The 57,671-nt window shown below is 42.5% G+C and carries 67 protein-coding genes and 1 pseudogene (2 of these 68 only partly in view); 8 read left to right on the plus strand and 60 right to left on the minus strand.

Going from position 1 to position 57,671, the window contains the following annotated elements:
- From KB559_RS05125 to KB559_RS05210, 18 genes are all read right to left on the minus strand, one after another.
- A protein-coding gene (locus KB559_RS05125; protein WP_211020637.1) for a hypothetical protein crosses the window boundary here: on the minus strand, window positions 1–1,365 show its 5' portion. The gene continues 714 nt to the left of window position 1, outside the view; 1,365 of the gene's 2,079 nt are visible here — the first part of the coding sequence; it begins with the start codon at window positions 1,363–1,365; the stop codon falls past the left edge of the window.
- Window positions 1,355–3,166: an ATPase, T2SS/T4P/T4SS family gene (locus tag KB559_RS05130; protein WP_211020638.1), complete on the minus strand. Its 1,812-nt coding sequence runs from the start codon at window positions 3,164–3,166 to the stop codon at window positions 1,355–1,357. The genes KB559_RS05125 and KB559_RS05130 overlap by 11 nt, the downstream gene beginning before the upstream one ends.
- A complete protein-coding gene (locus tag KB559_RS05135) occupies window positions 3,163–4,011 on the minus strand; it encodes a hypothetical protein (protein WP_211020639.1) in 849 nt (282 codons plus the stop codon). The genes KB559_RS05130 and KB559_RS05135 overlap by 4 nt, the downstream gene beginning before the upstream one ends.
- Entirely contained in the window at window positions 4,008–4,685 is a 678-nt protein-coding gene (locus tag KB559_RS05140; RefSeq protein ID WP_211020640.1) for a hypothetical protein, read from the minus strand. The genes KB559_RS05135 and KB559_RS05140 overlap by 4 nt, the downstream gene beginning before the upstream one ends.
- A 15-nt stretch (window positions 4,686–4,700) precedes the next feature.
- Window positions 4,701–5,621: an SAF domain-containing protein gene (locus KB559_RS05145; protein WP_211020641.1), complete on the minus strand. Its 921-nt coding sequence runs from the start codon at window positions 5,619–5,621 to the stop codon at window positions 4,701–4,703.
- Window positions 5,622–7,148, minus strand: a complete 1,527-nt coding sequence (locus KB559_RS05150; RefSeq protein ID WP_211020642.1) for a protein kinase domain-containing protein — start codon at window positions 7,146–7,148, stop codon at window positions 5,622–5,624.
- Window positions 7,149–7,327: 179 nt separating this feature from the next.
- On the minus strand, window positions 7,328–8,413 hold the full coding sequence (locus KB559_RS05155) for an SAM-dependent methyltransferase (protein ID WP_247681583.1): 1,086 nt from the start codon (window positions 8,411–8,413) through the stop codon (window positions 7,328–7,330).
- A 1-nt stretch (window position 8,414) separates the two neighbouring features.
- On the minus strand, window positions 8,415–8,756 hold the full coding sequence (locus KB559_RS05160; RefSeq protein ID WP_211020961.1) for a cyclic-phosphate processing receiver domain-containing protein: 342 nt from the start codon (window positions 8,754–8,756) through the stop codon (window positions 8,415–8,417).
- 35 nt (window positions 8,757–8,791) lie between these two features.
- The gene (locus KB559_RS05165) at window positions 8,792–9,646 is read right to left on the minus strand and encodes a deoxyribonuclease IV (RefSeq protein ID WP_211020644.1); all 855 of its coding nucleotides are present in this window, start codon (window positions 9,644–9,646) and stop codon (window positions 8,792–8,794) included.
- Entirely contained in the window at window positions 9,636–10,454 is an 819-nt protein-coding gene (locus KB559_RS05170; protein WP_211020645.1) for an Fpg/Nei family DNA glycosylase, read from the minus strand. Before KB559_RS05170 ends, KB559_RS05165 begins: the two co-directional genes overlap by 11 nt.
- A gap of 42 nt (window positions 10,455–10,496) precedes the next feature.
- Entirely contained in the window at window positions 10,497–11,306 is an 810-nt protein-coding gene (locus KB559_RS05175; protein WP_211020646.1) for a TIGR01457 family HAD-type hydrolase, read from the minus strand.
- Between the two features lie 230 nt (window positions 11,307–11,536).
- Complete coding sequence (rnz, locus tag KB559_RS05180; RefSeq protein ID WP_211020962.1) at window positions 11,537–12,469, minus strand: ribonuclease Z; 933 nt, start codon at window positions 12,467–12,469, stop codon at window positions 11,537–11,539.
- Window positions 12,470–12,576: 107 nt separating this feature from the next.
- Window positions 12,577–16,014 (minus strand): methionine synthase, encoded by a 3,438-nt coding sequence (gene metH / locus KB559_RS05185; RefSeq protein WP_211020647.1) that lies wholly within the window; start codon window positions 16,012–16,014, stop codon window positions 12,577–12,579.
- 360 nt (window positions 16,015–16,374) lie between these two features.
- Entirely contained in the window at window positions 16,375–16,779 is a 405-nt protein-coding gene (locus tag KB559_RS05190) for a FixH family protein (RefSeq protein ID WP_211020963.1), read from the minus strand.
- 70 nt (window positions 16,780–16,849) lie between these two features.
- Window positions 16,850–17,644 carry an HAD family hydrolase gene (locus KB559_RS05195; protein ID WP_211020648.1) on the minus strand — a complete coding sequence of 265 codons (795 nt, stop codon included), beginning with the start codon at window positions 17,642–17,644 and terminating at the stop codon, window positions 16,850–16,852.
- A 57-nt stretch (window positions 17,645–17,701) separates the two neighbouring features.
- The gene (locus tag KB559_RS05200) at window positions 17,702–18,238 is read right to left on the minus strand and encodes a hypothetical protein (protein ID WP_211020649.1); all 537 of its coding nucleotides are present in this window, start codon (window positions 18,236–18,238) and stop codon (window positions 17,702–17,704) included.
- Between the two features lie 53 nt (window positions 18,239–18,291).
- On the minus strand, window positions 18,292–18,465 hold the full coding sequence (locus tag KB559_RS05205; RefSeq protein WP_211020650.1) for a DUF896 domain-containing protein: 174 nt from the start codon (window positions 18,463–18,465) through the stop codon (window positions 18,292–18,294).
- Between the two features lie 148 nt (window positions 18,466–18,613).
- Entirely contained in the window at window positions 18,614–18,976 is a 363-nt protein-coding gene (locus tag KB559_RS05210) for a LysM peptidoglycan-binding domain-containing protein (protein WP_211020651.1), read from the minus strand.
- 174 nt (window positions 18,977–19,150) lie between these two features.
- On the opposite strand from KB559_RS05210, the gene lexA reads away from it, so the two are divergent.
- Entirely contained in the window at window positions 19,151–19,777 is a 627-nt protein-coding gene (lexA, locus tag KB559_RS05215) for a transcriptional repressor LexA (protein ID WP_211020964.1), read from the plus strand.
- Between the two features lie 80 nt (window positions 19,778–19,857).
- Here the strand turns inward: lexA and KB559_RS05220 are convergent, their stop codons facing one another.
- The 9 genes from KB559_RS05220 to KB559_RS05260 form a co-directional block, all read right to left on the minus strand.
- Window positions 19,858–20,097, minus strand: coding sequence for a hypothetical protein (locus tag KB559_RS05220; protein WP_211020652.1), 240 nt, complete (start codon window positions 20,095–20,097; stop codon window positions 19,858–19,860).
- Between the two features lie 81 nt (window positions 20,098–20,178).
- The gene (locus tag KB559_RS05225; RefSeq protein WP_211020653.1) at window positions 20,179–20,535 is read right to left on the minus strand and encodes a VOC family protein; all 357 of its coding nucleotides are present in this window, start codon (window positions 20,533–20,535) and stop codon (window positions 20,179–20,181) included.
- Entirely contained in the window at window positions 20,510–21,172 is a 663-nt protein-coding gene (locus tag KB559_RS05230; RefSeq protein ID WP_211020654.1) for an NUDIX hydrolase, read from the minus strand. The genes KB559_RS05225 and KB559_RS05230 overlap by 26 nt, the downstream gene beginning before the upstream one ends.
- A gap of 118 nt (window positions 21,173–21,290) precedes the next feature.
- Entirely contained in the window at window positions 21,291–22,133 is an 843-nt protein-coding gene (mle, locus tag KB559_RS05235) for an alpha/beta fold macrolide esterase (protein ID WP_211020655.1), read from the minus strand.
- Window positions 22,134–22,617: 484 nt separating this feature from the next.
- Window positions 22,618–23,010 carry a DUF6508 domain-containing protein gene (locus tag KB559_RS05240; protein ID WP_211020656.1) on the minus strand — a complete coding sequence of 131 codons (393 nt, stop codon included), beginning with the start codon at window positions 23,008–23,010 and terminating at the stop codon, window positions 22,618–22,620.
- A gap of 20 nt (window positions 23,011–23,030) precedes the next feature.
- Window positions 23,031–23,546 (minus strand): GrpB family protein, encoded by a 516-nt coding sequence (locus KB559_RS05245; protein WP_211020657.1) that lies wholly within the window; start codon window positions 23,544–23,546, stop codon window positions 23,031–23,033.
- Window positions 23,527–24,078 carry a hypothetical protein gene (locus tag KB559_RS05250; protein ID WP_211020658.1) on the minus strand — a complete coding sequence of 184 codons (552 nt, stop codon included), beginning with the start codon at window positions 24,076–24,078 and terminating at the stop codon, window positions 23,527–23,529. The genes KB559_RS05245 and KB559_RS05250 overlap by 20 nt, the downstream gene beginning before the upstream one ends.
- Before the next feature lie 53 nt (window positions 24,079–24,131).
- Complete coding sequence (locus KB559_RS05255) at window positions 24,132–24,809, minus strand: HD domain-containing protein (RefSeq protein WP_373316822.1); 678 nt, start codon at window positions 24,807–24,809, stop codon at window positions 24,132–24,134.
- A gap of 26 nt (window positions 24,810–24,835) precedes the next feature.
- On the minus strand, window positions 24,836–25,300 hold the full coding sequence (locus KB559_RS05260; protein ID WP_211020660.1) for a DinB family protein: 465 nt from the start codon (window positions 25,298–25,300) through the stop codon (window positions 24,836–24,838).
- 252 nt (window positions 25,301–25,552) lie between these two features.
- Between KB559_RS05260 and KB559_RS05265 the strand changes: the two genes are divergently transcribed.
- The 3 genes from KB559_RS05265 (at window position 25,553) to KB559_RS25060 (ending at window position 29,184) form a co-directional block, all read left to right on the plus strand.
- Complete coding sequence (locus KB559_RS05265; RefSeq protein WP_211020661.1) at window positions 25,553–27,028, plus strand: hypothetical protein; 1,476 nt, start codon at window positions 25,553–25,555, stop codon at window positions 27,026–27,028.
- Entirely contained in the window at window positions 27,025–28,959 is a 1,935-nt protein-coding gene (locus KB559_RS05270; protein WP_211020662.1) for a TOMM precursor leader peptide-binding protein, read from the plus strand. The genes KB559_RS05265 and KB559_RS05270 overlap by 4 nt, the downstream gene beginning before the upstream one ends.
- Before the next feature lie 111 nt (window positions 28,960–29,070).
- Complete coding sequence (locus tag KB559_RS25060) at window positions 29,071–29,184, plus strand: YjcZ family sporulation protein (protein WP_244861524.1); 114 nt, start codon at window positions 29,071–29,073, stop codon at window positions 29,182–29,184.
- Between the two features lie 169 nt (window positions 29,185–29,353).
- On the opposite strand, the gene KB559_RS05275 is transcribed toward KB559_RS25060, so the two are convergent.
- The 12 genes from KB559_RS05275 to KB559_RS05330 form a co-directional block, all read right to left on the minus strand.
- Window positions 29,354–29,818 carry a DUF4871 domain-containing protein gene (locus KB559_RS05275; RefSeq protein ID WP_211020663.1) on the minus strand — a complete coding sequence of 155 codons (465 nt, stop codon included), beginning with the start codon at window positions 29,816–29,818 and terminating at the stop codon, window positions 29,354–29,356.
- A 15-nt stretch (window positions 29,819–29,833) separates the two neighbouring features.
- Window positions 29,834–30,301 (minus strand): VOC family protein, encoded by a 468-nt coding sequence (locus tag KB559_RS05280; RefSeq protein WP_211020664.1) that lies wholly within the window; start codon window positions 30,299–30,301, stop codon window positions 29,834–29,836.
- 33 nt (window positions 30,302–30,334) lie between these two features.
- A complete protein-coding gene (locus KB559_RS05285) occupies window positions 30,335–31,135 on the minus strand; it encodes a GNAT family N-acetyltransferase (RefSeq protein WP_211020665.1) in 801 nt (266 codons plus the stop codon).
- Between the two features lie 17 nt (window positions 31,136–31,152).
- Window positions 31,153–31,392, minus strand: a complete 240-nt coding sequence (locus tag KB559_RS05290; RefSeq protein WP_247681585.1) for a DUF3977 family protein — start codon at window positions 31,390–31,392, stop codon at window positions 31,153–31,155.
- A gap of 16 nt (window positions 31,393–31,408) precedes the next feature.
- Window positions 31,409–31,954, minus strand: coding sequence for a GNAT family N-acetyltransferase (locus KB559_RS05295; RefSeq protein WP_211020666.1), 546 nt, complete (start codon window positions 31,952–31,954; stop codon window positions 31,409–31,411).
- Between the two features lie 18 nt (window positions 31,955–31,972).
- On the minus strand, window positions 31,973–32,731 hold the full coding sequence (locus KB559_RS05300) for a gluzincin family metallopeptidase (protein WP_211020667.1): 759 nt from the start codon (window positions 32,729–32,731) through the stop codon (window positions 31,973–31,975).
- Between the two features lie 39 nt (window positions 32,732–32,770).
- Window positions 32,771–33,568, minus strand: a complete 798-nt coding sequence (locus KB559_RS05305; protein ID WP_211020668.1) for a phosphotransferase — start codon at window positions 33,566–33,568, stop codon at window positions 32,771–32,773.
- Window positions 33,569–33,648: 80 nt separating this feature from the next.
- Window positions 33,649–34,164, minus strand: coding sequence for a P-loop NTPase family protein (locus tag KB559_RS05310; protein ID WP_211020669.1), 516 nt, complete (start codon window positions 34,162–34,164; stop codon window positions 33,649–33,651).
- 36 nt (window positions 34,165–34,200) lie between these two features.
- Window positions 34,201–34,494, minus strand: coding sequence for an RNA polymerase alpha subunit C-terminal domain-containing protein (locus KB559_RS05315; protein ID WP_211020670.1), 294 nt, complete (start codon window positions 34,492–34,494; stop codon window positions 34,201–34,203).
- A gap of 26 nt (window positions 34,495–34,520) precedes the next feature.
- On the minus strand, window positions 34,521–35,144 hold the full coding sequence (locus KB559_RS05320) for a chloramphenicol phosphotransferase CPT family protein (RefSeq protein WP_211020671.1): 624 nt from the start codon (window positions 35,142–35,144) through the stop codon (window positions 34,521–34,523).
- Complete coding sequence (locus KB559_RS05325; RefSeq protein WP_211020672.1) at window positions 35,137–35,616, minus strand: NUDIX hydrolase; 480 nt, start codon at window positions 35,614–35,616, stop codon at window positions 35,137–35,139. Before KB559_RS05325 ends, KB559_RS05320 begins: the two co-directional genes overlap by 8 nt.
- Before the next feature lie 163 nt (window positions 35,617–35,779).
- Window positions 35,780–36,553: a class I SAM-dependent methyltransferase gene (locus tag KB559_RS05330; RefSeq protein WP_211020673.1), complete on the minus strand. Its 774-nt coding sequence runs from the start codon at window positions 36,551–36,553 to the stop codon at window positions 35,780–35,782.
- Between the two features lie 455 nt (window positions 36,554–37,008).
- On the opposite strand from KB559_RS05330, the gene KB559_RS25450 reads away from it, so the two are divergent.
- Window positions 37,009–37,383 carry a hypothetical protein gene (locus KB559_RS25450; protein WP_306434221.1) on the plus strand — a complete coding sequence of 125 codons (375 nt, stop codon included), beginning with the start codon at window positions 37,009–37,011 and terminating at the stop codon, window positions 37,381–37,383.
- Between the two features lie 57 nt (window positions 37,384–37,440).
- Here the strand turns inward: KB559_RS25450 and KB559_RS05335 are convergent, their stop codons facing one another.
- The 6 genes from KB559_RS05335 to KB559_RS05360 all read right to left on the minus strand — a co-directional run bounded on the left by KB559_RS05335 (window position 37,441) and on the right by KB559_RS05360 (window position 41,710).
- The gene (locus KB559_RS05335) at window positions 37,441–38,496 is read right to left on the minus strand and encodes an ankyrin repeat domain-containing protein (protein WP_211020674.1); all 1,056 of its coding nucleotides are present in this window, start codon (window positions 38,494–38,496) and stop codon (window positions 37,441–37,443) included.
- 63 nt (window positions 38,497–38,559) lie between these two features.
- Entirely contained in the window at window positions 38,560–39,360 is an 801-nt protein-coding gene (locus KB559_RS05340) for an aminoglycoside phosphotransferase family protein (RefSeq protein ID WP_211020675.1), read from the minus strand.
- Between the two features lie 36 nt (window positions 39,361–39,396).
- Window positions 39,397–39,906 (minus strand): GNAT family N-acetyltransferase, encoded by a 510-nt coding sequence (locus tag KB559_RS05345; RefSeq protein WP_211020676.1) that lies wholly within the window; start codon window positions 39,904–39,906, stop codon window positions 39,397–39,399.
- Between the two features lie 139 nt (window positions 39,907–40,045).
- The gene (locus tag KB559_RS05350; protein WP_211020677.1) at window positions 40,046–40,471 is read right to left on the minus strand and encodes an NUDIX hydrolase; all 426 of its coding nucleotides are present in this window, start codon (window positions 40,469–40,471) and stop codon (window positions 40,046–40,048) included.
- Between the two features lie 171 nt (window positions 40,472–40,642).
- Entirely contained in the window at window positions 40,643–40,990 is a 348-nt protein-coding gene (locus KB559_RS05355) for a hypothetical protein (protein WP_211020678.1), read from the minus strand.
- A 3-nt stretch (window positions 40,991–40,993) separates the two neighbouring features.
- Window positions 40,994–41,710, minus strand: a complete 717-nt coding sequence (locus tag KB559_RS05360) for a HEAT repeat domain-containing protein (protein ID WP_211020679.1) — start codon at window positions 41,708–41,710, stop codon at window positions 40,994–40,996.
- A gap of 157 nt (window positions 41,711–41,867) precedes the next feature.
- Between KB559_RS05360 and KB559_RS05365 the strand changes: the two genes are divergently transcribed.
- Window positions 41,868–42,554 carry a class I SAM-dependent methyltransferase gene (locus KB559_RS05365; RefSeq protein WP_211020680.1) on the plus strand — a complete coding sequence of 229 codons (687 nt, stop codon included), beginning with the start codon at window positions 41,868–41,870 and terminating at the stop codon, window positions 42,552–42,554.
- 229 nt (window positions 42,555–42,783) lie between these two features.
- On the opposite strand, the gene KB559_RS05370 is transcribed toward KB559_RS05365, so the two are convergent.
- The 11 genes from KB559_RS05370 to KB559_RS05415 form a co-directional block, all read right to left on the minus strand.
- Window positions 42,784–43,806 (minus strand): phosphotransferase, encoded by a 1,023-nt coding sequence (locus tag KB559_RS05370; RefSeq protein ID WP_348772890.1) that lies wholly within the window; start codon window positions 43,804–43,806, stop codon window positions 42,784–42,786.
- Window positions 43,807–44,682: 876 nt separating this feature from the next.
- Window positions 44,683–45,105 carry a GNAT family N-acetyltransferase gene (locus tag KB559_RS05375; protein WP_211020682.1) on the minus strand — a complete coding sequence of 141 codons (423 nt, stop codon included), beginning with the start codon at window positions 45,103–45,105 and terminating at the stop codon, window positions 44,683–44,685.
- Between the two features lie 56 nt (window positions 45,106–45,161).
- Window positions 45,162–45,689: a GNAT family N-acetyltransferase gene (locus KB559_RS05380; protein WP_247681586.1), complete on the minus strand. Its 528-nt coding sequence runs from the start codon at window positions 45,687–45,689 to the stop codon at window positions 45,162–45,164.
- Between the two features lie 72 nt (window positions 45,690–45,761).
- Window positions 45,762–46,232, minus strand: a complete 471-nt coding sequence (locus KB559_RS05385; RefSeq protein ID WP_211020683.1) for an SRPBCC family protein — start codon at window positions 46,230–46,232, stop codon at window positions 45,762–45,764.
- Window positions 46,233–46,296: 64 nt separating this feature from the next.
- Window positions 46,297–46,680, minus strand: a complete 384-nt coding sequence (locus KB559_RS05390; RefSeq protein ID WP_211020684.1) for a VOC family protein — start codon at window positions 46,678–46,680, stop codon at window positions 46,297–46,299.
- Between the two features lie 215 nt (window positions 46,681–46,895).
- Window positions 46,896–47,486, minus strand: a complete 591-nt coding sequence (locus tag KB559_RS05395) for an AAA family ATPase (protein WP_211020685.1) — start codon at window positions 47,484–47,486, stop codon at window positions 46,896–46,898.
- Between the two features lie 324 nt (window positions 47,487–47,810).
- Complete coding sequence (locus KB559_RS25065; RefSeq protein ID WP_247681587.1) at window positions 47,811–48,050, minus strand: DinB family protein; 240 nt, start codon at window positions 48,048–48,050, stop codon at window positions 47,811–47,813.
- Window positions 48,047–48,325, minus strand: coding sequence for a DinB family protein (locus KB559_RS25070; RefSeq protein WP_247681588.1), 279 nt, complete (start codon window positions 48,323–48,325; stop codon window positions 48,047–48,049). The genes KB559_RS25065 and KB559_RS25070 overlap by 4 nt, the downstream gene beginning before the upstream one ends.
- 196 nt (window positions 48,326–48,521) lie before the next feature.
- Window positions 48,522–48,995: a GNAT family N-acetyltransferase gene (locus KB559_RS05405; protein WP_211020686.1), complete on the minus strand. Its 474-nt coding sequence runs from the start codon at window positions 48,993–48,995 to the stop codon at window positions 48,522–48,524.
- Window positions 48,996–49,260: 265 nt separating this feature from the next.
- Complete coding sequence (locus KB559_RS05410; RefSeq protein ID WP_211020687.1) at window positions 49,261–49,566, minus strand: hypothetical protein; 306 nt, start codon at window positions 49,564–49,566, stop codon at window positions 49,261–49,263.
- Between the two features lie 505 nt (window positions 49,567–50,071).
- Window positions 50,072–50,839, minus strand: a complete 768-nt coding sequence (locus KB559_RS05415; RefSeq protein WP_211020688.1) for a nucleotidyltransferase domain-containing protein — start codon at window positions 50,837–50,839, stop codon at window positions 50,072–50,074.
- A 566-nt stretch (window positions 50,840–51,405) separates the two neighbouring features.
- Between KB559_RS05415 and KB559_RS05420 the strand changes: the two genes are divergently transcribed.
- Window positions 51,406–52,284 carry a hypothetical protein gene (locus tag KB559_RS05420; protein ID WP_211020689.1) on the plus strand — a complete coding sequence of 293 codons (879 nt, stop codon included), beginning with the start codon at window positions 51,406–51,408 and terminating at the stop codon, window positions 52,282–52,284.
- A 103-nt stretch (window positions 52,285–52,387) separates the two neighbouring features.
- Here KB559_RS05420 and KB559_RS05425 read toward each other — a convergent pair whose 3' ends face one another.
- Both KB559_RS05425 and KB559_RS05430 read right to left on the minus strand, forming a co-directional pair.
- Window positions 52,388–52,591 carry a hypothetical protein gene (locus tag KB559_RS05425; RefSeq protein WP_211020690.1) on the minus strand — a complete coding sequence of 68 codons (204 nt, stop codon included), beginning with the start codon at window positions 52,589–52,591 and terminating at the stop codon, window positions 52,388–52,390.
- Window positions 52,592–53,716: 1,125 nt separating this feature from the next.
- Window positions 53,717–54,406: a hypothetical protein gene (locus KB559_RS05430; protein WP_211020691.1), complete on the minus strand. Its 690-nt coding sequence runs from the start codon at window positions 54,404–54,406 to the stop codon at window positions 53,717–53,719.
- 325 nt (window positions 54,407–54,731) lie between these two features.
- Between KB559_RS05430 and KB559_RS05435 the strand changes: the two are divergent.
- Window positions 54,732–55,901 (plus strand): annotated as a pseudogene (locus tag KB559_RS05435) (tyrosine-type recombinase/integrase).
- Between the two features lie 74 nt (window positions 55,902–55,975).
- Here the strand turns inward: KB559_RS05435 and glnA are convergent.
- Window positions 55,976–57,304, minus strand: coding sequence for a type I glutamate--ammonia ligase (gene glnA / locus KB559_RS05440; RefSeq protein WP_211020692.1), 1,329 nt, complete (start codon window positions 57,302–57,304; stop codon window positions 55,976–55,978).
- 18 nt (window positions 57,305–57,322) lie between these two features.
- On the minus strand, window positions 57,323–57,671 hold the 3' portion of the coding sequence (locus KB559_RS05445) for a MerR family transcriptional regulator (RefSeq protein WP_211020693.1). It continues 62 nt past the right edge of the window; the window shows 349 of its 411 coding nt (coding positions 63–411); its start codon lies beyond the right edge, outside the window; it ends in the stop codon at window positions 57,323–57,325.

The raw sequence follows: 57,671 nt of genomic DNA on the forward strand, positions 1-57,671 counted from the left end.
CCCTGTCTCCACCATAACCTGCTTGTCCATGTCGACGATTTCCGCCGCAGCCTCAGCATCGTCCTGTGACATAGTTCCAAAAAACACATAGCTTGCCGGAGGCTCATTCAAAATCCACGACCGGCTCTTCAAATGTAAATAAGAAAAAGTACCCGTCGTAATAACCACACATAACAGAAATATGACTAGCCGTCTGATTTGCAACGTTTCTACTCTTAAGTGATGATTACTGTCTTTCAGCAGTTTATGAATTCGCTCATAGGCTGCAGATTTGAACCTTGGGGTGAACCATGCCGAGCATTTCCGGACAAGGCTCCATTTTCTCAAGGCTGATTCCCATGGATTCCGGTTTCTACCTGCCTTATAATCCGTCTCCTCTTCACTCTTCAGCTTCTGAAGCAGCAAATAGCAAATAAGAATGATCAGAAAAATCCCGAGCTTGGCCAGAATCCCTGCCTTACTCAAATAAAACTGATCCATGAGCGGAAAATTTCTCCTTGCCCAAATCTCAATCGGCTTGGTAAAAAAAATCGGCACTAAAGCAATTAAATTTAGCCCCTTCAGCAAATAATCGAGCTTACTTCGACGAATCAAGTCAAGCTGAATTTCCCCTGTAAGGCTGGCCAGACCTCTTAAATACAACGAACCCTTATCCTTTTTGCGGTCCCCGAATTCCATAATCATCCTTGATATCCCCGCAAACGCTCGAAGAAAACGGTTTGGCGCGACTTCATAATATTTCTCCAGCGCCTCATCCGGTTTAACATCACTTAAAGCGTCATAAATCCTATGAGCATGCAGAGCGATTTCCTCTCCAACCGATTCGATGGATTCATCTATAGCGTCTTCAACCATACCGTGCCTGTGATAGGCCAGCCTGACGGCGCCGAACAAATCTAGCATTTGTTCCAGCAGCTTCTTTTCCAACCGATTGATATACCCGTCCAGGATCAGACCTTGAATGACAACGGCGGCTATCAACAAGGAAAGAAAGAAGATCAAGTTAGGATTCATTGCCGTCAGTACGCCGATCACGAATGTGAGGGTACCCAGGATCAGATAAACAATCTTGATCGTTTGCCTTCGTAAACTAAACTCGTCATAAACTTGGAGAACGGACAAGCGGAATCGAACCTTCAACACATAAAATCTAAGCGGCGGCAGCTTCATGAATAACGCATAGGACCTCAGAAAAAGAACATTCAATCCGCCGCGGATCAAGCGGGACGATGGGTGTCCGCGATCAGCTAACGATAACCCCTGCTCCTCTTCTCGTTTGGCAATTAATTTTCCCAAACCGAGCAGCAGCAAAAAACAGCATAATGACATTCCGACAAGAATCATGAGAAATGACTTAAGCTCCAATGGCCTCCCTCCAATACATACCCGCAAACCTTTCAAAGGCCGCTGCATCTTCCGGTGTCATCTCTTTGGACATTTCCTTAAGGCTATGCGCAGAGATCGGCTTTACAGGTACATATGCTCCGTTACGATACTCGACAATTACCCTTTCCTGGTAACTCTCGTTCAGACGGCAGCACTCCGTAATTCGTTCTATGTATCTGTTCCCCTGATAGTCTTTGCAGAGATGAATATCAAAATCCAGCACACCCGCTACCTGATATTCGGCAATCTTTTCATCCCTAAACATGCCGGTCTTTAATAAGGAATTTCGCAGGGATTCAATCAGGTCGCGGAAGGTTTTGGCGTGATGGGTAAACAGGGTAAATAAACTTGCCACTTGCGCCATCTGTATCATCCAAGCCGCAACCTCGTCCGTCGCTACCTCCCCGAGGATATTGACCGTGCCATCCGTTTTTTTCTGCAAATCCAATCCCGCTTGCCCGGATATGTATTCCGTTTCACGAAAGGTTAAAATGTTTCTCGTACTATAAATCCTCCGGAGATGAAGCTCGAATGACATCTCCTGAACGCGTAAAGTGTAAGAAGGATAAATATGCTTGATCATGGCCATTAACAGCGTTGTTTTGCCTGAACCCTGGGAACCGGTGATCGAGGTAATCCGGCTTCCTTTCATCAGATATTTCAACAGTTCGATCGGCAGGTTGGAGTTATTCCCTTGAATAAGCCCTTCAAGGACTGCGTTCTTCACGTCGAACTTACGTACAAAAAATGCCCATGATTCCGCAAAAGGCGGTCTCACCACAACGACCCGGGAGCCGTCCTTCAACTCGTTTACTTTAAATCCGTTAGCCTCGGATAACTGACCCGGCAAATTGAATTTGTAAATGTTCTGACACACCCGTTTCAATTCGGCTTCACTTCCGAAAGATAAGAAGGATAAACGTATGCTTTTACCTTTATAAAAAATCCAAACACTGTCCCAGGAGCGAGTTATTTGCCTTCCGTCCTGATCTAGCGGAATTTCCGGCCCTCCCGGTTCGATTTCATCCTCTATCCGTTGCCAAAGGGAATGATTCCCGGGAATCCCGCTGACTCCTCCGCTCACCCCGTCAATGTTCTGTTCCCGAATCGCGTCGATCACGGAAAATCCTTTGTACATTTGATAGACCCGCTGAACGACCAGGTCCAGCTTCTCGGGAAATGAAAGTAGGCGATACTCCCTGTAAAAAACCGAGTCCACATCCTCAGCATTAATTTCAAATATCCCTGTACCATCTTCGTCGGACCGGCACTTCGGCTGGTCCAAGTCATAGTCTTCGATCAGCGTGGATAAGGCCATTTCCCCATGCCGTCTTCTGTATAAGTACAGCACAATTTCAAATCTGTCTTGCGCATTTAATCGTTCCCGGTCGCGGAATGGAATAATAAGGTCTATATTTTCTTCCGAGATACCGTACCCTCTTACTAGCAAATCGCGAATAAAGGATTTAACGTAACGTTTATCCTGCTGGTCGCCATACGTACAGCCGCGTAATGCTTGCCGAAGCTCGGCCCGAACCTTTACTTTTCGGTTCCAGGCTTCCTCGTTCATCCCCCATTCGTTAGAGGGATTGCGGCTAAGCTCATGGATCTGATGCTTGACGTAAGCGATGAGTTCCGTAAAAGAATATCGATCCCTTCCAGGCGCACGATGTAAGAAAGATTCTCCTGAAGACTTGGCCTTCAGCCAGAGACAAGCCAAACAGACGGCAACTAAAATGATGATTCCTATCAAATTTAATCCGGTTGCATTCAAGGTCATGCCCCCTTTTCTCCGCCCCGAGAATATACGTCTCGTCCAGCAGCGAGCCGATATAGGCCGTCACAAAGGTTGGCAAGCCCCGACATAAATCCTTCTTTCGCGGGTCTCCTGCGCGGTAACAGCCGGTGCAATCGGATAAATCGGAGGATATTCATGTTATTCCAAGCATCCATAAACTCCGTGCTATGCGGAATGACGTACAGCGGCAGCTTGCAGCCAAACCGCCTTCGAATGTTGCCAGCCGACCATTGCGAACGGTGATCATAATGCTGAATCACGATAGCATCCGTGACATTTGCTCCGTTAGTCTCACTGACCATATCACCAAAAAACCGTTCCAGTTCCAAACGATTTTGCCGAAGTACAGCGACACTAAGCAGCCGTCCTTTCGGCAAATTATGCGGGCCTGCTACAGCAACAGCTCCGGAGGAAAATCGACTTCCAGTAAAAATAAAATCATAAGCCTGCTCCGCAGCGGCATAAACACGGCCCAGCTTCTCACCTGACTCAAGTGAAATTTCAAGACATTCTTCTCTGCTTCCTGAAACAAGATCCAGTTTCCCCTTGATGACCGGTTGAGTATAATCCGAGAAGTTCGCTGCACTTAAACGTTGATTGGCGGCTAAACGCAGCAAGGCGTCAATCCCGTATTCTGTAAGCGGAAGAGCGCTCCTGTCCTGATATTGGTCAGACAGAGAGAAGCCAGCTTCGACACTAGTCCCGGCTTTAACCTCATTCAGCAGCAGAATCCTTCCCGGATATGTCAAAGACATCCTTACCGCTGCCGCCGCGGCAACCTCGGCCGATCCTTCATGTCCGTAATCCCAAAAGATGATCCTGCTCATGCCCTCCTCCTGTCCGCTGACCGCAGCGCTTTTTTCGAACTCGGCATGGACAGACCGGCGAGATTCACGATCAAGGATAGAATCGCTTTCTTATATGCTCTGGAGATTCGCCCCATCCGCAAAGTTTGCGCATGTTCATTCTCCATCTGCACGATTTCATTAGTTTCGCACCAGGGAATGCACACCATCTCTTTACTCCATTCAATAGGCAAATGCTCCACATAGCCCATAATGTAATCGGGGGTCAAAAAGCTGTCGACCGTTCGTATAAAGACCGGCTGAATCCGCAGCGATTTAAGTTGAGGCCATCGGAGAAACAAATGACTGAACCACTCGGCGCTATTCTCCACCTCATAGCGGTCATATGAAGTGACCCACATAACGGCATCAACCCGCTTCCAAATCTCAATTGAACCAAAATGCATCGTCTCCAGATCATACAGACAGTAGTCGTAAAGTTCAGGTTCTGTGGCGGTGATTCCATCACAAATATCAAACCCGTTATACTCAGTAAGAGGTATACAATTTTTCACGCTACTGGCCAAATAACGGTACTTTCTGCCATCGGTCATGTCCACCAGTAACACCCTTTTGCCTGTTCCGGACAGCACCTTGCAAATGTACAGCAGTAGATCCCTTTTATCGCTCTTACCTGTAAAAATCCAGCTTTTCACCCTTGGTACCTCCTTTTATTCCGCCGGCCCCATGACAAACTGTTCTTGACCGCCTGTTGGCGAGTCGGCCCGGGAAGATGGTGGCGGTGACGCTTGAGTTGCTTGATATCCCGCATATTCTGCGGCCGATTGTGCCGATACCCCTCCAAGATCCGCTTCAAGACCAGTACGGGCGGAGTTGCTCAAGGCATGTTCGGCACGACCGACGATATTCGGGTCCTGCTTGATCAATTTCAGCACGGCCTCGTTGGCCGGGTACGTCGGAATAGCTTTTGCTTGAAGGCTTGGCTCCACATAGAGCAAGGCATAGATCGAGGCTTTATGCAAATAAGCGTCGACGATTGCGCTGGACAGCGACAGGATTTCCGATTCATTCAGGGTCATCGTAACCGTACCTGATGCTAACGAGTTCACCTTTTTTTTGGCCAACAATATGTAATCTTGTCCCGTCGGAAACTGGATACGCACATCAATGACGTCCTGCTCGCTAAGCGCTCCTGGAAGCTGGATAAAACCCATTTCACGGAAACGGAGATCGGAAGGCGTTGGCTCTTCCTCATATAAAAGCGTGCCTGTCAGCAGCGTATTCGGCTTAAGTGACAGCTTGACCGTTTTACCGGCGATTTGTTCTCTGGTCTTGAGCCAATCACTCGGTACGCTGCCTTCCGGCAATTCAACGGATACAAGGTCCTCCATAGAAATCACATGACCTGCCGGGAGTTCCCGGGCAGGCGCCCAGCCCTGAACCTTGGACCGGCCCGCCTCCTCCTGAAGAATGCGAATTTCAGCTTCCAATCTACCCTGCATTTCTATTCGGGCTTCTGTCATCTTCGAAGTTTTAACGAACATGAACCCGCCAAATATAAGTCCGGTTGCGATCACGCCAGCTAAGCCGGCATAAATTAGGTGCTTCGTTTTCCGTCTCATCCTGAACATTTATTCACTTCCTTTCCTGCGTCTTCGCCTCCAGCGTAGTCCGCTTCTCCCCTGTAGCACGCTTTGCGGAAACAATCCCCCGCATATTTCTGCCAGAGCAGATTCCATTTCCTTCCCCGGAGAAAAAGGATCATGCTCTGCTGGCAAGACGTATACTTTTCCCATACTAAAAGTTTTGCGGATACGCCGGACGGCATTCCTGGAACCAAACGGTATGCAGCATACCCAATTTTTTCTGACGGGACCCGAGCTCGCTTCGAAAGTCGCCAGATCCTCATGACGCCATTCCGCCGCCGGACAAACAAGAATGGACAGATCTGCACGGGCAAACTCCTCTAAATGTTCCTTGCGCCTGCCTGATCCGAGATCGCAGATCACATACTCGCCGCTTCCCGCAATCAAATCCAGCAATTCCTGTCGCGATGGAGCCCGGATGTAATCGACGCTCCGAAACCGGAAACGCTGCGGTCCCGCTTCGCGGGTAAATGCATCAGTCCCTTCCACAAGAACGGACATCGTCCGGAAAGCGTTGGATTTGACCTCCATCTCCACAACCGAGATCCTCTGCGTAAACTTGGATAACAGATGGGCCAATGCGATGCAGGTATGCGTTGTGCCGATACCGGGTGCCGCCCCCATTACGGCAATTACAATAGAGCGCGGCGTCCGACGGAAATCGCTCCGCCGTGCATCTTCCAGGTTTGCATTCTTTGCAGTTGCATTAGATAGCGTGCTTGCCACAGCTCTCAGTGCTTCCGCCGTCTCTTCCGCCGAAGAGTATCTGTTCTCCGGTTCATGTTGCAGAAGTCGCACAATAATCGGTTCCAGCAAAGCTAAACCTTTACGCCGGAGTATGGCCGCTGTCTCTTCCGACCAATAGGAATATTTGCACCCGGTTCCCAAATAGAGCAGCACGGCGCCAAGCGAATATAAATCCGTTCTGCCGTCCGTCTGTCGCCCTCCATACTGTTCCGGTGCCGCAAATCCGATCGTTCCGAGTTTAACCGTATCCTCAAGTGTTTCCTGTTTATATTTGCGGGCAATCCCGAAATCAACAAACATAATTTCTTCCTGCTCATCGATCAGCAGATTGGACGGCTTCAGATCCCGATGAATGATCGGCGGCTGAAGACTATGAAGATAATGTAGACCCTCACAAATCTGCAATCCGAGCCTGGCTATTTTGCCAGGGGTTAAAGCTTCTTTATTCCCCATTACATGCTTATCCAGATGAACACCCGCCACATAATCCATCACCAAGTATGAATATCCGCCCTCCATTTGAAAAAAATCTGAAATTCTCGGCAACCGATGATGATTTAACGAAATAAGCAGTTCAGCTTCATCCTCCAACCGGAGACCATGCTCCGGTGTAAACGGACTCTCCTTCACAGCCCAACGCTTCCCGGGCAGCTTCAAATCGGAGGCGAGATAAACCCGGCTCATGCCCCCTTCTCCAATAATTTTCTCCATCCTGTAGCGGCCTGCCAAAATCCCGCCGCGTTCATATTTCGGTATAAACGGCACCCGGCTCCCTCCTTTTTCGAAACGCAAAAAGGGAAAGTACCCATTGTCCTCCTCAGCTTAATAGAGCTGTAGACAGACAGGGATACTTTCCCTTAGTCGAATTGCATAATTTTGGAATCAGTATAGAACAAACTCACCGTGTTTGTAAAGCGATTTTCAAAAAAATATAATTCATGTGATTAATATTTAATCATGTATAATGTGATTTCGTCACGGTTGTGAAACAGTTGTTTAGCCCGTTGTACTTGAAGCTGAGCCTCTTGGAACGTTCCGATCACTTCATTGATAAGAGCCATCGGCTTTTTGCTGAGCAGCTTCACAGTAACGACTGCAGTTCCGCCCGGTACGAGTGCGTAGAGCAGCTCGGTCACCATTTTGGCCGTCAGCTTCGGGCTCCAGCTCATATCGCAGACGAGCAGATCGAATTGATGATCACGAAATTTCACGGCATTCGCATTTTTGCGAACATGGGTCAACCTTGGTGAAGCCATTACGTCAGGATGCAGTTTTGCAGGATCCACCGCAGTTACTTTGAGACCTCGTTCCAGCAAAAATGAGGTCCATCCGCCTGGCGCAGCTCCAATATCCAGCGCTTCACGGAACGCCGCGAAATCGATACCGAATACAGCCTCAGCTTCCAGAAGCTTAAATTTGGCACGGGAGATCTGACCTTCCTCGCGTTGAAAACGTACGGCTCCACCGTTCCAATCGGACAAATTATCTTCCGGCCGGGCAATTCCCGCGAAAATGCTGTCCTTAGCGGCGAATACGGAGACGATGTAATCGGCATCCTTAACCACATAATCCGCATCAAGCTCGCCGAGGCCGGCTTGCACTGCGTCCTTCAGTTCGGCGGCACTGCCTGCCCAAAGCGATTGAGGGGCTTTTCTGGTTTGGATAGCCACCTTGGCCCCCGACAGCCGGGATTCGCCCAACAAATAATGCTGTAGTTCACTCAACCAGCCATCGTTTTGTTGTTCTCCCAAATCAAGACGTCCTTCCGAGTTCCATTCCCATCCTACAAGAAATAAATGGCGGAGGAACATCGGCTCCGGATGACTTAACTGCGAAGTCACCTCTAAGGCTGTGGCTTTAAGCGTGGCGACGAATACTTCTCCAGGCACAAGCACCGTACTTTTAACGGCTCCGAACCTTCTTCTAAGTTCTTCCTGGGCGTAAGGAGCAAATCCGTGATTGGCCGTGCATAAGTATTTAGTAGTCGTCCCGTTTTGTTCCGGGACTTCCTGTTCGTACTCGTTGTTCAAACTAGCAACCTCCCGCTTTACGTTCAATCTCATCCAGCAAATCAAACGGAATGGGTCCGTTATGCAGGATGACATGTTCCGGCTTGTTCTGGTAAAGGATTTCGTACATGCTCTTTTTACCGTACATGCTAGAGGTATGCAGGTAAATCTCACGGGCATACAGTCCTTCCCGAGCCATGGCTGCCGCCACGTCGGAGCCGGTCTTCTCCCCTGGTCCCATATCGTAATCGAGCGACAGAATGTCGACTTCCATTAATCTCAGCAGTTCCAGACACTCATCCACGGACCTTGCCAATGTAAAGCCCTCCGGACATCGTCGAAAGTCGTCCATATATACATGAATCACAGTTGTTCTTCCTTTCCGCGGTATTTCCAGCACTAGGCTTCCACCCATCGCTTTACCCGTTCTATATCTTCTCTATAAGTTCCGTCTTCACCAGTTTCGCTCTCCAGAATCAGCGGTAGCCGCCGAATGGCCTTCATTTCAAACAATTTCAAAAAACCTTGTTCTCCGATGTAGCCTTGACCTACCCTGGCATGGCGATCTTTGCGGGAAAGGGCAGGATATTTCGAATCGTTTAGATGAACGGCAGCGAGGCCGTCCCAATATCCCAATTCTTCGGCCTTGGAAGCAAACTCCTTATCCCCTTCTCCCGTCCACATCCCGGCCGCAAAAGCATGGCACGTATCAAGGCAAAATCCGATCTGTTCAGGCGAAGTGCATAGCTTGCGGATTTGCACAAGCTCTTCCAAGGTCATGCCCATATCCCCGTGATCGCCGGCCTGGTTCTCAATCAGCAGCTTAGCATTGCCCTGCCAACCGTTTAGCACTTCATTTATACATTGTATAATATTTTGGTACCCTTGTAAGGGGTTTCTTTCCTTATATGTGCCAAAATGAACAACAATTCCCACCGAACCGCACGCCTCGGCAATCTCCAGATCATTGCGCAACGATGCTACCGTTCGTTCAAATTGTCCGCCCGCGTCCCCTGGAGTTGCCGCCAGATTGCTCGGATATGGAGTATGGGCCACGGATAGCAGGTCATACTTGCAGCTCAGTTCCCGGCAGCGCTCGGCATCCCTTTTATCGAAATTTTTTACCGTTAAACTGCGCGGGTTTTTGGGAAAATACTGAAAAGCTCCGGCACCGAGTCGATATGCGACCTCGGCGGCCTTGGCATATCCGCCTCTAATGCTAAGATGTCCTCCGACGCTTACTTTAACGGTCATACTGGCATCCCGGACTATAAAACACTTTACGTCCGTTCATTTCTGTCTTGACGATTTGATCGCCGCAGCGCGGACAAGCTTCTCCTTCCCGGTCATAAACGCGGCAAAGATCATTTGCTCCACCGGTCAGCGTATCTTCACTGGTCAACGGCATTTCCATATAGCCGCCGCCTTCGGTCATTTCTACGAGTACTTCTCTCATCGCCCGATATAGCCCCAAAAGATCTTCCTCGCTCATGTTTTGCAGCTTAGCAGTGGGTCTTAGCCCTGCGGCGAAAGCAATTTCGTCTGCATAGCAATTGCCGATTCCGGCAATAACGTCCTGATTCACCAGAACCGTCTTGATGCTCCCCCGACGCTTTCTCATTAGCTTCACGAAGATCTCTTCGTTCATCTTGCGGCCAAGCGGTTCAGGGCCCAAGTGCGCTAAAGAATCCTCCGCCTCTTTCGCACTAAGCAAATGCAAATATCCAAGTCTCAGGCCTATGAAATAAAGCACCAGATTGTCGCCGAAGACAATTTCAATTTGCGTACTTCTGGAGGGACGGTCTTCCTTTGATCCCAAATAAAGCAGCCCCCCCAGCATCAGGTGCAGAATCAGGCGCCGGCCATTGTCCAAATGGAACAGCAAATGCTTCGCACGCCGCTCGACAAAGATCACTTGTCTTCCGGTCAGTTCATTTACGAATACTTCCTGGTCCAAATTCAGCGACTTTTCCCGGTTTACGACCACCTCAGTAATAGGCAGATCCAAAATATGCTTTGAAAGCTGGATTCGATAGTTTTCCATTTCCGGCAATTCCGGCATGGTTCATCTTCCCTTTCGTTTTACAATGTAAATTAGCGTGTATTAGTGTGAGTTATTACAAATCAGCTTGCGGACTTCATCCAGGTTGCTGCAGATTAAATCCGGATTAACACCTGAGGAAGCTACAAAGCTAGGCAAGTTCTCTGCTGTTGTTACCCCGGTCAGTGTCAAGATCGTGCCGCAGCCGGCATTTACGCCCGCCGAGATATCGGTCAGCATATTGTCTCCGATAACGGCAACCTCTTCATTCCGAAGCCCCAAACGTGCGATAGCGTGCTTCATCAAAATATCCGACGGCTTGCCGATCACGATCGGCTCTACGCCGGACGCAGCCCGAATGGCCGCTGAAATCGTACCCGCACCCGGCATGAGACCGTCCTGGGACGGCAGCAGAAGATCCGGGTTAGTTAATACATAGCGGGCACCGCCCAGGATCCAGCGGGCAGCTTTCGTCAAGGTTTCATATGTAAAATTCCGGTCAATCCCCTGAACGACAAAATCGGGATGCTCCTTATCCAGTGTCAATCCAGCATTCTTTAACGTTGTAATCAACCCGGTTTCCCCGATCGGCGCCACCTTGCAGCCCGGCATTTGTCCGGCGATATATTCCGCTGCGGCGACGGCTGAGGTGCATACCTGCTCCTCTTTGGCCGGGATCCCCATCGCTTTAAGATGTTCAGCGACATCTTCCGGAGTTCGTGACGAGTTGTTCGTCACAAACAAAAAGGGAATGCCGTTATCCTGCAGTTCGGTGATTAAACGATCAGCCTCAGGTATCATACGGCTGCCGTGGTATAAAGTTCCATCCAGGTCGATTAAATATGCCTTCCAGGATAGGTTGGTTGTATTCATGTTTCCACCCTCTTGCTTCTCATTGTACATATATTAATAAAGGGCAAGCAAATTTCCCGCCCTTAATTCGCCATTCTTGTGTCAAAATATAGAAATCATGACTATCATTCGTCGAAAGAGATCGAAGCAGGCCAAATTTGGGACCGGCCCATATGGAAAAGATTGATACTGCCTGTCATTTCCTGCGCTTTCCCGGAAAATAATCATTCAGATTCTGCGGATCAGCCTCTTTATTCCCCGCTTCGCAGCACAGGATACACTACATGTTCCCGCGCTAGCTTCGTATTCGGAAATATCATCTCCGCTTCATGCAGCAGTCCTTGCAGCTGATCCTCATATTTATAACGAGAGCTGAAATGCGTAAGATAAAGATTTTTTGCACCAGCCTCTTTAGCAGCCTCCGCAGCCTGCCTTGCCGTACTATGATGATACGTGTGAGCGGTATCCGCCAGCTCATGCAAAAAAGTCGCCTCATGCACAAGAGCATCCGCATCCTTCGCCAATGGGATCACGGACGGGCAGGGCCGGGTATCCCCAAGGATTGTCACGACTCGCCCTTTCTTAGGACCGCCAAGCACTTCGGAAGGAGTTAGGGTCGTTCCATCGGGAGCAACAATACTCTCTCCTCTTTTCAACTTACCGTATAGGGGTCCCGGGGTAATGCCATGGCTTTTAAGCAATTCAATATCCAGCTTGCCCGGAAGATCCTTCTCGATAACCCGGTACCCGTAACTCGAGATCCGATGATCCAGCTTCGCCGATTCCACCCGGAACGTAGCATCTTCAAACAAACAGCCGCCTTCGTGCTCAACAATGTCTATTTTATAGCTGATCCGTGATTCGCTGAGATCCATGGCGGTATTTACAAACTTCTTAAGCCCCGGCGGGCCGTAAAGGGACAATGGGGTATCCCCTCCCTGATAAGCCCGGCTCGAGAGCAGACCGGGGAGGCCAAAGAGGTGGTCGCCATGTAAATGGGTAATAAAAATACTCTCCAGCTTGCTCAATTTGAGCGGGGAGCGGAGAATTTGATGCTGGGTTCCTTCCCCGCAATCAAACAGCCAAAAGGAACGACGTTCATCCAGCAAACGGAGCGCGAGTGACGTTACATTCCTCTCCAGGGAAGGTACCCCGGCGTTGGTTCCCATAAAATACAATTCCATCACGATGCCTCCCATCCTGCTTTTCATCTATATGAAACACATATCATTTGTACCAATATTATTGCCAAAACCCTCCGAAGATTCGGAGGGTTTCCTGGCCAATATCTTTAAGCTTTGTCCACGTTAAAATATTGGGCCTGCGGATGAGCAAACACCATAGCCGATACGGAAGCTTCCGGCTCCATCATGAATCCTTCCGTCAAATGAATCCCGATATCTTCGGGTTGCATCAGCTCAAACAGCGGCTGCTGGTATTCCAGATCCGGACAAGCCGGATAGCCGTAGGATACGCGAATCCCTTGGTATCTTGCGCCATGACGCTGCTTCATCGTCATCTCCTGCGGATCCGGGAAGCCCCAAATATCACGCATAATGTGGTGAACCCGCTCGGCCAACGCCTCAGCTGTTTCAAGCGCAACGGACTGCAGCGCATGGGATCGCAGATAATCCCCGCTCTCTTTCCATTGATCGGACAATTCCCGTATACCTTGTCCCGCCGTAACTACCAGGAATCCGACGTAGTCCATGACGCCGCTGTCGACCGACTTCAGAAAATCAGCAAGACACAGGAACGGCTCCACACGCTGTCTCGGGAACGTAAATGTTTTCAATATCTTTGTAGTATCGTTAAGATCGTAGATCAAGATGTCATCGCCCGATGACTGGGCCGGGAAAAACCGGTACATGGCCTGGGCGCGAATAATGCCCTTGTTAATGGCCTCTTGAAGGATCGTGTCGACCGTTTCTTTTAACTGTACGGCCTTATCATCTCCTTGGGCCAGCAATTGATCCACTGATCCCCGCAGTCCAAGATGATGTCCCAATAACATCTGCATATTGATATAAGGAATGATATGGTTAATTGGATAATCGCGAAGCACATGGCGATCCAAATCCGGCGGAATGAACACCGGCGCATCCGTCGAGATGTTCGATCTTACCGCACGGCTTAATTCCGGCAACGGTGCCGCTGGCGCGGCATTCGCATCCGCCGTCTTCTCGGCTTCTATATTTTGACGGATTAACTCCCTGTGTTCAGGGTCCATCAGCTTATTCGCCAAATCCAGGCCATCCATGGCATCCTTCGCATAAAGAACGAGACCGTTATACTCCGGACGGATCCGCGTTCTGGTGAACTTTCTCGTTAAAGCTGCGCCGCCTACCATAATCGGCACTTCAATGCCGGCATTTCGCAAATCTTGAGCCGTCGTTACCATTTGCTGGGCGGATTTCACCAAAAGACCCGATAAGCCAACCGCGTCTGGCAGCTCTTCCCGGCAGGCTTCGATAATGCGATCCGGTGGTACTTTTATACCCAAATTTATGATCCGGTAACCGTTATTGGAAAGAATGATCTCTACCAGGTTTTTTCCGATGTCATGGACATCTCCCTTTACGGTCGCAAGCAGAATTTTGCCTTTGACGGACGTCTCATTCTTTTCCATAAATTGTTCAAGATAAGCTACTGACGCCTTCATAACTTCGGCGCTTTGCAGAACCTCCGCAACGATCAGCTCGTTATTGTTGAAGAGCCTTCCGACTTCCTCCATCCCCGCCATCAACGGTCCGTTAATGACCTCAAGAGCGCTGTACCGCTTCAAGGCTTCTTCCAGATCCGGCAGGAGTCCTTCCTTTGTCCCTTCCACTACATAGGAAGCAAGACGCTCTTCCAGGGTTAAGTTGACGGCCTTGACCTGTTTCTCTACCTTTTTATTGCGGAATGCAGCCACAAATGCGGCAAGTGTTTCATCATTCGTATTGTATATCAGTTCCTCCGCCAATCGGCGTTCCTCTTCAGGAATGGAAGCATAGCGTTCCACTTTTTCCGTATTGACGATCGCATAATCCAGGCCCGCTTTGGTGCACTCATACAAAAAGACGGAGTTCAACACTTCCCGACCCGCTTCAGGCAAGCCAAAAGACACGTTACTTACACCGAGAACCGTATGACAGGCAGGTAAAGCCTCCTTGATAAGACGGATGCCCTCGATCGTCTCCTTCGCAGAGCCGATGTACTGCTCATCCCCCGTACCGACCGGAAAAACAAGCGGATCAAAAATAAGATCCTCGGCATTCAGGCCATACTTGTTGACCAGCAAGTCATGCGAACGCTTGGCGACCTCCAGCTTGTCCTCCCGCGTAATCGCCTGACCGCTTTCATCAATCGTACCGACTACAACGGCCGCGCCGTATTTATGAATAAGCGGGGTTACCTTCTCGAATTTTTCTTCTCCATCTTCAAGGTTAATGGAGTTAATTATCGATTTGCCTTGGCAATAGCTGAGCGCCAAATCCAGTACCTGCGGATCGGTCGTATCGATCATCAAAGGAACTTTAACTTTTTTAACGACCAGTTCAAGGAATAACTTAATATCTTCGGCTTCATCCCGGTCCGGGTCCTGGACGCAAACGTCGATAACCTGGGCGCCGTTCTTCACTTGAGCACGTGCGATTTCCGAAGCCTCTTCATATTTGCCTTCCACGATAAGCCGTTTGAATTTGCGCGAACCGAGCACGTTGGTTCTTTCGCCTACCATGTACGGACGGTTTGCAGATTCGACGTATACCGGATCGATTCCGGAAATTGCAGGCGGATGAGTCCCGGCGATAGCCCGGGGTTTAAACTGACTCATCTTGTCGGCAAGCGCCTTGATGTGAGCCGGCGTCGTTCCGCAGCAGCCGCCCGCAATGTTCAGCCAGCCTTGCTCCGCGAAGCCTGCCATCTTCTGGGCCAGTGAGTCCGGGGATTCGTGATAGTTGCCGTTCTCGTCCGGCAAGCCAGCATTGGGATGACAGCTTACGCCTGCCTTCGCCATCTCGGACAGCGTACGCACATGGTCCCGCATAAATTCAGGGCCGGTTGCGCAGTTCAAACCGACGGAGATCGGCTTTAAATGCTCCAGCGAAATATAGAAAGATTCAATATTTTGACCCGCTAGCGTCGTTCCCATAGGCTCGATTGTTCCGGAGATCATAAGAGGAAGCTTTTTACCGGTTGAAGCATAAGCGCGTGTAATCCCGATACTGCCGGCTTTAACATTCAGCGTATCCTGCGACGTCTCCAGCATCAGTGCATCCACCCCGGCCTCGATCAGGACGGCAGCCTGCTCCTCATAGCTGTTAATCAATTCATCAAACGTTACTCCGCCGGTTACGGACAAAGTCTTGGTCGTCGGACCCAGTGCACCGACTACATATCTCGGCTTGTCGGGTGTACTGTACTTCTCGGCAGCCTCAACCGCAAGGCGTGCAGCGGCGAGGTTGATTTCCCGCGTCCGATCCTGCAAATCATATTCGGCAAGCACTACGGAGGTCCCGCCAAACGTATTTGTCTCAATCAGGTCGGCCCCTGCCTCTAAATATCTCTCGTGGATGGACTGTATAATGTCAGGACGCGTGAGTACAAGAATCTCGTTACAGCCGTCCAGCTCATCGCCTCCGAAATCTTCCGCTGTCAGATTCTCTTGTTGGATCATGGTACCCATCGCTCCATCAAGGATCAATATTCGTTCTTTCATTAAGGATTCCAAGCTAGGTTTACTCATGATCAATACCCTCCCGTAAAACGTTAAGTTTTAGTTTATCAGAATGCAGCGTTTAAGGAAAGACACAATATGTATTCTGTACTCCGCGCCAGTCCTTAACTGATGGGTTTTTTACCGCAAAATAATATAAGCCGGCTGCACGCGGTTCCATGAACAAAGCGGAGTACAGCCCATAAAAAAGCTTATTAATCCCATAAATAAAATCAGGATACAAAACACGAACAAACTCACCCTTATGCTAAATAAAGTTCGTGAATTCATACATCAGCTAAAGGTCAGTTCCTTTATAAACAAAGACTGCCTCCTCCCATCGGAATAAAGGCAGCCTTTATTGAGTTTACTGTAAGGAATAACTTGTTCCTATTTCACCGTAAAATCGGCGGAAGGCATGGAATGCTGGTCACGAGCGGTAACATGGGAAATGACGTGATATTGGCCCGCTTCATCAAAAGAGGTCTCGAACACATATTTCCCGTTTCCGGATCCGGTTACGATCTCCTTGCTATGGTCCTCGTCCTTGTCGCCGTCCTTCCAAAATTCGAACATCACTTCACTGGCATCATCCACATTGTTTCCTTGATGTGTCACAGTTGCCTCAAAAGTTACCTTTGCTCCGATTTGAACCTCGGTCGGATCGACTTTAAGCTCCACTTTGATCGGTTCCAAATTATTGTCGGCAGAGGCATGATGAGCTTCATTCTCTTTTTTACCGCAACCGCCCAGCACTAGAAGCAGCACTGCAAGGCTGACCGGCAGCCAGAACATCCTTTTCAAGTTATTCCCTCCTAATTACTCTTTGATTTTTGATCACAATACAACTTAGACTTTTGATAAATTAACTAAATTTAGCAATAATATCGTGCAGTTGAGATAAATGCTGAATCTCATAGTCAGGGACGATTTCATCCGTACGGGATTTCCCGTCACGATTGACCCATACTGTCGTCATTCCGACGCTCAACCCGCCGCAAATATCGGTAGTCAGCTTATCCCCTACCATAAGGCTATCCTCAGGCTCAACGCCAAGACGTTCCACAGCGTGGCGGAAAATCGTGGAGTCGGGTTTACCTTTGCCGAATGCTCCGGAAATTACGATCGCATCAAAATAACCGGCGAGCTCAGGCACTCCATCCAGTTTCTCCTGTTGAAGGGCCGGGCAACCGTTCGTTAAGAGCAACAGCTTCACATTTCCCTTCAATTCGTTCAAAATGGTAAAGGTTTCTTCATATACATGCGGACGCGAGCGCCGTTCCCGGCCGAACTGCTCCGCCAGTTCTCCAGCCAAGACATCGTCGTCTACTCCCAAAGCCAATAAACCGCGTCTCCAGGATTCTTTACGGTATACCGGAGCGAGCTGTTCAAGCTGGCGAAATTCCGGTTGTTCCCCGGCGGTAAAATTCGCCCATAATCCCTCAAAAGGATTGATTCCGATCATTTTCGTAAACGGGAAGGTCTCATATGATTCATAAAGCTCACGCGCTTCTTTACGCACCGCCTGCTCCAGCTTAGCCGGATCGGTTCCGGCAGCATCCTTAGCACGGAGGCAAGTCGCTTCAAACGCTTCTCTCACACTTCGCTCATCCCACAATAAAGTATCGTCCAGGTCAAAACATACCGCTTTAATCGCCATTTCTCTTTACACTCTCCCCCGAATATATTCAGCTCATAAAAAACCTGCTATCTGTCTCTATTCCCGTTCAAACGTTACATGATGGACTTTTGCATATTGTTCCAAGCGATCACCCATAGCTGCCGTATCAAAACGGTTGCGAACGCGCAAAAATACCCAGTTATTTTCTTTCCCTTTCGGTACGATCATCACTTTGCTGCGATCAATTTTGATTTTGCTGATGTTGCTCGCTTGCAAGATCTTATCCCGATTGAACTTGGAGGTATAGAGCCATTCCTTGTTAATCCGCAAATACGGCTTTCTAAGGAAAATAGCCAGTGCCAAAATGAGATACAGCACGATCGTCAACCAAAACAATCCCGAATTTACTTCCGAAGCGCTTCCAACCAGGCCAACCGCAGCATACAGCAGAGCTAACAGTACCAAGACAGCAGGCAAGATCAGATTCCGTCCCTTGAAAATATCACCTTCACCCTTAGACCCCAATGCATTCCGGGAGTTTTGTCCTCCGCGGTTATTATTCAGGTTGGGACCCTTCCCCTTTTTGTTCATTCGAATCTGATTTCTTTCTACCTTTCTGTCAAACGAAGCCATGATCTTTCCTCCTAAAATGTATGGTTATGTATGCAAGGCCTGGCGGCCATGCTTTACTTATCCACGATTTCGATTGATTCGAGCTGTTGGCGGAAATTTCTCCGTATGTTCTGCAAGTAAGTTTCGCGCAGTTGGGCTCTTTCCAGCATCTCGTCTTCGGTCAAACCCTCTGCTTTATCTTTACGTGCCAGTTCATTAATACGGTTCACCAATGTATCTATATCCATGGTTTCCCTCCTGTTTCTTTAAATATTTCATAAGGCAACAATTCTTACTTTGACATGATAAAAAGAGCTTGTCAAGGCGAGTTGCCCTTGTACCAAGCTCTTAATAAAACATTCATATATATAAAGGAAAGTTCACGCAATTATATGCTTAATCTGGGAGAATTAGAGTGTCGCCCGCCTGTATGCCGCTGCTGTTTAACCCGTTAATCCGTTTAATGGCTTCAACATAAACTCTGGTGTCTTTGCCGCGAGGTTTATGATCAACGGCAATTTCCCACAAGGTATCTCCGGGTCTCACCACGAACGTAGCTGATTCAGTCCGGTCATGTCCATCGGAAGCCGCCGCAAAAGCCGAGACAACCCCTGTCCCTGTCAACATTAATACGATCAGCAACAAAGCAATCTTAACCATACTTCTGCCCAGCCTCGAACTTCTTATTCCATCAACCCAATTGGAACGGGTCGCTTGAGGTTTATCATAGATACTTTGATATGTACTGTATTTCAGCATATTCATCACTCCAAACAAATGTTCTTATATTTGTTTTTAATATAACACGAACACTTGTTTGATTCAATAGTTTTTCGAACAATTGTTCCCTTCTTATTTAGAACTTATGTTTGTACGAACGGAAGTTCTATGTTATAATTTTTCCAAACGTTACTAATGGGGTTGATGATCGTTATGTCCAAGGTGTCCAGCCGTCAACAGGCAATACTAGAATTTATCCGCAACGAGGTCCGAATGAAAGGCTATCCTCCTTCCGTACGTGAAATCGGCGAAGCAGTTGGACTAGCTTCCAGCTCAACGGTACACGGCCATCTAGACCGGCTTGAGAAGAAAGGCTTCATCCGCCGCGACCCGACTAAGCCTCGGGCCATCGAGCTTCTGGGTCAGGATGACTCCGATACGATCGGAATGTTCGCTCATAGCGTGACTCGCGTTCCGGTAGTTGGCAAAGTTACTGCAGGTGTACCGATTACGGCCACCGAGAACATAGAGGATTATTTCCCGCTGCCGGATCATTATTCAGCAGATGGCGAAGTTTTCATGTTATCCGTTATTGGAAACAGCATGATCGAAGCCGGGATTCATAATGGAGACTATGTGATCGTAAGGCAGCAACAGACAGCCAATAACGGCGATATCGTGGTTGCCATGACCGAAGACGATGAAGCAACCGTTAAGACCTTCTACAAAGAGAAGGATCACATCCGCTTACAGCCGGAGAATCCTACGATGGAACCGATTCGTCTGAAGCATGTGAGCATTCTTGGTAAGGTTGTCGGACTATTCCGTGATTTGCACTAATTATTGCTATTAAGCAGAGAGGCTTCCCTATTATGGGCAGCCTCTTTTGTTTGCAATAAGTTCTGAAATTTCTAACTCCTTTACACAGGCCACATATCATCATTTTGTAACTGCCGGTTCAATCCTGACCGTTCGCCCCGCCACAGCTTTCTTAGCCAAAGTCTGCGACGGTGGTATTTTTTCAGGGTAAGCACCATGTCCATCAGCTCCTTGCCCTTAGAGTGCCCGAAAAAACAAAAATCATGGATGAAATTTTGGGTCTTTGAGAAGCCTTGTTTTAGCAGACCTAACTGAAAATCGAAAAACCCACCATGCTCCATGCATGATGGGTAATAAGGAAAGATGTTGGACTTGATTATTACAATGGAATTGTAATCACGAATCAATGTCTTAGACTACTCTCAGCGAGGTTTATGAGTAAGAATATTTACAAGTTTATTGAATGGATCTCTAACAAAAAACCTGCGGACACCCCAAGGCTCATCAGCCGGTCCATACTCGATTGAAAAACCCGCCTCTTTCATTCGATTTAATGCCTCTTCGACATCATCTACTTCGATCGAGATATCGGGCACTTCCGTTGAATTCCCTCCTTCAGACATAAAGCTGATTTGCACGTCCATCTTTTCTTGGGAACCATAGGTAGTTATCCATCCAAGATCCATTAAGTTATCTAACCCCAGAATTTCCTGATAAAATTGTTTAGCTGCTTCAGTTTGCTCTGTATAAAAGTTAGCGACTATTCGTTTTACTTTCATAGGATCCCTCCTCAAGCTCTAGGAAACTCTTGATTTTATCAACTATTAATTTGTAAAACTCTTCATCATGAGGGACGAACTGTGCTTTTCCCGCCACTTTATTTACTTCGATTCTATTTCCCTGTTCATCCATAACAAATCCTTGCAAATCTATTTGATCCCGTTGGCCCATCCACAGCTCATAAAAATCAGAAAAGCGCGTCATAAACATCCCTGAAACCTCTTCACTTTGAACCGTAAAATCATCAAGCGGCCTGTTGTAATTATGTAAATATACATGAGCAATTTCTTTATCAATAAAATCATTTTTTACTACAATATAATCGAGTATACCCAATGAAATTAATTCATGGAAAGCAACGTCAATGCCGGTCTCCTCTTTAATCTCTCTTATTCCATCCGCTACAGATTCATTAAATAATAAATGGCCTGCGGCCGTAATATCAAATAAATTAGGATAATCCCGTTTATGTTCACTTCTGAGTTGCAAATAGATGTAGTCATCGAACTCATCCCTACTTATAAACCAGCAATGGAAAGCTTCATGCCAATAACCATGTTTATGGACTTCTTTTCTAGTTGCGACACCTATCGGCTCTCTTTGATCATTAAAAATATTGATAAGCTCAGAATCCATAACAACAACCTCCTGTTTTTGTTATAACGACCTCTTAAACACTTCAGTAGTTAGGAACGCCCCAGCCTATGGACCGCACAATTCATAGATTGGGGCGACCATTACAGTATTAACTTAATTAGTTTGATCTCGAAGTATGCTCTACAATAGAATCGACGATTAAATCCCAGTCATCATAATGAAGTTCATGCCCGGTACCCTCCAATGAAAGTAACACTGCGCCCGGGATTTCTTTGGCTAGATTTTGTCCGTGTTTAAAAGGAATGATAGGGTCCTCCGTGCCGTGTATAATCAGAGCGGGCACATTAATTTCACTTGTCCTAGCTAGATAGGATTCCCCGCCTGCCAGTAAGGCATGATTATTCATGCTGGCCATATTGCTGCCTCTTGCAAATTCATTTGCAGCCAAAACACCAATTTTCTTCTCATTAAAAAGATGCTTTGAACCCACAAGAATCCTTGATTTATCAATCGTAAATTTGATTACCGATGATTCGTCCTTCCAATCTATATCCCCTATATTCGAGAAAAAGTCCATTACCTTATCCTCCATCGGAGGGAGATGCGAAGCAAAGTTCGACGTGGCAAGGAGGGTAATTGTTATAACCCTTTCCGGGTGCCGAAGAGCTATCATTTGAGTCAGCATCCCGCCCATGGACATGCCCAGGATATGCGCTTGTTTTATTTCATAAGCATCCAATACTCTTACGGCATCATCAGCCATATCTTCGAAAGTATACTTCGGTTGGCCGGGTTCGTAAGTGGTTGAACGTCCAACATCGCGGTTATCGAAACGAAGAACAAAACGACCTGCATCTGCTAATCGTTGGCAGAATTCTTCCTCCCACCAAATCATCGAGGATTGGGCACCCATAATGAGCAAAATAGCCGGGTCATTCAGTTTTCCGAAAGTATCCGAGCACAGTTTAATGCCATCTATTTCAATAATTCGTTCGTTCACGTAAATCCCTCCAATTATATATATTAAAAACAAAAAACACAGGCTATTGGCCTGTGCTGTCAGTAATCGAATAGGAAATGGAGAATGTACGAAATAAATAGATTATTCTAATGACAGACTCTATTAGGTCAGTAAAAGAATAGATCCTTATAAATTTCGTTACATTTTCTTCAAATCCAGTCTATGCAATATGAGAATTGAGTTACCGCTGTTCTCACTCGCATATAACATATCTAGGTTACCGCGCAGGCAAACCATTCTTCGATTACTATGCACACAAATAGCCTTAAAGCATTGTAATATTCATTGTGCAAAGAATTTCGAAGAATTAGTTTAACACACGTAACCCCTCCGTTCGTATCAGATAAAGAGATGGTAACATCAATTATTTTCCATGTCAACCCTTGGTAATTCCTTAGAATTCTCGCGATCTTTACACAGATTTATTAGGATCATCATTTGTTTTACTTTTACTAAGGCTCCCTTAGGATCTCGAGAGCTCTTGAAGTCTTAATAAAATATTGGTGACATGCCCCTTTAAAATCACATTTATAAACAAACCTTCGTTAAATCTGTCTCCCCGAATATAGCTAGTCATTAATTTTCTAAGTGTTTCTAGATCTGCATTCATGATTTCACTGTACAAATCGTTGTTTATATCTTTAAATTCTTTATTGTCACTAATCCATTGAACCCAATCAAAAACTATTAAGAAATTAGTATCGCTTAGCTGTTTTCTAAACTCACTGACTTCTGAGCTCTCTACCCAATAACCTTTTTCCACAGTAAAAAAGATACTATCCGTATTCTGAAAGAATTCAAGATAGTCAATTAATATCTTAATCTCTTCTTTCGTTATACTCCCGTTGGATGGCATGTCTTTTCCCCACTCTTCTATTATTGGTTCTTATTCGAATGCCATTGAAGCGCTCTATTCTCCATTTCCTTAACAAATGGTTTTTTGGCTTGACTATAAAAACTTGTATCATCAAATCGTTCCGCTAATTCTACCTTCAGGTTTGTATAAAGTTCAACCTCATCCGGGTGTGATCTCAAATAGTCTCGAAAGATCAAATGCCTATGTATTTGCGGATTATCAAATTGGTAAAAATGGATATGATGACTTCGGTTCTCCCCGCCTTTTCGAAACAACCTTCTTCCGGGTAACCCCCACTCCCCGGCTACATCATACCCAAGCGAATTCATTTTCTCATTGAAGCTGTCGATTTTATTAATGTCCTTAACTATACACATCATGTCAATGACGGGTTTAGCCTTCATTCCTGGAACTGACGTACTTCCGAAATGCTCAAAAGTAATAATCTCTTCGCCAAAGATCAACTCTAATAAATTGACTTCTTCTTCGTATTTATGAATCCATTTATCATCATACTCAGTAAGACGAATCTTCATTAAACGTCCCCCTTAATGCTTTATCGTCCCATATTTGTACTTCAACATACCTTTCCGGCCCCTTCTTCCCTTCCGGGTTCCATTGTTGGGGTAGTCCGTACCGGTTTATAAGGTCCATAATTTCTGTCTTTGTGTATACCTGTCCCCTATACTCTTTACCGTCTTTATATCTCATTGTCGGAAACAAGTCCCCATACGTAAAACTTAGAATCTCAGGACTAAATTCCTCTAGATCTACGCGAAGTTCGCACCCATCTTTATACCATCCTTGGATCCATTCACATTTACCAAGCGTCATATAGTGAGGGTATTCCTTTTTCGGTTTTCCTCCCTTAGCGATAAACAGTTCTCGGGCCGTTTTTTCCAATTCTCTGCGAATTTTTAAATAATCGTCTGAACGATTGCTTGCAAATACATCAGGCTCCTGTTTTAACTTTCGAAGTACCTCTTCTCCAGCCTCTAGAGACAAACTTGATAAATTTTTGAATGGTCCATTCTCTCGTTCATAGTAGTGATACAAATAATACTTCATTGATAATCTCCCTTAGGTGTTCAAAGATTTCGACGGATGTTCATTGCTCATTATTAGGGTTGGTTTTCTTTAAAATTCCACTCTTGATAAAACTGATTTAAATACTCTTCCATAAATTTATGTCTTTTCTCCGCTAACTCTTTCGCATAATTTGTATTCATCAAATCTTTTAATTTCAATAGTTTTTCATAGAAATGGTATATTGCCGTTTTTCCATTCGATCTGTAATCCTTATCCGTGAAATCTTGTTCGGGATTATGGATTAGCTGTCCTTTCCAACCGGAATATACAAAGGTCCTGGCGATCCCTATGGCCCCTAGTGCATCCAATCGGTCAGCATCTTGAACAATTTGACCTTCAATGGTCTCCATTGGTTTATTCTGTCCGCCATTATATGAGATGGATGATATGATGGTTACGACTTTATCTATGCATTCTTTATCATCTATCCTCTGTTGCATCCAGTTCCGTACTTTATCTATACCTGCTTGTTTTGATTCATTTAATTTAACATCAGCTATGTCATGAAGAAGCGCTGCCAATTCACAAATAAAAATATCCGCGCCCGCCTGCTCGTTCTTTGCAATTTCTAAAGCTAAATTTCTAACCCGGTCACAGTGCCACCAATCATGACCTGACGGGTCAGGGCCCAGTTCTTCCTTCACAAAATCTTCTGCCAGCTTGATAAGTTCTTCATTGCTGTACATCTTTTGATCTCCTTTCCGGTTCACGAAAAGACTCGACTTCAGATAACTATCTATCTTAAGCTGGTTATTTGATTCATATGATGTTGATCATGCCAGATGAAATCCTTTAAATACTGAGTCACATTAAAATCGTTTCCATCCCCGTCTTTAAAATTCTGATTGATTATTTCCTCAGGCATAACTCGAATGGCAGAACTAATTTTTTCACGATATGAAACGGTTTCCCCTACCAATTCGCTTATAGTGATAGTCTTTGCGTAAACTACAGCTTTATTATTGAATTCATCATAATCGGTATGTTTAAGTGTAATAGATTTGCCCGAAGCAATCTTATGTATGGCTTCCTCGTAAAAAAACTTATCCCAGAGCATGATATGACAGACAATATCTTTGATCGTCCACTTCCCGGCTTCAATACTTGAATGCCAAAACTCTTCAGATTGATCCTGGAGGGACTGAACAAATTGGATCCATTCCTCAAAAGTAATAAGCAGTTCTTTTACCTCATTTGACATAGAAACTAACCCCTTTACGTTTTTTTAGCCGGCAAAGCGAAAACGCATTCAATTAGGCTTATTCCATTATAATACATCTCACTGACAAAGGGTGATTGCCCTTCACAGTGAATACGGTTTTAAACGATGAAATACATACAAGAACAGCAAGCTTCATATCTTTAAATGAATTTTATCGTTCGTAAATAGCGAAATTTGAGTAGCTTGAACAGTGCATTATGCATCAAAAAGATTGGGAAGGAGTTGTGCAGGATGGCTACGCTTCAAGAAGAGGGTACACTCGCTATCGGTTCCGGCCGCATCTTGCTCTCGCTTGCTGAATCATGGTATGAATCCGGTTTGTCTGATCTCGCGGTTTATGTAACAAATAAGGAATCAACAGACACCGAAGAAAAAGAGGAGCCGGATTGGAGGGCAATCGTTCAGCCTTTTCAATTTATATTGTACATTTCAGAGCATGGTGATTGGGACGAACTTCGGTGTATTCAACTTGCTTGCATGGCGGAAAGGAAACAAATGCTCCCTGCCATCGTCATAAGAGGAATTGGAATGGCAGGTCCGTTGCTGGACCCTGACGGAGACGGCCAATGGGAATCAGCATGGAGGAGAATCCATTACTCCGCTTTTCCCGAAAAGCAAACGCCGGTGGTCTTCTCCAGTGCGGCTATTGGAATCTTAACAAGTATACTAGTTCATGTAAGGCATAAAGACATTACGTATGAACATGAAATGGACTATAGGAATCATTGCTTCTTACTCGACCCCTTAACGCTAACTGGAGGCTGGCATTCTGTACTCTCACATCCTTTAGTATCCGGGTTTACCTTGGCCCATCCGGTGACGGATATAGCGCGTAGGCTGCTAATTAATCATGAAAAGATAAGTCCGGAGGTATGGTTTACGGCGTTCAACCAACTGACTTCCAAGGTAACCGGAATCTTTCATGCATGGGAAGAGTCGGACTTAATTCAGCTTCCGCTGGCCCAGTGTCTTGTTCAACCTGTAGACCCCTTGCCCCAAGAATCTGAGCAGCTCTTACCTACCATTATCAGGAGTGGACTGACGCATGTTGAGGCTCGGCGAGAATCGGGATTGGCTGGGTTAGAAGCTTATGTGACCCGCCTGATTCCGCGGCTATTTGCCAACTTACTTGATGATAAGCAAGAAAGAATCAGCATTGGAGCTGGATGCGATATTAATGAAGCCGTAGGCCGTGGGCTTAGGGCTTGTTTAACGAAAGAGTTAAGTAAGCGGATTGTGTCTGATGGACCGATTGTTGTTCAGCGTATTGCATGCCCGCAAATGGAAGACATCCGTAGTCAGTATTACTCAAAAGCATTAACCACCTTGGAAAGGGAACCTCTTATTGCAGTAGGTGAGCCGGTGTTCGGTTTTCCGACCGTCTGGGTCTGCGCAGATTCGTCATGGTATGGTAGCGTGGATCTTAGTTTCACGCATGCACTTCGCCAATCACTGCTGAAGGCACTGAGTATAACCGAGCCCACAGCGGTCCCTCCCCTTCTACAAAAAGGTCATGATGATTACAACTTTCCTATTTCTGAAGTCGGTGATCCTCCAAGCTATAGTTCATTGATAGTCTCAGCCATGGAGACTCTGAAGCATTCGCATAAGTGCCTTGAGGTATTTGAAGTGCATAATGAATCGTTGTGGGGAAAAGGGCCGTTCGTAGCCTACGGTGTAGTTCTTGGAGAGGAGGAATCTTCATGAATTCTGTCGCTATTATTGGGGAGGGAACGCTTGCCGCAGCTGTATCTAAACTTTTATCTGAATACTCGCCTATTCAAAGAAAGGATTTTAGTGAAGAGATTCCCGCAGTAGACTTGGTCTTGGTGCTGAATGATGAGGATAACTCCTCCACGATTTATGAAGCTGAACAAAAACTGACTTCGCGTGGCATTGCATGGTTAAGCGCCTATATATCTCTAGGAGAAGGAATCATAGGGCCGTTAAGGGTTCCTGGAACGACCGGATGTTTCCAATGTGCAGAAACGCGATTATCCTTAGCGGGGAGCAATCGGAAAGAGGTCGAGGATTTACTTTTGAAGCTCGTGTCTGAAGATTATGTTTCCTCTAATACTGTTGAGGTATCTCCGGCGGTTGCTTGTTATATGGCGCATATTATCTCCTCGGAAACGGATAAGGTCTTGCGAGGCGATAGAGCAAATACGGAAGAACATCTCTATTTGGTCAACTTGGATCATCTGAGCTGCTCGATCCATTATGTCATGCCGCTCGGGACTTGTTCCGTTTGCGGGCAATTGCCGGATGACTCCGCTGAATTAGCGGAAATAGCACTACAGAAGTGCCTAAAGGCGGGCAACAGTTACCGAAGCCGCTCAATAAATGATTTAAAGAGTGTTTTACTTAGAGATTACTGGGACCGTCGTACAGGAATTTTTAACGATAAAAAGTGGGGGCTCGACTCTGTCTTTGCCATGGCCGGTGTAAACCTTCCGTTAGGTTTTTACGATGAGGTTACTGGGGGGCGATCACACTCTTATGTAGAAAGCGAGCTTGCGGGGATCTTAGAAGGGCTGGAGCGTTATTGCGGCGTGACTCCTCGTGGCAAGCGAACCATCGTGCAGGGCAGCTATTCACAACTTAAGGATACCGCCCTGGATCCGAATGTGGTAGGGCTTCATGCAGAGGAACAGTACAATCAGCCTGACTTTCCTTTTAGCCCATATGATCCGGAAGCTCCAATGGAATGGGTCTGGGGATATTCGTTTCTACATTCACGTCCTGTTCTGGTCCCTGAACTGCTGGCGTATTATAGCATGGGTGAAGGAGAAGGATTTGTGTATGAGAACTCCAATGGGTGTGCTGTAGGAGGAAGCCTGGAGGAGGCCATTTTGTATGGGATTTTCGAAGTGGTTGAGAGAGATTCCTTTCTGATGACCTGGTTTGGGAAACTCCCTGCTCCCCGGCTTGACTATGATTCTTCTCGAGACCCGGAGCTGATCCTGATGATTCAACGTTTACAAGCGGTTACTGGTTATGAAGTGAGCTTATACAACACCACAATGGAAAACGGAATTCCCAGCATATGGGCAATCGCAAAAGGAAACGCAGCACATAACGTAAATCTTCTCTGTTCTGCTGGAGCTCATCTCGATCCAATTCGGGCGGCCAAGAGCGCCATACACGAGCTGGCGGGCATGATCCCGGCGGCGGAGAAGAGATTGAACGCACGAAGACCAGAAGCCGAAGCTATGCTTCAAGACTCATACCTTGTGCAGCATATGGAAGATCACTCCCTGCTCTATAGCTTGCCACAGGCAGAAGAACGGCTTCATTTTTTAATGGATGAACAGAACCTCCTCCGAACTTTTGCAGAAGAGTTTCCTTCGATTCCTTGGCAAGAAGATTTAACAGAGGACTTAAAACAAATACTTCAAGTTTTCCTCCGTCTTCAGATGGATGTCATTGTTGTTGACCAGTCATCGAGCGAGACGCTACGCAATGGACTCCATTGTGTGAAGGTGCTTATACCGGGAATGTTACCCATGACATTTGGTCACCATCTTACCCGGCTTCATGGGCTAAATCGGGTATTGGACATACCGATGAAGTTAGGTTATACAGACCACAGGCTGACTCTGCAGGAGCTCAATCCTTATCCGCATCCATTTCCTTAGGCAAGGGCAAAATTCTTAAGGCATTCGCCGTATTTCTAGACAGGAGTCCAATCCACCTGCCGTGTACATTCATACAATTTAGATATATACGGCGAAGGGGGGAAAATCGCAATGGGAGAACTGGGTGGAGTTGGCAGCTGTAGCTGCGCTGGCTTGTTTACAAGTACAGGTGTAATCCTCGTACTGTTCATTCTGCTGGTTATCGTTTCTCGTACATTCATCTAATTTTACAGCGGTACGATTATCGTTCCTTTGTTGATTTAATGAAAAGACAAGATCAGCAATCCAAGTGATTTCGTCAATAATCATGTTCGGGATTGTTTATCTAGTTTATAAGGCTTAAGCGGTATCGATACCGCTTAAGCTTTTTCATTTCTCAGAAACCCTTTTATCGCTAATTCGGTTCCTTACCTTCAACAAATAAAGATTCATAATGCTCGTTATCTAAATAAATATTGAGTTTCCAAAGACCCGTCGAGGTCAGTTTAATTCCTGATGGCAACGATGTTGTTGCCCCTAAATTGGGAGCTAGCACAAGGGGATCCGATTCAAACAAAGTAACCTGCTCTCCGGTTTTGGCACTTATACCTTCGACTTTAAATGACTTTCCGATAAGGTTGTCTTCCTGATCCCAAAAATGCCAAACAACCTTCTGGGAGACCCCTACAGTAAGGGGAGCATCCGTTATTCCAAGCTTGTTTTCAATCCCTCTTAGGGTAAAACTTCTCTCTACACCTTGATCATCTGTATAAGGCACACCAAAAGTTGAACTTAGTTTCCAATCAGATTCATTATGTTCATTGCAGCCAGTGATAAGTCCGATAGCAAGTAATATAAACAGAAAAAGAATCTTCTTCATAATAGGTTCAACTCCTTAAAAAGCGGTCTCTTTCAAAAGATTTTCCCATTCTTCTATTGATAATTTATTGGTTACATTTTTAAACTTTTCAGGGACACTTATAAAACACATCAATTCTAAGCTGTTTCCATCCGGATCATCGAAATAAACGGAAGCGTTCCCCTGATTTGGACGGATAAAAGGATGTACTGAATTTCTTTTGCCAAACGGTACCGGATCTATCTCGATAGCTTTTAGCCATTTTACGCTATCTTTAAGATCTTCATAACTAACACGAAATGCTAAATGTCTTAGTGAGGGGTGATACGAAGTTTTATGTTCCTCTCCTTGCCATAAACCAATCCAACTCTTCTCCTTTTCAATCCAGAAGAAAGCAGTATCTTCATCTCTCCAGGCAAGTTCTAATCCTAATTTAGAGTAAAATTCGATGGATCTGTGTAAATTGCTAACAGGTAGATGTGCTTCGTACAATCCAAGTATCATGGTTTGCCTTCCCTTCTCCATATGAATTTCAAATTAAAGTTCAAAAAAGCTGCCAGTATAGCGATGCACCTGAGTGAACCCTAATCTTTCCGCAAGCTTTTTGGAAGGTTCATTATCTAGTGAACAATCCCAATATGGGGTGAACCCATTACGATATATTTCCTCAGTTAATAAGCTCGCGAGATGTGTCCCCACACCTTTGCTTTGAAAACTAGATACAGTCTCAATCCCTATTGCATGAGTATCATTAGTGACAAAACTAGAATAACAAACACCAACTATTTCATTTCCAATAACAGCTGCATAACCAAACCCGTTTCTCATGAAGTCATCACGAGAGGACCAGAACGATCCAATGTGAGTATCAATTAATTCTACATTTCGATATTTTGGGCACTCCCAATCTGATGTTTTAAGATTGATTGTCTCTATCTCAATACTTTTCTGAACTTCTGGATTATTCAATAATTTCAGCACCAATTGTTCAAACTGGTAGAGTTTCCTTGTAGGAAAAATAGATTCCATATTCCATTTATCGTGATGGCCTGATACTTCAAAATGGTTTAATGCCACTTCTTTCATTCTCGGTTCTATTTTGCTTTTAATATAGTCATCCAAATTAAGAACAAAAGCTTCGTTAGTATGGTCACCAATGAGGTAAAATCCTTGCATCCCTTTGCTCCATACAATTGCACTTTGGGGAGTAGTAACTTGATCTACGAAAATCCAACCGGGGTTGTTCCCTTCTATTATTGAGACGAGTTCAGGGTGCACGTGGCCGCCTTCAAGTAATGGTTTAACAATGTAGTAATCTTCTTGAGCTAACTCATGCATTAAGGGACCTCCTCTTCTTAAACTCCGTAGAGTCCTATTATTAATTTGAAACTTTTTCTGTTTTTGGTCTGAAGCTTTATTCCTTCTTTAAGATCAATAATCAAGACTCTTCTTCCTATCCATAGTCTTAAATATACTGATTTCAATTTAAACGGTTTCACGATTCCTTTAATTTCGGTCTCTGTTCCATCTTCATGCTCCAGTTCCGTTCTGACGATCCACCTGTTGCCAATTCCAATCTCGATATACTTTTTCAACGATCTTCTCCTGAAATCATTCATTATTTTTGTATTCAATCAGCCAGCAATCTCTATATTGTCCTTCGTGGTATTCATGTTTCTTAAGATATTTCTTCTTAATAAAACCGCATTTCTCATAAACCTTTAATGCCCTAGTGTTCCAGGCTTGAGGATCCATGACTACGATCTTTGCCTCTTTAACATTTTTAAGATATTTGACGGTTTCTTTAATTAGTTGTGTTCCGATTCCCTGGTTCCAAAAAGAAGGCTCCCCAATAAACTGATCCATCCCATAAATCTTTCCGTTGAAATCAGTGTACCCGTACTTCTTAATCTCTTCCTCATCTATCACATAAAACTGAAGGTACCCAATGTCAATGGATCGATATTGAATGATACACGGGGTAATTCCATCCCTATTTTCATAAAAATGCTTTTGAACTAACTCCTCATCATGAGCCCGATCTCGGCCTTCATAATATTGGAGTACTGTGGGGTTAGAGAGCCACTTTACAAGTAAATCAGCATCTTCGAATTCAAGACTTCTTAGACATAATTCCTGATTTTGAAAAATGATCATGATTACCTCTCCTATTTGTTAATCCCGATTACTTGCTTCAGTTTCTAATAGTTTATACTGAACATCGAATTGTTCACCCTCGTTCAACTCATCGATTAATTTGATAAGACCGGAACTTCCTACAATTGTGTACCAGCGTGAAACTTCGTAACATGCCAAATTATAATTAGTCCAAGCCTCGGCGTTTCCATAATGAAATGCTTGATGTGAGTCAAGCGGGCTATAATCAACAGGTATCTCGCCATTATTCGAATGCTCCATCCATACCTTTTCGTAGTTGGAATATCTGCCGTCAACCATGGTTGCTAGACCTTCATCAAACCACACGGGGACTTTATTCTTATTATGTAATCTTTCTCTTAACTCTGCATGAGTGAATTCATGTGATATTACGCTTACATTTAACCCCTTTGGTCCAACAACGATATAATTCTTCCATGGATAGTAATAAGTTTGCCCCGTCGGATTTTCCGCATATTTCTTCAATGCTTGTTGACTAAGAGTGACTATTAAATAGGGAGAAGAAACTCTTTCACCAAAAACATCTGCCACTTTATCTTGTGAGGACATTACATATTCCAACAACTCCGTTCTTTCATCGCTCTTCAAATCAGGTTCCACATAAACATCTTTATCGATTTGCTCCATATTTGAATAATCAACGAACATAGCGTTAACTGGCTTTGCATAAACCGTTAGAGAGACAACAACAATTGAAAAAATGAACAGTCCTAAAATCAATCCGATAATTTTGCTTTTACACTTTAAAAGCTTCACGCTTTTTTCCCCTTTATGAGATTTTATTGTAATGCATACTTATTTTCTCCAGTCATCAAAATGCTTCTCAAGAAATATGATTTCCTTCTCATAGTGAGCTAAATGGCCATCCTCCACCAGCTTAATAAATGCAGAATCTCCAGCCTCAGCGCGATCTGATAGAGTCGTACACATGAACTTAATACGAGTAATAACCCAATCTTTAAGATCAGCAGGAACTTCCATCCCGTACGAACTGAAAAATAATCCTATACGTCTCTTTCGCTCTGATGCATGACTTTCCCTATCATAGCTGACAATTGCTCTATTATGATGATCCGGTGAAAACTCAGCAAGCGGAACAGATGTATACAATGTATAGGCAATATCCCACAAACGCGGACCTGGACCAGCCATGTCAAAATCAATAATTCCTGCAGGAAGCTTATTATTAAATACAATATTATACAATGCAGCATCGTTATGGCAAATGACTTCATGTAGGCTTTCATCAGGATAGTTGTTTATAGAGGGTTGTGAGGGTTTAAATCCTACCGTTGCATCATGGTAAATTCTTAGCAACTTACCCAAGCTTATTAAGACTTCATCAGACCACATGTATTCCTCAATTTCAGGATACTTATTACCTGGCGCATCGCCTTCAAGATAAGAAAGAATCTCCCTTCCTTGATCATCTTGCCCCAAATATCTTGGTGAATAGGTGAATTGCATCTTTTCAAGATGTTCAAGCAACTCATGTACGAAAGGATTAGGTTTCGCTTCTCGTCGTACGGTTTCTCCTACCCTTACAACCTTATTTATATTTCCACCATTAATTGCTTCCTCATGTTCTGACAAATGGATCTCCTCCCCGAGCACTGATTACTATAACGTTCTTGTATTCAAGAAACGACCCCAGCCATTAGATAGCTTTTATCTCAGCTGGGGCGTTCAAAGCTCTTCATATAGTCGGTTACATCCTTTGGCTTTCTAAAAATAACAATATTCTTGCTCTGCTTGTACTTATCCAATATATTAATGATTTGCATTCTTTGTCTTTTCCTGAAATTCCATACGGACTTGATAAACTCATAATCGATTCTTTCCCGGCAATCTTTCCCCATGTATTCTCCGGTTTTACCATGATTCAAAATTCTCCTTTTGATTACCCGATAAATACATAGGAATCGTGAAAAATCAAAAAAGAAAACCGTATCCGCGAAAGATATCCTAAAATCTATAGTCCTTGAATAGTTCCCATCCATAATATAAGTTTCTTGATGTAATAAATTCCTAAGAATTTCATCAAACTCTTGAGTACTACAACTGATCCATCCTGGCTTCCAGTAAAATAAGTCTAAATGAATTACGGGAATGTCAGATTTTATGCCCAGTGTTGAAGAAAAAGTTGACTTGCCAGATCCGGGACATCCAATGACCAACGCTTTTTTCATTTTTTCCTCCAAAATAGCTTACATCATCTTTTCTAATTATTCTTTGAATGTTAATCCTATCTCCTGCAAAGCAGTTCTTAGTTTAGGTAAAGACGCTGGTCCCATACCGTGGAATTTCAAAATCTCCTTTTCGCTATATGTGGAGAGAATTTGCAATGAGTTTATCCCATGATGTTCCAACGCCCGTCTTGCCGGTCCGGAGAGCATTGAAAGAAATCCGTCAGCCGGTTTGCTGTTTTGCTCACAGATCGGGCAAGTGGGACAATCGCTGCTTTTATAATATTTATGACCTTGGCTGCACGTTCTTAAATCTTTATTTGAAGTATCCATTCTAACCATCACCTTCTCCTTAAATCTCACAAATTCATTTTCACTTTTAGTTCTTTAAGAGCGTTAGGTTGATTTGTAATTATAAAATCCTTAATCATATTTGCGCATTCAGTTATCGAGTTATCACTTGTGTTCACTTCGAAATCATATTTGCTATGCTTATGAACCATTTCAAATTGGGCTTTGGCCAACCCTATCGGTCTGTCTCCTCTTTCTCGTTCTCTTCGTTCAAGTTCTTCTAGCGGACAATGGACACCAATATAAAATGTTTGTGTATTATGTAGCAGCTTAATGCATTCCTCTAACCACGATCGATCGATTAACACATGATCAACTATTACATTCTTTCCGATCCTGGAAAAAGCCATAATATAATGATGAAAGAGGGATATCACTGGATTTTCTATCATTTCTTCATGTTCGATAGTTCTAATTTCATCCCTAGTTATCTGTTTACCAAACATACTCATCAACATATCATTTACGCCGGCAATGGCATTATCGACAGAGAGGTATATGAAATCTTCATTCAGTGTTTGCATTAACTCATTAGAAATACTGGTTTTGCCTGCACTCGAAGTGCCATTCAGGAAAATCACTGTCCCCGTATTTATCATTTTAATCTCCCTTTTGGTTTCCCATTTAACCATCACTTAGTATTTCTTTTATTAACTTTATTTGTTCAGCCGGCAATCCCACTGGCCAATGATCTACTTCACAATAACAAATTTCGGATATTTCCGAACTCGGTTTAAAGATTCCCTCAAGGATCTTCCCTTTAAATATCAGATCGACTCGATTCGGTCTTGTCCCATATATCGCTTTTGCTAGTCCAGTAATTTGCACTTTAAGTCCTGTTTCCTCACTGATTTCTCTCTCCAAGCCATCTTCAGGACTTTCTAATTCCATCCAGCCACCAGGGATTCCCCATGGTTGTTCTCTATATTCATGTTTAAGCAGTAGAATTTGTCCTTTATCATTTGTAATTATCCCCAATACTGCAACTAAAAACTTATGCTGCGCACGATAAACAATCCAATTCTTTAAACCGGTAAACGGCATGTGTTTATACATAGTAACAAGCCAATCTCTAGGGATCAGGTTAATCAATTTTGAAAACATAGTATACCTCTTTCGAATTTTTGGAGCCTAGTACTTATAACGATTCGATTTAATCTGATGGTTGCTGCCCCTGCTTATCATTAAAAAACTCCCAGCTGACTATAGTTGCGCTGTCTCTCGCACCCTGATTTTTCAATTGCCGATCGTTTTTTTATCGACTTCTTTACTTCTCTGCGATCCATATAGTCCATCTATCTCTTTCATTTATAGGTTGCAAGTGACCTATTTTAGTTTCTATGAATTTAACCAGATCCATTAATTCATCATCTGACAATTCATGCAATATGGACCGTCCAGTTCTATTTAATAAATCATCTCTTAGTTGGTCAAAATCATTGTAAGTTTTTCTTGTTTCCCAGTATTGGAATTCTTTTATCCTATGGAACCCTGTTTGTTCTAATACTGTTTTAACTTTATGACTGGAGTAGCGCCTAATGTTCTCTTTTTCAATTAATTTAGGATGCTTTTCAAAAAAGCAACCTCTGATATGCGTCTCACTTCCTGGAAGGGCACAATCTTCCGGTGTGCGATCTTGAATAATAAATCTTCCATTTGGTTTAAGCACTCTGTTGGCTTCTTGGAAACATGCCGTAAGATCAGCAATGTGATGAATTAATGCTCGTTCTAACAAAATGTCAAATTGCTGCTCCTTTAATTTTGTATCTAGGGCACTCCCTTGTATAAAACTGATATTATTTACATCTTTACAATTTTCTTTCGCACCTTTTAACATTTCCACGGAAAAATCTATTGCTGTAACATGCGCTGCGCCTGACAAAGCAAATGCTTTAGAGTAAATACCTCCACCACAACCAACGTCAAGTACATGTTTTCCTTTGAAATCAACATATTCTTCAATGGTCCGCAGCCATTGTTCTTCGGCTACACGAGTTGTATACGTTGATTGATTTCTACTGTCATGAAAATCGATCGGCATCTATTAACCACCCTTCATGCAACAAACGCACCTACCCTTGATAGCTATTATCTTAGGCAGGTGCGCTTGTTGTCTGAGCCTCTTCCATGATTATACAACTGATAATCACGGTGTTACAGCCTTGAAGCATGAATTAAATTTTTATTAAACCATTAAAGGTCCTTTGACAGTATCACTTCCTAGGGATCAATCCTTTTTGTTTCATCCAAAAAGAACGACTTGTTTACCGAATCCCATCCCTCGATATTCTTCATCGATGCAAATCATATTCATAAATCTCTTCTTCTTAGATTTTGGCTTTTACTAAATGCTGAGTAATGTGCCTATCTCTATCATCTATCCTCATTCATTATTCTTCCAATAAAAAAATCAAACTATCACCCTGCTCTATTTGTCTACACCGATTCTTAGAAACTGCAATATGCTATATCAACCTTTGAAGAGGAGTGATATATTTGGCAAACAGTGATGTGCGTCTTGCTTTATGGTCAGGTACCAATTTTACGGGTCGTCGGATTCTCTTTAGACGCGGTGGGGTCGCAGTTCGTGATCTTGGAGCGTTCCGGTTTAACAACGCGCTGTCAAGCTTCAGGCTCAGAAACAATGTGCAAAGTTCCCAAGTAACACTGGTACTGTTTTCGGGTACTAACTTTCAAGGGTCCTTCCGCGTGTTCCGGGGCAGTCAAAATGTAGCTAACTTAGGCAATTTCAACTTCAATAACGTCACATCTTCGTTCATATTAGTTGGCCGCAATCTTACTAACTCGGAGATCGCTGAAATCCAAAGCACAGGTAGACCACCTAGAGACATTCTTGTTATAAGACAATAATTTCAAACGATTGGTACCCCAGCCTTGATAGCTCCTATCATAGGCTGGGGTATTTGTTTATCGCTTATATTCAGGCTGTTCCATAGCAATAGGATTCGGATTGCTGAGTACCCAACTTACCGCCAGTTCGCACAGTCTCGCAGGTTCATCATTACCATTTCCGTTATGTAGCTCTTTAGCTAATGTTGCTGCCTCCTGAAGTAAAGCAGGGTTTAATGGTGTACCCAAGCTAAAGTAATGTATCAAACTATTGAGCATTTTACGAAATTGGTTATCCCAATTAATACCGCCATTATCCAAAATTTCATATGACATTTTACCGGTGATCCGGATAACTTCACCCTGGACGGTTTTTGCATGTCCTTTTGAAGGAATAAGTAAATTCCAGAGTTCATTATGTTGTGCGTCCCATCCCTTTGTTGACACAGTTATTGGGGAGGCCCCGTCGTGCGTCTTCCGCTTCTCGACTGGTAGAACATCAAATAGCTCATATAGCCGTAAAAGTGCCTCATCCGTTTGTTTTAAATATTCCTTATTAAAGCCTTCTCTGTGAAACTCAAAGTCGTTTCCGATTCGTTTTACAGAGTCTTTCATTTCCTGTGTAATGGTTGTTCCAGCTTTAAGCAAAATATCGGCAACTTCCGCCATATTGACAATATCAGCGTTCCTGCACATTGCCAAAGCTTTTTCTAATGGAGTTTTGCCCATCTTATTTTTTGCGCCAATATTTGCTCCTTTAGTAACCAAGGTGAGAACCGCTTTTGGTTTAAAAGAACCTGCTGCGGCAAATAGGGGGGTCTCGTTTTGATAATCAACGGCTTCTATATCCGCACCCAAATCAAGCAGCAGCTCCGTATTACCACACCAACTCATTGCATGTTTGTGCAAAGGCGTTGCTCCGTAATTGTCTCTCGCATTTATATCTGCACCCTGTTCCACGAGCCAGCTAACCAATTCATTCGGTACTTGGTAAAAGCTCAAGGCTGTTGATTTACTATAACCGCCACGGGCATCCAGTTCGCATTTGGTAAACACCTCTTTTAATGCTGATATATCGCCTGCATCAATAAGCTCATCAAAATTTTTCGGTAAGGTTTTTTTCTTTTTGCCCATATATGCTCTCTCTCCTCTAGTTGAGTGTTGTTTCCCTGCTTTCTTAAACGCAGTAGCGCCTTTCTAAGAAATCGCCCTCAATCTATCCTTTATTAAGGTTACTAATCCGTCTTGTTCATCTTTAGGGATCCACTCTACTAATCTTGCTGCAGCTATTGGTAAAACCCATTTATCAATTTCAGAGAAATCTTTTCCCGTAATAGAGAGGTATTTCTTTATGTATTCAGACTTCATCCTATTCCTTAGAAAATTAACGATAGTTTTAATTATACCGGGAGTACCATCTGGCATCGAACCAAGGCTGAAAAGAAGAACAGTCCTAGCAACATCACCAGCGGGATTACCTGACATTCCAGTCATCCAATCAACAATCCAATGATCACCGTCAAATAGCACATTATCCGGATGAAAATCACCATGACAAAGCTTATTATCGTCAGGTAGACTTTCTAAATAATTGATTATCTTCTCTTTCTCTTCTTCTGTAAGGAGTGGGGTAGCTTTTATGTTTCCACTAAGTACTAACTTCTGTTTTTTTAGTGCTCCAGCCGCATCATGAGTATGCAATTCAGAATGTAATGTCGCTAATGTTCTGGAATGTTTATTGATGGACCAAGGCTTCATAGTCATCATTTTTAGTAAAGTTAAACCAGATATACGTTGAAAAATAATACCCTGCCTACCGTTTAGGTCCTTTAATTCGAACGGTTGGGGAGTATGAATACCAAGAGAATAAGCGAAGTTACTGATAAGAAATTCTTGATTTATGGCATCCTCTGGAAAATCCTTCTTATAAAGCTTTATGATTTTATCATCTTTATATTCGAAAATATCAGCCGTCCTACCCTGTCCAATATGGTTCAAGTTGTTCCTCCTCGAGCAATCTGTTATTTACTATCATCACTTCTTCTCATATAAATTAATTTTCCACCCGTTACTCCAATTTAAGAGTTTTATATATTTATATCCGAGATCAAGATAATATTGGTTCAATCTAGCATTCTCAGCCATACAATCAAGTCTAATGCCCTTACCTGAACCCCTAATATAATCTTCAGCCCAAGTAATTAATTGTCTTCCTATTCCCCTCGAGATATGGTTTCTATTTACCGCAAATCTATGTATATATCCTGATTCGTTATTATCAAGCTCTCCCCATAAAACAGGATTCGACCAACAAATATATATTGTTCCTACGACTTCTTCATTCAATCGAGCTAAATAAAACTCATACCCTTTGCTGAAGCATTCATGAACTTGATTAATATTAAAATCATCCGGATTCCATTGATTAATTCCTTTTAATTGTAACCATTCAGCAGATCCTCTCCAAAGATCAAGGATGACCTGACTATCCTCTTCTGTTGCCCGGTGAACTTCGATCTGAATATTTGAATTTTTAATTTCCATCGAATCCCTCCCTTACGGCCCAACACTAAAACCTTCGATTTCTTTTTTCATCCAGATATATATCTAATGCTTCGATCGCACTTATTCCCGATGTGTGAACATGCTGTTAGATGATGCCTTCGGCTTAAGTGAAATACTATCAAATATTCATCTCGTCATTAAACTCAATACAAAATGGCTGAATTTCAGGGTTTAAACAAAACTCTATTCTTTGTCTAAAGTTCTTCCAACTAACCATTTCTAGTGCCTCTTCTATTGGGAAAAATCCGGAATCCAAGCTCTCCACTGTTGTTATTAGTTCCCCACCAATCGGCTTCGCTAAAAATAAAGTATTACAAATGGAATTTCCAGTGTTCTGAAAAATCCCACAGAATTTTATGATTTCTATGTCTATTCCTGACTCTTCTTTTGTTTCTCTGATTGCTGCCTGTGTAAGGGACTCCCCAATTTCAACTTGTCCTCCAGGCATTTCCCAACCTCTTCTTGGTCCTTTAATAAGCAGCAATTCATTCTTATCATTTATTACAACAGCAGCTGCAGAAACGATATGTTTTGGAGGATTCATCTTTTACTCCTTTTAAAAGTTTTTAATTATTCATTTTTATATGCTATCCGCAGGTTTCAGCTAACTTCTTGGTATTCACGAAAAGACCCAGCCTATAGATAGCTCTTATCTAGGCTAGGCTGGGGCATTTGTTGTCTGAGCTGCTTCCAAGATTATATAACGTAAATACGCTTAATACTCACCATTGTATTCAACAAAACTCGTTTTTTTAAATCTTTCTATATGATAGGGCATATATTTATTCTTTGAATTAGGAGATAAATTGTCAATGAAACTAATTGCAGCATCAACTATTTCATCGGTACTAAATACATCCTCATCTAAAAAGCCACTTAACAGAGCTGAGTGTTCGCCCTTATTTTTAATAAGCAGATATCCATAACCAGGATCTACAAAAACCAAATTAATAATATCACTCTCTTCTTGCTCCCTGGTTCCATCATAAAATCTAATAATAATATCTTGATTATGATAAAAAGTATCAACATCACACGCAAAACCTTCGTGGATAAACTTCATTTTTCAAATTTCTTCTTTTTGTTTTTCTCTTATTCTTGCTAATGCTCTTTTGGCTGCTAATTTCCCATTATGCATCCCATTTTTGGAAACCTCTAATAACTTTTCTCTGGCTGGTATGTATCTATGAAAACCGATAATCTCACATGCTTTCTCTTGAACATACATATCTTCATCATCTAAATATTTTATTAATGATTCAAGATGTTTTATCGGTGTTAGAGCCATGATTGAAAAAATATACTGACAACGAATATCATCATTTTCGAGTTGGTTAGAACTTATCAAATTGTTTAACTCATCAATACAACTGAGGTCTTCATCCATCTCAGTACTACTAATTTCAATTTCTGAAGGGTAGTCCTTCTCCAATTCATCCCAATCAAAATTAGGATGCAGCCCTAGTTTAGTTATAAATGAACTTATACTTCTAAAACCTGGAGATAAATCCGTTTCTTCATGATTGATATAACATATCCTGTATTTGCATGCACCCTGAATATATACGCCTATATAGTTCGAATTATCATCTGTCCATAAAGGAATAATATCTTGATAAACCTCAATTTCAGACATAAACTCAGCTACTTCAATTATTTCGTCACTTTCCATTAATCTTAAAAAGAAAATTTGATCCTTCTGTTTCTTTTTGTGAGTTTCTAATTCCTCAACTAATTCAACAGGTAATGTGATGTTGAGTTTTTTTAAAAGATCTATAAACATAAATCCGCTCCTTAAAAAATGACTTCTCCCCATTACACGTTATGGCCGGCCGATTAACTATTATAGATACAGCCTATCGGTTTAATCGGTTACAAATATTGGTTATTGATTTAGTTTTACTATACCATGAAGTTAAAATAAGTAAGGGGCTGATTATATGATGAATGACAAGTTCGACATAAAACAGCAATTTAATAATATATCCTCTAAGTACGACGAGCAAAGAAAAAAACTGATCCCTTGCTTTGAAGATCTCTATGGAACTGCTACTGCATTAGCTGTTACAAAGAATGATTCTCCAACCGTCCTGGATTTAGGTGCAGGAACTGGACTCCTATCCAGTTTTATTCTTCAAAAATACCCCAAGTCAAAACTGACACTGATTGATCTATCTGAGGGTATGCTTGAAATTGCTAAAACAAGATTCAGTGTTCACTCGAACATTAAGTATTTCGCAAGTGACTACATGCAATTCGAATACAGTGAAAAATTTGATTTGGTAATATCGTCACTCTCTTTACACCACTTGACCGATAATGAAAAACAAGAATTATTTCAGAAGTTGTATTCCATTATGAACCCAGGCAGCATATTCATAAATGTTGATCAAGTGCTCGGAACCACCGAGTACTTAGATAACCTATACAAAGCGGATTGGCTAAATTACATTCATAATTCTGGACTTGACCAAACCGAGATCTCATCTGCCATTGAGAGAACAAAACTTGATAGAATGTCTACACTTGATCAACAGTTACAATGGCTAACTGACGCTGGGTTCTCAGATGCGGATTGTATTTACAAATACAATAATTTTGTGGTAATGTTCGCTAGAAAAATATAGGGTTGATTTGTTTTAGAAGTGTTTATATAGCGGTATCCGAAAACATTTTTGTATTCACGAACACGAGAGGCTTAAGGCTCCCGACAGGAGTCAGCTGCGCTTACGTAGTTAGCCTCGTAGGGTTCATGATTGACTCCACTTTCTCGAATTATCAGTTGGAAGGTAAGGAGTGTCAGGCATACATCATGAATATAATATTAATGGATTTCAGTGCCTTTCTCGATTTAATCTATGTTTCGTTTAAATTGTGTAACCAGGTTTCTAAAACAGAAACCATATCCTCATATTCGTTCAGTGCGTTTATAGTTCCTGTTACATGTTTTGTTCCCATTTCCTGCTCAGTTTCGTCTGTGCAATCAATCTGCAATGAACGTTTTAGACTATATTCCAACCAGTCTAATTTACTTAAATAGCCAAGTTCTAGAACAGTTCTCCAATCAGCATCTACACTTCCATAACATTCTTGATACCCTCTAATAAATGCATGAAATTTATCTTTGTCAATTCCACTCCGTTCATTCATAGACCAGTAAACAGCAGTTTCGATCAAATCGTGCTTTGGGCTTATTTCTCCGGCTGACTCCCAATCAATTAAAATAGGACTTCCATGTCTCCACATGACATTCTTAGGCTCTAAGTCTCTGTGGCTAAATACACTTTCCGATGCTAACTTCTCTAAAGACCTCATGGCCTTTTCATTCCATAAATATAATTGTTCAATATTATTGGATAAGAGCCTTACCCAATCACATTGAATCTCTTTCCCCTTATTTAAATAGAAGTTCCAATCAATTTGTTGAATCCCTTTAGAAAGTTCATTGAATCTACTGTCGCCGACCTGAGAAAAATCTATCTTATGAATATCAGCAAGAATTGATCCTATCTTCTTACAATTAGCCTTTGTGATCTCATGAGATTTCAAACAGTTCCCTTCTATCCAGTCAAAAATCATATAATATTGATTGTCAATCTTCTGCAAAAATCTTCCGTTATATATTTTCGCCGGTTGAGCGGGTATGTAATTGGATACAGTGCTAACGATTCTTTCCGATGTAATATAATTATTCAACGCTGTTGGCCTTGCCATTATATGGGGGTTAAGGGCTTTGACAGCATATTTCCCCTTGGCAGTTTGTAGGGCAAACATTCTATGTAACAACCCACCTGAAATAGCTTTAGGTGGAGTGATTAATTCGCCAAGTTCTAATGAATTGCACAATGATTCAAACTGAAAATTGTATTGATAATTCACTATGAAAGGTCCTTTCTTTCTTTTGACTTGGTTTCCGATAACGTACCCAGTATTACTTCGCCCCTCCCTTCTTAATATCATTTCGATAGGCCTTTATGTGTTCCTTATAATCTTCTAAACTTGAACAGTCAAACCAATCACTCTTATTATTAATTTCATATAATAATGGGAATCCATCGTAGATAATAGCTTCGAGAGTCTGACAAAAGTCAAATAGTTGTTCAACTTGTTCTTAAGTCATTAAATCTTTCTGAAAAAACTTGTTCCATGTGGCTCTGGATAAATACGATTTGCATAACAACCTTTATTACTAATTTGCCCCATAATTAATTTTATACCTTCTCTAAGTTTTTGATATTATTTTTCCACTAACACTCTTGCACTCACAAATCTAACAAGCTTAAGGGGCATCAGCTACATGTCCTACGGACTTTGCCAGTTCAGGTTTGTCTGTCTGATTCCACTGAGTTTCATACAATATTTTTATTCCCAAACTAAATAATCGTCAAAAGTCTCCCCGTTTATGTTATAAAGCATGTATCTATATTGTCCCAATCTCTTAAAGTCATAGAAAGCCTACTACAGGTAATGCTAATTAATTCTTGTTTAAAGTCATTAAAGTATTCATTTAATTCAATTGGGTCCTCTGTTTGATAATTGTTGAATGCTCCCCAAAACTATTTAATCACTTCTTCCTTGATTTTATTTTCCCTGGACCACTCTTTAAGTTGATTTAGATCCATTTGATATTCTCCTTTAGTAAATCTAATTCGCTTAACATGCATGTATTTACGAAACACCCGAACCTTAGGTAGTTCTTGTCTCAGGTTGGGTCATTTGTTACCTGAGCTTCTTCATGATTTATACATCTACAAACTATGTTTCTCTTCCTTGAGGTATCCTTCTCATAAAACGTTCTGAATCTCTCTCAAAACCATATTGCTCATATAATCCATGGGCATCTAGGGTCCCCAGTATTCCTGTCATCCATTCATATTCTTCTGACTTAGTAATAATTTCAATCAGTTTCTTTCCGATGCCTTGCCCCTGATACTCTTTTATTACAAATACATCACATAAGTAATAAACTGTTGCCTCGTCTGTGACCACCCGTGCAAATCCTATCTGCTTTTCATTATGGTACACTCCATAGCAATGTGAGTTGTCAATAGATTTTAATATACGCTCTGGTGTTCTTCTGTTAGCCCAGTAACTTTGGGCCAAGTAGTCCAGAACTACTTGCCTATTTATTTTCTCTTTGTCATCCGTTATTTGATATTCTTTGAAAAAGACCTCCACGAAAATCCCCCTAAACAATTGTATTAAAATTCTTACACAGAATCCGTGAATCGTTGTTAATCTTCGAAATCCAGTTTAATTATTGAATACAAATAGGAGTCGTACCATCTATTTCTGGTATAGAAATGATCTCTGATATGTCCTTCCTTCTTCATTCCGATTTTCTCCATAACCCTTGCAGATCTCAAATTTTCTGGTCTGCATGTAGCATAAATACGTTCTATCCCTAATTCTTTAAATCCATATGATAAAAGCGCTTTGGAAACCTCTGTCGCATAACCACAACCCCAATAATTTTTAGAAATACAATACCCAATCTCTGCATTAGATCCGTCCACGTTAATACAGCAGTTTCCAATTAGTTCGTTATTAGATTTATCTATTACTGCCAATTCATAATTCGTTCTCGGGACAATATGTTGGCTTCCAATATTCTTATTTATAAATTCCCTTGTTTGATCTTCAGAATTGGGTCCCCAATAAGTATATTTAGTGACTTCTTCATCCGAACAATATTGATGAACTTTTATCCAATCCTCTTTATAGAAATCCCTTAAAATAAGTCTCTTGGTTTCAAGGATCAATGGGACACCTAGTTTCCATCATTTTTTAGTCATTGTTATAGAATGTCTCAGTCTTTGAACTTATCCTTAATACTATTTGCTCACATGGGCATCAGGAGCTTTATCCATGACTAGGTTAAGGAGTATGATTTTATGCTCTAAGAAAGCTTTTAGTCCACACAGTACTATCGTATATCCTCCCATTGAGTCAATACATTGGTTTAAGACCTCCTCAGTATTTCCTGAGAATCCGTAGTTTTCAATCGAAACAAAAGTCTCATGATTACTTCTTGGGGTAAAATGCCATTCGATCTTAGTTCCATCCGACGATTCAACAAGAATACGTTTGTCTTTCTCAATATCCTTCACGTAGATTTCATCCGAGACGCCATACATCTCCCATTCCCAAAGAATACGCTTTCCAATTTCTAACCGATCACTACTTTTAGTGAACCAAAATTCCGTTGTAATCTCTGGGTTTATAAAGGCTTCAAATACTTCTTCGATTGGTTTTCTAATAAGCATTTCAGATCTTACAATCGGTTCTTGGTTAAAGAATTCCATATTATCTTCCTTTCGCGATGTTTGTTTAGATTTTTCACGTGGTGTTACTGAGGTGAATTCGGTGTTATGCAATGCCCCTATTTACGTTTGTAAATATATTTACTATATTTCCATCCAAATCTTGAATCCAAAACGATCTCCTTCCCCATGGATAAGTACTGGGGAGTTTAATAAATTTGATGTTTTGATTCTTAAGTCTTTCATATTCTTCATCAACATTATCAACTTCAAATTCAAGAGTACATCCACCATGACCAATTTCACTTGTACTGCCTGGTGCCAAATTCTCCATCCCTTGTTTGGAACAAATATCAATATGATAGCTCCCCTCGACACCTAAGCGTGCTGTAACTTCATCCCCTACAGCCTCAACTTGTAATATATTCTTATAAAAATCCATTAGGCTGATTACATCATCCGTAATTAAACACACTCCAGTAAATTTCAAAATTTCCAACGTCCTTTCTTTTGAGGTTTTTCCGGGGTTTCATAAAACGTCCTTGTATTTACAAAACGCCCAGCCTTAGATAGCTCTCTTATCTTAGGCTGGGGCGTTTGTTGTCTGAGCTTCTTCCATGATTATACATCCGGCAACCAAGGGGCGGTAGCCCCGACAGCGTGAATATTGTTGTTAGGTGATGTTATTGCCTTCTTCGTCTTACTTTAAAATCTTATATGTTTTATCTTTGTTATTAATTGATCCATGTTCTTTTTTATGAAGCTTCTATTATCGGGATGCAAATCAATGTTAGATTCCTTTGCAATCTGATTTATTATTTCGTCAACTTTTAGATTATCCGTATAAATATGTTTTTTAAATACATCCTGAGATAAGTTAGAGATGCATCTGTCAATTTGTTTTGCAGGCCATGAATTCTTCTTATCTCCACGACTTCTCAATCGCTTCAATAATGTTTCGCGGCTTGCAAGTAATGTATAATGGTAAACTTCAATTCCATTCGTTCTTAACTTAACAATAATCTCATCAAAATATTGAGGATTTACTATAGTCATTGGAACAATAATTATTCCAGGAAATTCATTACTTATAGTTTTAAGAAGTGAGTAGTTAATCTCCCTCCATATAACATGATCCTGAAAGTCTTCTTTCAGGATTTGTTTTGGTGCATTTTTTCTTATAAAATAACCCGCGTTTTCGGGATCATAAACAAACGAATTCGGTATTCTTCTATGCAATTCGAAAGAAATTGTAGTCTTACCCGATCCAAATGCCCCGTTAATCCATAAGATCAATTGCTTCACCTCTCGTTTGATGTATCGCGGTGCCTCTATATAAGGCGTATCTCTATCTTCTACACAACCCTATTCCGATACACCTACCTATTACACCAACTAATTTATTGGTTCCTTTTCCTGATTGTACCACACGCCAATTCAGCTAGGCACAATATTACTTTCTTATTGCTTCTTCGCTTGCTCATTTTACTTAGCCCATATCGTCTACATAATTTCCTGAATGTTCTAATAAAGCATTCAACTAAAGGACACTGACTTCAGTTCAGTGTCCTTTCTCGTCCTCTATAACTCAATTTATAAATTATTTAATCCTTAGTTCTATCAATACGCCAAATAACGTTCCTTTATAATATTCAAATGGTGCAGTTCATGCCCCGCAATTATAAATGCTATCGAACGAGCTGTAACCAGCTTATCATTAGTGACTCCAACTCTCTCCGACGCTTTCTCAGCTAATCCGTTTATTAACGACAGGGTCGCTCTTCTCACCGACACGAATTCTTCGAGCAGGTTAGCCAGATTGCGCTGATCATAATAGGCGTTCTCTACATAGGCATTCACTTCGAATCCGCAAGTGGTGTTTTGTCGCCTCTGGCGATTCGGAGAAGCTTGTAGCTCATAATCCGTTCCGTGTCGATGATATGCCCAAACACTTCCTTCAAGCTCCATTTTCCTGGAGCATAACGGAAATCCACCTGGGAATCCTGTATCGTTGGAATGAAATCTTCTACAGCCTTCTGTTGTTCTGCGAGAATATTTTGTATATTCCCTTCAGGCACCAATTTTATATAAGCATCATAAAAATCCGGATACTCTCCCTGTACAGGTCTTTTCATCAACAATTACCTCCTCCTAGTCGGTATTCTCTAATCTCTCACTTTCATAGTATATTGCTTAATTTTCATGAAATAAAAAGTAGTCTCTAATCTGCCTATCCATCTCCGAATCCTCATCTAATTCCTGCCGGATTGAGGGCCAATGTCCAAATCGTGAATATGGTGTTAGCTGAAGTCATGTTCTTTACTGAACAACTCACTCGCTTATCATTATCTTTAGTTTCTTTCCACCTGTAATTGAAAATCCATTCTTCTTGTAGAACCCTAATGTTCTTTCAAACTCTGGTATAGGTGGCGTGCATACCTCAAGTCGTTTCCATTCTTTCTCCTGGCCATAATCTACTGCAAACTTTAATAATTCTCCACCGACATTCATTGAGCGATAATCTTCAAGTACGTATAGTTCTTGTATAATTCCAAATCTACCGTCAGTGTATAGCGAAAAACTTTCGCACATTGAAATAAAACCTACTGTTTGACCACCAGTTATCGCCATAAACACCGAGTAAATTCCTTGTTCCAAGCCTTGATTAAATGCCTCTCTTGTATCAGACAAACTAAACAGACTCGGATCTCCTGTTGTCTTAATAATAATTTCATTAATCAGTCTCTTAAATAAATTTTCAACGATATCATAATCATCAAGAGTGCATTTCTTTATTTGAATCATCCCTGTCCACCACTTTCTAAAGTAAATCTATCGATTTAACATGATTTCAGCTAACGTTCTAGTATTCACGAAACGACCCAGCCTTAGATAGCTCCTATCTTATGCTGGGTCGTTTGTTGTCTGAGCTTCTTCCATGATGATGCATCTGACAACCAAGGGGCGATAGTCCCACAGGGAGAATTCGGTGTTATATGACGTGGGCTCTACAAAGCGCTACTTACAATGTATTACGTATCTATTCATCTTTAATAAGTCTTTGTTGTATTTATACAAGAAGTTCTTTCAATTCATAAATATATGTTTTTCCATCATTCCTTAACCACATTAATTTATTGCATACTGGGCATTCATAGACTCTTTCTGTAATATTCATAATTTTTGCATCTGCACCTATTATTTTCTCCCATTCTTTGGTTCCTTCTTCTGGGTTTTCGGCACTTAAATTTGTTCTTAGATTCTCCGTTTCTATTAAATCTTCATATTCTCTATCATGAACAATAATAAAACCATCATCAGGAATGGCACTTAAATTATGTATATAATTTCCACAAGCACAAACTAATTTGGGCATGTATTTTATCCCTTTCATGTTTAGATTTTTCAATTATTTCTGTTTCTATTTTTATCGTGTTTAGCCCATGTCATATAACGTTGTTGCATTCACGACGTCTCACCGACTTAAGGCAGCTTGCTGCCGACCGCAATGCGGTTAGTCGGTGCGGATGTGTCCCGGCCATCGCTTCCTTGCTCCTCACTTCTGGGACCAAGGGGCGTTAGCCCCGATGCGTGAATGTGGTGTTAGCCGATGCTTCCTCTTCTTTCGAGTTACCCAACGAATATGTCTTGATCTCCTTATCCCTTATCCGATCTTGACCTTAGAAGCTTCTGGCTTTGAATTTTTACCCATATGTTCTGAACTTAGGAATTTCGGCTAACGTTTTGCGTCATGGCCCTTTAGAGCCGCTGCTTATAGTTGTAGTGCTTGCCGAAGCTTTAATGCAGTGACGTCCCGACAGGCTTGGGGGACTGGATAGGGTCACTCGCTTCTCAGAGTGTCCCCGAGAGTCAACGTGGTGTTAGCCGAAGGAAGTTCTGGAAGCAGCCATTGTATTTAAGGCGTTCTCAAAATAGCTATATACTTCATCTGCAATTCCCAGAAACTCTTCAACAAGTACATTACTATCCAAGTAACAAGCATACAGATAATCAACTAAAGCGGGGTTAATCTCGCAATAGTTTAATATGGCATTCTTCATCTTAAAAATGTCATCTTGCCATACACCTGTATCTTCTAAAACCAAAGAGTATAATGCACGAATTAATCTCTTAGAATAACCTTTAATATATCTAGTTTTCATTGTGTTATCACTAGCATTAGAAAGTAAACTATGTATACGATCTACTTCCTCCTTGGTCTCTGTATTTAAGTCTAAAATGAACTCTGGAGAAATAATTATCGGTGGTACTTTTTCACCAACGTCATGACCATATATGCAAACACAAATTATCTTAACCCAAAAACCCCACTCATTCGGTTTACTTAATACGTCGTCAATCGAGCAAATTATCGTATCAATCTTAGTTACTACTGGATATTCTTCCAAAAGCCTGTCTTTAATATTTGACAATCTTTCGTAATCAATATCTTTGGGATTTACACATACAATAGTAAAGTCTGCATCTGACTTAAAAGGCTTAGCAGTTCCCTTTGGAATCGAGCCACACATATAAATGCTATGAATCTTACCTTTAAATTCGGTAAGTATACTATCTATATACTTATCAACAAAATCCTTATATTCACTTTGTATTACAATTCTATTTATAACTTTTTCTAATATCATATAGACTCCTCCTAAACTAAGAACTTCTTTCGGCTAACGTTTTTGATTCTCTACGTCCGACGTAGTAGGATGATCCCGCTGAATCTACAACCTGGCTTATCAACTTCGTACCTTCATATGCCCTTATCTGATCTCGACCTTAGATGCTTCTGGCTTTGAGGGTTTATCTATATGTTCTTGACCTAGGAAGTTTCGGCTAACGTCCCTTCCCCGAATTCACCAATTCCCCTCACATGCCTTAATCTACGATTTCATAATAATCTACAAATATGTATATTAGACGAACAGCTGCTAAATCCTCCGAATTGAGAAGGCCCGTTATATAGGACCTGGTTGCTTTAAATTTCACAGTACAGGTTTCAATTCCCACAGGATCACTCTGCTTCCCCTTCATGCTTGCTACTTAAGTCCATCAACCTTATTTAGTCCCAACAGATCATTCGTCTGACTGCATTTTTGTGATAATGTGGTCTTTGTGTATAGGAGTAACATATTTTTATAAAAGAAATGGAGTAGAACAACTGATGAGAAACAAGACACCCATCCTTTTTTTAGCGTTCTGTCTTATGGTAATGAACCTGTTCCCTTCGCTGGCTAGAGCGGACAATGGCCATTCTAAAGCTTTATGGGCCTGGGACTTTTATGAAGCGGCATCCGATTCGGATAAGATCAGCCAATTGCTCAATTTTTTGAATGAACATGAGATTAACTTGTTGTTTATTGGGACGAGAAAAACGCTGCCGGATCAACCGGCAACGTATGATGAACTAATCCAAAGGGCGCATGCAGAAGGAATTAGGGTGTTTGCTGTAGTAGGAAGAGCGAATTGGGCGCTGGAAGGCAAACATCGCGAAGCATTGGAAGAAGTTCGTCAAGTTCTTTCCTTCAATGCATCTCATCCTAATAACACATTTGACGGAATCCAATATGATGTTGAGCCGCACACCCTGCCTGAATTCAAGACCAAGAGAGGCTCGGTAAGCTATCAATATCTGCAGCTATTGAAACGGATCGCGAAGGAAATTGCCGAAAGCAAGGATCCACTGGAGTTTAATGCAGCCATTCCGAGCTGGTATGCAAATGGGGAAAACCCGGTTATTGTGGAGACCGGCGGACAACGAAAGCCGCTGAGTTATTTCGTATTAGACATCGTAGATACCGCAACTGTCATGGCATATCGTGACACGGGCGAAAGACAGATTCGTGCTGCCCAGGCGGAAGCCGATTACGCCGCAAGCATAGGCAAGAGCATCTATATCGGTGCAGAGACCAGCCCACCCAACGGCGGCAGTATCCCTAATGAAATTACGTACTATGATAAAGGTATACATTATATGAACCAGCAATTAAATACGATCATCGATTATTATCTGGAACACATCGGCTTCAACGGAATTGCAATTCACAATTATCCAATTTTCAAAAAAATGACGGAAAACCAATAGCAAGATAAACAATATCAGTCGTCATGTAATGATATGGCATAAAAAAACCCTTGAAGCCCAAAGGGGGTCAGTCCCACTTTAGTCCAGGTAACTATTTTCACTTTCAAAATTTAATTATATATTTCATCCAGAAATAAAAGATTAGCAAACATCCTGCCGAAGCAACAAAGCCGGCCGATTTTTTGCTAAGAGAAAGTTGTTTAGCTACACCAGCACATAACAATGCCCAGATTAATAAAACACCAAACAAACCAAGAATTTTGTCTCCTTGCAATGTATTCCACAAATCTACTTGCGTAAGTCTCATATATTCATCCTCCCGACATCACTATTCGACATCAAGTGGTATTTCCCTGCAAAATATCCGCCTATTAGCGACCAAGTATAGATTTCGAATAATTCCACACTTCAATTACACAGTAAACAATGACAACATCAACAGGAATAAACCAGAGTTTATGATACCAAGGCATTTGATTAAGCAACTCGTGTTCCAACCCCATAAGCACCAGCTCCTATCGAGACAGTTTTAGTGACTCAATGTAACATTTTCTGTACGACACTGCCGACCATACTAAACACGCGCCAGTTACCACCAATATAGCCGCTGGAAGATAGTAATTACATAGCGCCAGGATTAGCGCTGATGCCGAATGAATGCAGCCAAATACGAAGAATCCTTTGTAAATCCTCCTCAAATCCATCCAATCAACTCCTTATTTTATGTACACCCATTTACTAAGGCAGCGGCAGCCTTCCCGATCCACACCTTGAGCCGCTGGGATCACGGTTGCCCAGGGGGAGGGTATGAGCGGTACGCTTGAATGTCAACTTCGCGTACAACTAGATGTGGAGTATTCGGTTAAATGAAAGTAATATATGTTATGACTTTCGGCTATACATCATTAAAAATGCCTTCCCATAAGGGACGGCTATGGAGGAAGGTTGTGAATTACCTCTTTTAATTTGATATGGGCAAGGGAATATTGCACATTTTTCGGCCTTCTCGGCTCCCTTGGCCTTAGTGACCGCCACCACATCATTTTCAAAAGTTACATAATACCTATGGTTGGCTTGATTAAATTGTAAAATATTTATACAACGGTTAAACTACGGATTTAAGCCCACGAAACTATAGGTTCCGTGGGCTTTTTTAATTTATACTTTTCTCCTTAGCCAGCAGCGATTATCTCTAATCACGTTTATTTATAATGAAACAGATACCATATGATATTATCGATACTCCTAACAATAAAAATAAGCATTTTATAATAAAATACGTTATATAAAAAGCGCCTTCATAAGGAGAATCATACATGGTTTCGGCGACATAATTAGGAATGAACAGAACAAAAAAACCTGTTAAAATTCCTACGATACATGTTAGTAATTTATTTTTCACGACTACCATCCTATAGTTGATTATTTCATTTTATCTATTTCTTAAATTACCAGTTTTATATACATATCCAAAATGGTTGTTTTGACTTTCAATAGAGAAACTCAACGTGGCATAATCACTTGCTGAAACTCCTCCACTAAATGATTGTTTTGTAGTGCCATTATTATAAAAATCACCATTTATGACCCAATAAATACTTTTGACATCTTCGACCTTTGCCTGCAACTTTCCGGTAAATTGTTTGGATATATAATTATATGATCTAATGAGATTAAGATCTTCAACTTTGATGAAGTCCCTATATATTCCTTCACATTTAATATAAAAGTCTATTTGCGGGAACCAACCAGTATCACCAACCTCAAACTGTTGATAGAAGTGTGTATAATAGTAATTTGGCTCAGAAGATCTTTCGCTTAATAAGCTCCTAACATATTTTTCAGATACGTTTCTATTTTTAGCTATTTGTTGAGCCATTTCCTCATATGTTAATTCTTCAGCCCATAACCCATCCCCTAAATATACAGGTCCATCACTTTCAAATATCTTATCAAAGTCGCTTCTTTCTAGTTCAATTATTCCAGAATAAGTGATGTTATTCTCATTATTACCAATTACTTTTGCTGAGGTATCAATACTTTCAGCTGACGCCCCCATTACTGTGCTCATCATAAAAATAAGCGCCAAACTTAGTGAAATAAATAACTTGTGCTTCCTCATAAAAACATCCCCTCCATATTTTAGTATAATTTCTATTAAAAAATAACACTACAACCATATTATTGTAAAGATAAAAGCTGTGAAAGTCTTGTGAATAATTAATAGGAAAAGAGCGGTAGACTTGGATGGTCCCAAAGCGGAGAGAAACGTAAAGTTCTAACTTTACGTTTCTGACTTTTTCTCTTACATATTAGGATTGCAGATGCGTTGTGGTATCCCAAAAGAACTACACCATCTTTACTAACTTTTACTTGCGCTTTCACCGCCGCAAGGCGTTTTCACATACCCAAGTAACAGAACGTATGTTCTTACTAAGGAGGGAATTATGGCTAATTACAAAAAACACTCTACCGGATGGAAATACCGTCTTAAGTACAAAGACCATTTTACAAAAAAGCCTAGAGAGAAGTCTGAACGTGGTTTTCGGACAAAGCCAGAGGCGGAGATGGCTGCTGCGGAATTTTTGCGAAAGCTTAGCAAGGTATGGTCTAAGCGAAGATCAGCGCCTGGCTGACTATCTGGACGTTTGGCTGAATGAGTATAAGCGCGGCACCGTTCAAAAAACACAATTATACTGCACGAAAACAACGTCAACAACCACATTAAGTCATATTTTAGGAATCTAATGCTCAGCGAGTTAAACCCGGAGATGTACCAGAAGTTTCTGAACCACCTATCAGGCGCGTTGAGTAAGCGAACCGTTGAGATCATCCATACCACGATGACGAACGCCATGAAAAAAGCTGTCACACTTCTGAAGATACAGAATAATCCTTGTATTGGTGTAGAAATCAAAGGCGAGGATAGCCGGAACGAAATCAAATTTATTGCGTATAGTGCCATTCCTGCTTTCTTGCAAGCTTCACACAAGTATGGCTATATCTATTGGATGTTTTTTATAGTTATGATCGAAACGGGAATTAGAAAAGGCGAAGCAGCAGCGCTAAGATGGACCGACATTGACTTAAAAAAGCGGACGATCCGAATTGGCGAGACTCTCGACTTCACAGCCAAAGACAATTCCGAGCTATTCGGAAATACGAAGACATACCGGTCTACCCGTACAATTCGAATTAGCCAGTCGCTGATAAATGATTTGAAGTTTCATGCAAATTGGCAGAACCAGAACAAGCTCAACCTTCCCGATCTTTATCGGCACGACCTGAACTTGGTCCTTTGCCGCGAAGACGGAAACTTCATGCCAAAGTCCAGCCTGTTTAATGCCTTTGAACGTATTTGTAAACGAGCAAGTCTGCCAAAGCTTCCTATCCACTCTCTCCGCCATACCTGCGCTGTCCTGTTACTCGAAGCTGGAGCTGACATGAGATATGTTCAGGAGCAGCTAGGTCATGGTAGCATCCAAATCACCTCGGACGTTTACTCTCACATCTCTATAAAAATTGAGGAACGGAACATCGAGAGATTTGAGGAGTATACAAAAAACATTTTAAGTCCTTCTTCTGAAATAGAGGGGCATTATGGGGGCAATCACTAATCATCACCCCATCCTTTTAAAACGCCCCCAAACAAAGAAACCCCCCACGCCTTACGGCGCAAGGGATTCCTCTATTAATACAGCGTCATATATTGGTCGCGTTCCCATTGGTGAACTTGCGTGCGGAACATGTCCCACTCGATTTCTTTCAATTCGAAGAAGTGAGTCAAAGCATGATCACCTAGAGCTTCGCAAATGACTTCGTTGCGGATCAGCTCATCGAGAGCTTCCTTCAGGTTGGCAGGCAAACTTGGGATGCCTTCTTCCACGCGTTCCTCATCGGACATCACGTAGATATTGCGGTCAATCGGTTTTGCGAGCGGCAATTCGTTCTTAATGCCGTCGAGGCCTGCTTTAAGCATAACAGCCAAGGCAAGATAAGGATTGGCTGCAGGGTCCGGATTCCGGGCTTCGATACGTGTGCTGAGTCCGCGGGAAGCTGGAATACGAATCATCGGACTGCGGTTACTGGAAGACCAAGCGACGTAACAAGGAGCTTCGTAACCTGGAACCAGACGTTTGTAAGAATTTACAGTCGGGTTTGTTACCGCAGTGAAAGCTCTTGCGTGCTTCAGAATCCCTGCCATGTAATGGCGAGCTTCTTTGCTCAAACCAAGCGGATCACTCTCATCCACGAAGGCGTTAGTCTTGTCTCTGAACAGAGATTGGTTACAGTGCATTCCCGAACCGCTGACGCCATACAACGGTTTAGGCATGAATGTCGCATGCAAACCATGCTGACGGGCAATCGTTTTAACGACAAGTTTAAAAGTTTGAATTTGGTCGGCTGCTTTAATTGCATTTGCATACTTAAAATCAATTTCATGCTGACCAGGCGCTACTTCATGGTGGGAGGCTTCAATGGCAAATCCCATCTCTTCCAGCGTCAAAACGATTTCGCGGCGGCAGTTTTCTCCAAGATCCGTAGGAGCAAGGTCGAAATAACCGCCCTGGTCATTCAACTCCATGGTCGGGTTGCCTTTTTCATCGGTTTTGAAAAGGAAGAATTCCGGTTCGGGACCTACATTCATGGATGTGAATCCAAGCTCTTCCGCTTCTTTCAAAGCTCTCTTCAAAATATAACGCGGATCGCCTTCGAACGGTGTGCCGTCAGGCATATAAATATCGCAAATCAAGCGGGCAACGCGGTCTTCCGTAACCCAAGGGAAGATTACCCAGGTATCCAGGTCAGGGAAAAGATACATGTCGGATTCTTCGATACGAACGTATCCTTCGATCGAGGAACCGTCGAACATCATTTTGTTATCAAGCGCTTTTTCCAATTGACTGACGGGAATTTCCACGTTCTTGATCGTCCCGAGCAAGTCTGTAAACTGCAATCGGATAAAGCGAACATTTTCTTCTTTGGCAATGCGTAAAATGTCTTCTTTTGAATAACTCAATATAACCTCTCCCAACGTTTATATTTTGAAAAAGCGGGACAATTCTCCCTGAATCAGAGAAACATGACCCGGCTTTTGCCCGGTAACCAGCTGCTGCTTAAGCATGCGGTAAAGCTGTGAATCCGTCATTTCTTTGCGTTTCTCTTCGGTGTCTTTCGTCATGACCGTGGCTTCCTGCGAATCCTTTGCCATCGGGTCCATGACCTGCTTGATCCCGGCAATATTAACGCCCTTGTCGATCAAACCCTTGATCTCAAGCAAGCGCTCGACATCATTAAAGGAAAATAACCGCTGGTTGCCCGAAGTGCGAGCCGGCACGATCAGTTGATGCTGTTCATAATAACGAATTTGCCTAGCCGTTAAATCC

Source organism: Paenibacillus sp. Marseille-P2973, from assembly GCF_018101095.1.
GTDB lineage: Bacteria > Bacillota > Bacilli > Paenibacillales > Paenibacillaceae > Fontibacillus > Fontibacillus vini.

Excerpts from the sequence above, each read along its gene's own strand:
- KB559_RS05130 (WP_211020638.1), bottom strand. The coding sequence starts at position 3,166 with ATGACCTTGAATGCAACCGGATTAAATTTGATAGGAATCATCATTTTA.
- KB559_RS05135 (WP_211020639.1), bottom strand. The coding sequence starts at position 4,011 with ATGAGCAGGATCATCTTTTGGGATTACGGACATGAAGGATCGGCCGAG.
- KB559_RS05145 (WP_211020641.1), bottom strand. The coding sequence starts at position 5,621 with ATGTTCAGGATGAGACGGAAAACGAAGCACCTAATTTATGCCGGCTTA.
- KB559_RS05165 (WP_211020644.1), bottom strand. The coding sequence starts at position 9,646 with ATGACCGTTAAAGTAAGCGTCGGAGGACATCTTAGCATTAGAGGCGGA.
- KB559_RS05170 (WP_211020645.1), bottom strand. The coding sequence starts at position 10,454 with ATGCCGGAATTGCCGGAAATGGAAAACTATCGAATCCAGCTTTCAAAG.
- KB559_RS05175 (WP_211020646.1), bottom strand. The coding sequence starts at position 11,306 with ATGAATACAACCAACCTATCCTGGAAGGCATATTTAATCGACCTGGAT.
- rnz (WP_211020962.1), bottom strand. The coding sequence starts at position 12,469 with ATGGAATTGTATTTTATGGGAACCAACGCCGGGGTACCTTCCCTGGAG.
- metH (WP_211020647.1), bottom strand. The coding sequence starts at position 16,014 with ATGAGTAAACCTAGCTTGGAATCCTTAATGAAAGAACGAATATTGATC.
- KB559_RS05190 (WP_211020963.1), bottom strand. The coding sequence starts at position 16,779 with ATGTTCTGGCTGCCGGTCAGCCTTGCAGTGCTGCTTCTAGTGCTGGGC.
- KB559_RS05195 (WP_211020648.1), bottom strand. The coding sequence starts at position 17,644 with ATGGCGATTAAAGCGGTATGTTTTGACCTGGACGATACTTTATTGTGG.
- KB559_RS05200 (WP_211020649.1), bottom strand. The coding sequence starts at position 18,238 with ATGGCTTCGTTTGACAGAAAGGTAGAAAGAAATCAGATTCGAATGAAC.
- KB559_RS05205 (WP_211020650.1), bottom strand. The coding sequence starts at position 18,465 with ATGGATATAGATACATTGGTGAACCGTATTAATGAACTGGCACGTAAA.
- KB559_RS05210 (WP_211020651.1), bottom strand. The coding sequence starts at position 18,976 with ATGCTGAAATACAGTACATATCAAAGTATCTATGATAAACCTCAAGCG.
- lexA (WP_211020964.1), top strand. The coding sequence starts at position 19,151 with ATGTCCAAGGTGTCCAGCCGTCAACAGGCAATACTAGAATTTATCCGC.
- KB559_RS05220 (WP_211020652.1), bottom strand. The coding sequence starts at position 20,097 with ATGGAGCATGGTGGGTTTTTCGATTTTCAGTTAGGTCTGCTAAAACAA.
- KB559_RS05225 (WP_211020653.1), bottom strand. The coding sequence starts at position 20,535 with ATGAAAGTAAAACGAATAGTCGCTAACTTTTATACAGAGCAAACTGAA.
- KB559_RS05230 (WP_211020654.1), bottom strand. The coding sequence starts at position 21,172 with ATGGATTCTGAGCTTATCAATATTTTTAATGATCAAAGAGAGCCGATA.
- KB559_RS05240 (WP_211020656.1), bottom strand. The coding sequence starts at position 23,010 with ATGCCATCCAACGGGAGTATAACGAAAGAAGAGATTAAGATATTAATT.
- KB559_RS05245 (WP_211020657.1), bottom strand. The coding sequence starts at position 23,546 with ATGAAGATTCGTCTTACTGAGTATGATGATAAATGGATTCATAAATAC.
- KB559_RS05250 (WP_211020658.1), bottom strand. The coding sequence starts at position 24,078 with ATGAAGTATTATTTGTATCACTACTATGAACGAGAGAATGGACCATTC.
- KB559_RS05260 (WP_211020660.1), bottom strand. The coding sequence starts at position 25,300 with ATGTCAAATGAGGTAAAAGAACTGCTTATTACTTTTGAGGAATGGATC.
- KB559_RS05265 (WP_211020661.1), top strand. The coding sequence starts at position 25,553 with ATGGCTACGCTTCAAGAAGAGGGTACACTCGCTATCGGTTCCGGCCGC.
- KB559_RS05270 (WP_211020662.1), top strand. The coding sequence starts at position 27,025 with ATGAATTCTGTCGCTATTATTGGGGAGGGAACGCTTGCCGCAGCTGTA.
- KB559_RS25060 (WP_244861524.1), top strand. The coding sequence starts at position 29,071 with ATGGGAGAACTGGGTGGAGTTGGCAGCTGTAGCTGCGCTGGCTTGTTT.
- KB559_RS05275 (WP_211020663.1), bottom strand. The coding sequence starts at position 29,818 with ATGAAGAAGATTCTTTTTCTGTTTATATTACTTGCTATCGGACTTATC.
- KB559_RS05280 (WP_211020664.1), bottom strand. The coding sequence starts at position 30,301 with ATGATACTTGGATTGTACGAAGCACATCTACCTGTTAGCAATTTACAC.
- KB559_RS05285 (WP_211020665.1), bottom strand. The coding sequence starts at position 31,135 with ATGCATGAGTTAGCTCAAGAAGATTACTACATTGTTAAACCATTACTT.
- KB559_RS05295 (WP_211020666.1), bottom strand. The coding sequence starts at position 31,954 with ATGATCATTTTTCAAAATCAGGAATTATGTCTAAGAAGTCTTGAATTC.
- KB559_RS05310 (WP_211020669.1), bottom strand. The coding sequence starts at position 34,164 with ATGAAAAAAGCGTTGGTCATTGGATGTCCCGGATCTGGCAAGTCAACT.
- KB559_RS05315 (WP_211020670.1), bottom strand. The coding sequence starts at position 34,494 with ATGGATACTTCAAATAAAGATTTAAGAACGTGCAGCCAAGGTCATAAA.
- KB559_RS05320 (WP_211020671.1), bottom strand. The coding sequence starts at position 35,144 with ATGGTTAAATGGGAAACCAAAAGGGAGATTAAAATGATAAATACGGGG.
- KB559_RS05325 (WP_211020672.1), bottom strand. The coding sequence starts at position 35,616 with ATGTTTTCAAAATTGATTAACCTGATCCCTAGAGATTGGCTTGTTACT.
- KB559_RS05330 (WP_211020673.1), bottom strand. The coding sequence starts at position 36,553 with ATGCCGATCGATTTTCATGACAGTAGAAATCAATCAACGTATACAACT.
- KB559_RS05335 (WP_211020674.1), bottom strand. The coding sequence starts at position 38,496 with ATGGGCAAAAAGAAAAAAACCTTACCGAAAAATTTTGATGAGCTTATT.
- KB559_RS05345 (WP_211020676.1), bottom strand. The coding sequence starts at position 39,906 with ATGGAAATTAAAAATTCAAATATTCAGATCGAAGTTCACCGGGCAACA.
- KB559_RS05350 (WP_211020677.1), bottom strand. The coding sequence starts at position 40,471 with ATGAATCCTCCAAAACATATCGTTTCTGCAGCTGCTGTTGTAATAAAT.
- KB559_RS05355 (WP_211020678.1), bottom strand. The coding sequence starts at position 40,990 with ATGAAGTTTATCCACGAAGGTTTTGCGTGTGATGTTGATACTTTTTAT.
- KB559_RS05360 (WP_211020679.1), bottom strand. The coding sequence starts at position 41,710 with ATGTTTATAGATCTTTTAAAAAAACTCAACATCACATTACCTGTTGAA.
- KB559_RS05365 (WP_211020680.1), top strand. The coding sequence starts at position 41,868 with ATGATGAATGACAAGTTCGACATAAAACAGCAATTTAATAATATATCC.
- KB559_RS05385 (WP_211020683.1), bottom strand. The coding sequence starts at position 46,232 with ATGGAATTCTTTAACCAAGAACCGATTGTAAGATCTGAAATGCTTATT.
- KB559_RS25070 (WP_247681588.1), bottom strand. The coding sequence starts at position 48,325 with ATGAAAAGACCTGTACAGGGAGAGTATCCGGATTTTTATGATGCTTAT.
- KB559_RS05405 (WP_211020686.1), bottom strand. The coding sequence starts at position 48,995 with ATGATTCAAATAAAGAAATGCACTCTTGATGATTATGATATCGTTGAA.
- KB559_RS05410 (WP_211020687.1), bottom strand. The coding sequence starts at position 49,566 with ATGCCCAAATTAGTTTGTGCTTGTGGAAATTATATACATAATTTAAGT.
- KB559_RS05415 (WP_211020688.1), bottom strand. The coding sequence starts at position 50,839 with ATGATATTAGAAAAAGTTATAAATAGAATTGTAATACAAAGTGAATAT.
- KB559_RS05420 (WP_211020689.1), top strand. The coding sequence starts at position 51,406 with ATGGTAATGAACCTGTTCCCTTCGCTGGCTAGAGCGGACAATGGCCAT.
- KB559_RS05425 (WP_211020690.1), bottom strand. The coding sequence starts at position 52,591 with ATGAGACTTACGCAAGTAGATTTGTGGAATACATTGCAAGGAGACAAA.
- KB559_RS05430 (WP_211020691.1), bottom strand. The coding sequence starts at position 54,406 with ATGAGGAAGCACAAGTTATTTATTTCACTAAGTTTGGCGCTTATTTTT.